71 protein-coding genes, 2 pseudogenes and 3 riboswitches (1 of these 76 only partly in view) are annotated in these 55,231 nt (G+C 39.6%); of the genes and pseudogenes, 33 read left to right on the forward strand and 40 right to left on the reverse strand.

Annotated elements, in window-relative coordinates; genetic code table 11:
- Positions 1-218: 218 nt before the first annotated feature.
- The 3 genes from AC623_RS11595 to AC623_RS11605 are packed head-to-tail and all read left to right on the forward strand — an operon-like array spanning position 219 to position 2,559.
- Positions 219-782 (forward strand): tyrosine-type recombinase/integrase, encoded by a 564-nt coding sequence (locus tag AC623_RS11595; protein ID WP_049662613.1) that lies wholly within the window; start codon positions 219-221, stop codon positions 780-782.
- 46 nt (positions 783-828) lie between these two features.
- Positions 829-1,323 (forward strand): cation:proton antiporter regulatory subunit, encoded by a 495-nt coding sequence (locus AC623_RS11600; RefSeq protein WP_049662615.1) that lies wholly within the window; start codon positions 829-831, stop codon positions 1,321-1,323.
- 9 nt (positions 1,324-1,332) lie between these two features.
- The gene (locus AC623_RS11605; protein WP_049662618.1) at positions 1,333-2,559 is read left to right on the forward strand and encodes a cation:proton antiporter; all 1,227 of its coding nucleotides are present in this window, start codon (positions 1,333-1,335) and stop codon (positions 2,557-2,559) included.
- Between the two features lie 331 nt (positions 2,560-2,890).
- On the opposite strand, the gene AC623_RS11610 is transcribed toward AC623_RS11605, so the two are convergent.
- The 20 genes and pseudogenes from AC623_RS11610 to AC623_RS11700 all read right to left on the reverse strand — a co-directional run bounded on the left by AC623_RS11610 (position 2,891) and on the right by AC623_RS11700 (position 19,650).
- A complete protein-coding gene (locus tag AC623_RS11610; protein WP_049662619.1) occupies positions 2,891-3,964 on the reverse strand; it encodes a sulfate/molybdate ABC transporter ATP-binding protein in 1,074 nt (357 codons plus the stop codon).
- Between the two features lie 15 nt (positions 3,965-3,979).
- Complete coding sequence (gene cysW, locus AC623_RS11615; RefSeq protein WP_049662621.1) at positions 3,980-4,843, reverse strand: sulfate ABC transporter permease subunit CysW; 864 nt, start codon at positions 4,841-4,843, stop codon at positions 3,980-3,982.
- A gap of 12 nt (positions 4,844-4,855) precedes the next feature.
- Positions 4,856-5,683, reverse strand: a complete 828-nt coding sequence (gene cysT / locus AC623_RS11620; protein ID WP_197090965.1) for a sulfate ABC transporter permease subunit CysT — start codon at positions 5,681-5,683, stop codon at positions 4,856-4,858.
- An 80-nt stretch (positions 5,684-5,763) separates the two neighbouring features.
- On the reverse strand, positions 5,764-6,825 hold the full coding sequence (locus tag AC623_RS11625) for a sulfate ABC transporter substrate-binding protein (protein ID WP_049662625.1): 1,062 nt from the start codon (positions 6,823-6,825) through the stop codon (positions 5,764-5,766).
- Between the two features lie 83 nt (positions 6,826-6,908).
- On the reverse strand, positions 6,909-7,118 hold the full coding sequence (locus tag AC623_RS11630) for a YezD family protein (protein ID WP_049662627.1): 210 nt from the start codon (positions 7,116-7,118) through the stop codon (positions 6,909-6,911).
- Between the two features lie 464 nt (positions 7,119-7,582).
- A complete protein-coding gene (gene nikR, locus AC623_RS11635; RefSeq protein WP_049662629.1) occupies positions 7,583-8,002 on the reverse strand; it encodes a nickel-responsive transcriptional regulator NikR in 420 nt (139 codons plus the stop codon).
- A gap of 16 nt (positions 8,003-8,018) precedes the next feature.
- On the reverse strand, positions 8,019-9,593 hold the full coding sequence (locus AC623_RS11640) for an ABC transporter substrate-binding protein (protein ID WP_049662632.1): 1,575 nt from the start codon (positions 9,591-9,593) through the stop codon (positions 8,019-8,021).
- The gene (locus tag AC623_RS22325) at positions 9,574-10,491 is read right to left on the reverse strand and encodes an ABC transporter ATP-binding protein (RefSeq protein ID WP_442853569.1); all 918 of its coding nucleotides are present in this window, start codon (positions 10,489-10,491) and stop codon (positions 9,574-9,576) included. The genes AC623_RS11640 and AC623_RS22325 overlap by 20 nt, the downstream gene beginning before the upstream one ends.
- Positions 10,483-11,199: pseudogene (locus tag AC623_RS22330) on the reverse strand (ABC transporter ATP-binding protein); the annotation flags it as partial. The gene AC623_RS22325 and the pseudogene AC623_RS22330, both read right to left, overlap by 9 nt.
- On the reverse strand, positions 11,196-12,032 hold the full coding sequence (locus AC623_RS11650) for an ABC transporter permease (RefSeq protein ID WP_049662633.1): 837 nt from the start codon (positions 12,030-12,032) through the stop codon (positions 11,196-11,198). The pseudogene AC623_RS22330 and the gene AC623_RS11650, both read right to left, overlap by 4 nt.
- Positions 12,029-12,997: an ABC transporter permease gene (locus AC623_RS11655; RefSeq protein ID WP_049662634.1), complete on the reverse strand. Its 969-nt coding sequence runs from the start codon at positions 12,995-12,997 to the stop codon at positions 12,029-12,031. Before AC623_RS11655 ends, AC623_RS11650 begins: the two co-directional genes overlap by 4 nt.
- A gap of 183 nt (positions 12,998-13,180) precedes the next feature.
- Positions 13,181-13,783, reverse strand: a complete 603-nt coding sequence (locus AC623_RS11660; protein WP_049662636.1) for a PadR family transcriptional regulator — start codon at positions 13,781-13,783, stop codon at positions 13,181-13,183.
- A gap of 64 nt (positions 13,784-13,847) precedes the next feature.
- A complete protein-coding gene (locus AC623_RS11665; protein WP_049662638.1) occupies positions 13,848-14,516 on the reverse strand; it encodes a HoxN/HupN/NixA family nickel/cobalt transporter in 669 nt (222 codons plus the stop codon).
- 159 nt (positions 14,517-14,675) lie between these two features.
- Positions 14,676-15,500 (reverse strand): urease accessory protein UreD, encoded by an 825-nt coding sequence (locus AC623_RS11670; RefSeq protein WP_049662640.1) that lies wholly within the window; start codon positions 15,498-15,500, stop codon positions 14,676-14,678.
- A 1-nt stretch (position 15,501) separates the two neighbouring features.
- Positions 15,502-16,113 (reverse strand): urease accessory protein UreG, encoded by a 612-nt coding sequence (ureG, locus tag AC623_RS11675; protein ID WP_049662641.1) that lies wholly within the window; start codon positions 16,111-16,113, stop codon positions 15,502-15,504.
- A 32-nt stretch (positions 16,114-16,145) separates the two neighbouring features.
- Entirely contained in the window at positions 16,146-16,832 is a 687-nt protein-coding gene (locus tag AC623_RS11680; protein ID WP_049666564.1) for an urease accessory protein UreF, read from the reverse strand.
- On the reverse strand, positions 16,825-17,280 hold the full coding sequence (gene ureE / locus AC623_RS11685; RefSeq protein WP_049662643.1) for an urease accessory protein UreE: 456 nt from the start codon (positions 17,278-17,280) through the stop codon (positions 16,825-16,827). Before ureE ends, AC623_RS11680 begins: the two co-directional genes overlap by 8 nt.
- A gap of 10 nt (positions 17,281-17,290) precedes the next feature.
- Positions 17,291-19,003: an urease subunit alpha gene (gene ureC, locus AC623_RS11690; protein WP_049662645.1), complete on the reverse strand. Its 1,713-nt coding sequence runs from the start codon at positions 19,001-19,003 to the stop codon at positions 17,291-17,293.
- Positions 19,000-19,323 carry an urease subunit beta gene (gene ureB, locus AC623_RS11695; protein ID WP_049662647.1) on the reverse strand — a complete coding sequence of 108 codons (324 nt, stop codon included), beginning with the start codon at positions 19,321-19,323 and terminating at the stop codon, positions 19,000-19,002. Before ureB ends, ureC begins: the two co-directional genes overlap by 4 nt.
- Positions 19,324-19,347: 24 nt before the next feature.
- A complete protein-coding gene (locus AC623_RS11700) occupies positions 19,348-19,650 on the reverse strand; it encodes an urease subunit gamma (RefSeq protein WP_049662648.1) in 303 nt (100 codons plus the stop codon).
- A 562-nt stretch (positions 19,651-20,212) separates the two neighbouring features.
- Between AC623_RS11700 and AC623_RS11705 the strand changes: the two genes are divergently transcribed.
- From AC623_RS11705 to AC623_RS11735, 7 genes are all read left to right on the forward strand, one after another.
- Positions 20,213-21,157: an urea transporter gene (locus tag AC623_RS11705; RefSeq protein ID WP_231603491.1), complete on the forward strand. Its 945-nt coding sequence runs from the start codon at positions 20,213-20,215 to the stop codon at positions 21,155-21,157.
- 95 nt (positions 21,158-21,252) lie between these two features.
- Complete coding sequence (locus tag AC623_RS11710) at positions 21,253-21,936, forward strand: response regulator transcription factor (protein WP_049662652.1); 684 nt, start codon at positions 21,253-21,255, stop codon at positions 21,934-21,936.
- A gap of 3 nt (positions 21,937-21,939) precedes the next feature.
- Entirely contained in the window at positions 21,940-23,289 is a 1,350-nt protein-coding gene (locus AC623_RS11715; RefSeq protein WP_049662654.1) for a HAMP domain-containing sensor histidine kinase, read from the forward strand.
- A gap of 68 nt (positions 23,290-23,357) precedes the next feature.
- Positions 23,358-23,909: a PepSY domain-containing protein gene (locus AC623_RS11720; protein WP_049662656.1), complete on the forward strand. Its 552-nt coding sequence runs from the start codon at positions 23,358-23,360 to the stop codon at positions 23,907-23,909.
- A 190-nt stretch (positions 23,910-24,099) separates the two neighbouring features.
- A complete protein-coding gene (locus AC623_RS11725; protein ID WP_049662659.1) occupies positions 24,100-24,651 on the forward strand; it encodes a PepSY domain-containing protein in 552 nt (183 codons plus the stop codon).
- Positions 24,652-24,805: 154 nt separating this feature from the next.
- Positions 24,806-25,024: a DUF5342 family protein gene (locus AC623_RS11730; protein WP_049662661.1), complete on the forward strand. Its 219-nt coding sequence runs from the start codon at positions 24,806-24,808 to the stop codon at positions 25,022-25,024.
- 299 nt (positions 25,025-25,323) lie between these two features.
- The gene (locus tag AC623_RS11735) at positions 25,324-26,112 is read left to right on the forward strand and encodes an STAS domain-containing protein (protein ID WP_049662662.1); all 789 of its coding nucleotides are present in this window, start codon (positions 25,324-25,326) and stop codon (positions 26,110-26,112) included.
- 19 nt (positions 26,113-26,131) lie between these two features.
- Here AC623_RS11735 and AC623_RS11740 read toward each other — a convergent pair whose 3' ends face one another.
- The 4 genes from AC623_RS11740 to bioW all read right to left on the reverse strand — a co-directional run bounded on the left by AC623_RS11740 (position 26,132) and on the right by bioW (position 29,634).
- A complete protein-coding gene (locus tag AC623_RS11740; protein ID WP_331456995.1) occupies positions 26,132-26,341 on the reverse strand; it encodes a cysteine-rich CWC family protein in 210 nt (69 codons plus the stop codon).
- A 70-nt stretch (positions 26,342-26,411) separates the two neighbouring features.
- Entirely contained in the window at positions 26,412-27,635 is a 1,224-nt protein-coding gene (locus tag AC623_RS11745; RefSeq protein WP_049662666.1) for a cytochrome P450, read from the reverse strand.
- 33 nt (positions 27,636-27,668) lie between these two features.
- Positions 27,669-28,856 carry an 8-amino-7-oxononanoate synthase gene (gene bioF / locus AC623_RS11750; protein ID WP_049662668.1) on the reverse strand — a complete coding sequence of 396 codons (1,188 nt, stop codon included), beginning with the start codon at positions 28,854-28,856 and terminating at the stop codon, positions 27,669-27,671.
- Complete coding sequence (gene bioW / locus AC623_RS11755; protein ID WP_049662670.1) at positions 28,843-29,634, reverse strand: 6-carboxyhexanoate--CoA ligase; 792 nt, start codon at positions 29,632-29,634, stop codon at positions 28,843-28,845. Before bioW ends, bioF begins: the two co-directional genes overlap by 14 nt.
- Positions 29,635-29,825: 191 nt before the next feature.
- Here bioW and AC623_RS21770 point away from each other — a divergent pair, with 191 nt between their 5' ends.
- Positions 29,826-29,972 carry a hypothetical protein gene (locus AC623_RS21770; protein WP_197090966.1) on the forward strand — a complete coding sequence of 49 codons (147 nt, stop codon included), beginning with the start codon at positions 29,826-29,828 and terminating at the stop codon, positions 29,970-29,972.
- 156 nt (positions 29,973-30,128) lie between these two features.
- Positions 30,129-30,290 (forward strand): hypothetical protein, encoded by a 162-nt coding sequence (locus AC623_RS21500; RefSeq protein ID WP_156187035.1) that lies wholly within the window; start codon positions 30,129-30,131, stop codon positions 30,288-30,290.
- Positions 30,291-31,395: 1,105 nt separating this feature from the next.
- Here AC623_RS21500 and AC623_RS11760 read toward each other — a convergent pair.
- Positions 31,396-31,698: a hypothetical protein gene (locus AC623_RS11760; protein WP_049662671.1), complete on the reverse strand. Its 303-nt coding sequence runs from the start codon at positions 31,696-31,698 to the stop codon at positions 31,396-31,398.
- 57 nt (positions 31,699-31,755) lie between these two features.
- Positions 31,756-31,847, reverse strand: a riboswitch (cyclic di-GMP riboswitch).
- Positions 31,848-32,265: 418 nt separating this feature from the next.
- Positions 32,266-32,478, reverse strand: a complete 213-nt coding sequence (locus AC623_RS11765; protein ID WP_049662674.1) for a hypothetical protein — start codon at positions 32,476-32,478, stop codon at positions 32,266-32,268.
- A 55-nt stretch (positions 32,479-32,533) separates the two neighbouring features.
- Positions 32,534-32,619, reverse strand: a riboswitch (cyclic di-GMP riboswitch).
- A gap of 255 nt (positions 32,620-32,874) precedes the next feature.
- On the opposite strand from AC623_RS11765, the gene AC623_RS11770 reads away from it, so the two are divergent.
- A complete protein-coding gene (locus tag AC623_RS11770; RefSeq protein ID WP_049662677.1) occupies positions 32,875-33,738 on the forward strand; it encodes an AraC family transcriptional regulator in 864 nt (287 codons plus the stop codon).
- A gap of 70 nt (positions 33,739-33,808) precedes the next feature.
- On the opposite strand, the pseudogene AC623_RS21075 reads toward AC623_RS11770, so the two are convergent.
- Positions 33,809-34,456 (reverse strand): annotated as a pseudogene (locus AC623_RS21075) (DUF3885 domain-containing protein).
- Positions 34,457-34,557: 101 nt separating this feature from the next.
- On the reverse strand, positions 34,558-34,953 hold the full coding sequence (locus AC623_RS11775) for a hypothetical protein (protein ID WP_049662679.1): 396 nt from the start codon (positions 34,951-34,953) through the stop codon (positions 34,558-34,560).
- A 426-nt stretch (positions 34,954-35,379) separates the two neighbouring features.
- Between AC623_RS11775 and AC623_RS11780 the strand changes: the two genes are divergently transcribed.
- Entirely contained in the window at positions 35,380-36,534 is a 1,155-nt protein-coding gene (locus AC623_RS11780) for an acyltransferase family protein (RefSeq protein WP_049662680.1), read from the forward strand.
- A 290-nt stretch (positions 36,535-36,824) separates the two neighbouring features.
- Positions 36,825-37,091, forward strand: coding sequence for an excalibur calcium-binding domain-containing protein (locus AC623_RS11785; protein ID WP_442853570.1), 267 nt, complete (start codon positions 36,825-36,827; stop codon positions 37,089-37,091).
- Between the two features lie 477 nt (positions 37,092-37,568).
- Here the strand turns inward: AC623_RS11785 and AC623_RS22125 are convergent, their stop codons facing one another.
- Positions 37,569-37,703, reverse strand: coding sequence for a hypothetical protein (locus AC623_RS22125; protein ID WP_269429915.1), 135 nt, complete (start codon positions 37,701-37,703; stop codon positions 37,569-37,571).
- Between the two features lie 246 nt (positions 37,704-37,949).
- On the opposite strand from AC623_RS22125, the gene AC623_RS11790 reads away from it, so the two are divergent.
- Complete coding sequence (locus AC623_RS11790) at positions 37,950-38,378, forward strand: hypothetical protein (protein ID WP_049662685.1); 429 nt, start codon at positions 37,950-37,952, stop codon at positions 38,376-38,378.
- 135 nt (positions 38,379-38,513) lie between these two features.
- A complete protein-coding gene (locus AC623_RS11795) occupies positions 38,514-38,759 on the forward strand; it encodes a DUF2164 domain-containing protein (RefSeq protein WP_049662687.1) in 246 nt (81 codons plus the stop codon).
- A gap of 225 nt (positions 38,760-38,984) precedes the next feature.
- Here AC623_RS11795 and AC623_RS11800 read toward each other — a convergent pair whose 3' ends face one another.
- Entirely contained in the window at positions 38,985-39,233 is a 249-nt protein-coding gene (locus AC623_RS11800) for a hypothetical protein (protein WP_049662693.1), read from the reverse strand.
- 293 nt (positions 39,234-39,526) lie between these two features.
- On the opposite strand from AC623_RS11800, the gene AC623_RS11805 reads away from it, so the two are divergent.
- Both AC623_RS11805 and AC623_RS11810 read left to right on the forward strand, forming a co-directional pair.
- Positions 39,527-39,811: a hypothetical protein gene (locus AC623_RS11805; RefSeq protein WP_049662696.1), complete on the forward strand. Its 285-nt coding sequence runs from the start codon at positions 39,527-39,529 to the stop codon at positions 39,809-39,811.
- Positions 39,812-40,270: 459 nt separating this feature from the next.
- Complete coding sequence (locus tag AC623_RS11810; RefSeq protein WP_049662697.1) at positions 40,271-41,143, forward strand: pentapeptide repeat-containing protein; 873 nt, start codon at positions 40,271-40,273, stop codon at positions 41,141-41,143.
- 58 nt (positions 41,144-41,201) lie between these two features.
- Here the strand turns inward: AC623_RS11810 and AC623_RS21080 are convergent, their stop codons facing one another.
- The 5 genes from AC623_RS21080 to AC623_RS20795 all read right to left on the reverse strand — a co-directional run bounded on the left by AC623_RS21080 (position 41,202) and on the right by AC623_RS20795 (position 44,603).
- A complete protein-coding gene (locus AC623_RS21080) occupies positions 41,202-41,558 on the reverse strand; it encodes a TRAP transporter large permease subunit (RefSeq protein WP_231603493.1) in 357 nt (118 codons plus the stop codon).
- A 128-nt stretch (positions 41,559-41,686) separates the two neighbouring features.
- Positions 41,687-42,757, reverse strand: a complete 1,071-nt coding sequence (locus tag AC623_RS11825; RefSeq protein WP_049662702.1) for an Ldh family oxidoreductase — start codon at positions 42,755-42,757, stop codon at positions 41,687-41,689.
- Between the two features lie 424 nt (positions 42,758-43,181).
- A complete protein-coding gene (gene coaD / locus AC623_RS11830) occupies positions 43,182-43,655 on the reverse strand; it encodes a pantetheine-phosphate adenylyltransferase (protein WP_049662705.1) in 474 nt (157 codons plus the stop codon).
- Positions 43,656-43,799: 144 nt separating this feature from the next.
- A complete protein-coding gene (locus AC623_RS21505; protein ID WP_049662706.1) occupies positions 43,800-44,150 on the reverse strand; it encodes a hypothetical protein in 351 nt (116 codons plus the stop codon).
- Positions 44,151-44,216: 66 nt separating this feature from the next.
- Complete coding sequence (locus tag AC623_RS20795) at positions 44,217-44,603, reverse strand: hypothetical protein (protein WP_053104134.1); 387 nt, start codon at positions 44,601-44,603, stop codon at positions 44,217-44,219.
- Positions 44,604-44,808: 205 nt separating this feature from the next.
- Between AC623_RS20795 and AC623_RS11845 the strand changes: the two genes are divergently transcribed.
- The 4 genes from AC623_RS11845 to AC623_RS11860 all read left to right on the forward strand — a co-directional run bounded on the left by AC623_RS11845 (position 44,809) and on the right by AC623_RS11860 (position 47,596).
- The gene (locus AC623_RS11845) at positions 44,809-45,666 is read left to right on the forward strand and encodes a manganese catalase family protein (RefSeq protein ID WP_049662708.1); all 858 of its coding nucleotides are present in this window, start codon (positions 44,809-44,811) and stop codon (positions 45,664-45,666) included.
- A 321-nt stretch (positions 45,667-45,987) separates the two neighbouring features.
- A riboswitch (cyclic di-GMP riboswitch) is annotated at positions 45,988-46,075 on the forward strand.
- 77 nt (positions 46,076-46,152) lie between these two features.
- Positions 46,153-46,506 carry a response regulator gene (locus AC623_RS11850; protein WP_049662709.1) on the forward strand — a complete coding sequence of 118 codons (354 nt, stop codon included), beginning with the start codon at positions 46,153-46,155 and terminating at the stop codon, positions 46,504-46,506.
- A gap of 227 nt (positions 46,507-46,733) precedes the next feature.
- A complete protein-coding gene (locus tag AC623_RS11855; protein ID WP_049662711.1) occupies positions 46,734-47,246 on the forward strand; it encodes a YfiT family bacillithiol transferase in 513 nt (170 codons plus the stop codon).
- A gap of 164 nt (positions 47,247-47,410) precedes the next feature.
- The gene (locus tag AC623_RS11860; protein ID WP_049662712.1) at positions 47,411-47,596 is read left to right on the forward strand and encodes an aspartyl-phosphate phosphatase Spo0E family protein; all 186 of its coding nucleotides are present in this window, start codon (positions 47,411-47,413) and stop codon (positions 47,594-47,596) included.
- A gap of 796 nt (positions 47,597-48,392) precedes the next feature.
- Here the strand turns inward: AC623_RS11860 and AC623_RS11865 are convergent.
- Positions 48,393-48,674, reverse strand: a complete 282-nt coding sequence (locus tag AC623_RS11865) for a hypothetical protein (RefSeq protein WP_156187036.1) — start codon at positions 48,672-48,674, stop codon at positions 48,393-48,395.
- 254 nt (positions 48,675-48,928) lie between these two features.
- Here AC623_RS11865 and AC623_RS11870 point away from each other — a divergent pair, with 254 nt between their 5' ends.
- The 5 genes from AC623_RS11870 (at position 48,929) to AC623_RS11885 (ending at position 51,840) form a co-directional block, all read left to right on the forward strand.
- Positions 48,929-49,846, forward strand: a complete 918-nt coding sequence (locus AC623_RS11870) for a DMT family transporter (RefSeq protein WP_049662717.1) — start codon at positions 48,929-48,931, stop codon at positions 49,844-49,846.
- Positions 49,847-49,963: 117 nt separating this feature from the next.
- Entirely contained in the window at positions 49,964-50,266 is a 303-nt protein-coding gene (locus tag AC623_RS20800) for a DUF2642 domain-containing protein (RefSeq protein WP_053104136.1), read from the forward strand.
- A gap of 314 nt (positions 50,267-50,580) precedes the next feature.
- The gene (locus AC623_RS11880; protein WP_049662723.1) at positions 50,581-50,814 is read left to right on the forward strand and encodes a hypothetical protein; all 234 of its coding nucleotides are present in this window, start codon (positions 50,581-50,583) and stop codon (positions 50,812-50,814) included.
- Positions 50,815-50,958: 144 nt separating this feature from the next.
- Positions 50,959-51,096, forward strand: coding sequence for a hypothetical protein (locus tag AC623_RS21775; protein WP_197090967.1), 138 nt, complete (start codon positions 50,959-50,961; stop codon positions 51,094-51,096).
- A 240-nt stretch (positions 51,097-51,336) separates the two neighbouring features.
- Positions 51,337-51,840, forward strand: a complete 504-nt coding sequence (locus AC623_RS11885) for a hypothetical protein (protein WP_049662728.1) — start codon at positions 51,337-51,339, stop codon at positions 51,838-51,840.
- 95 nt (positions 51,841-51,935) lie between these two features.
- Here the strand turns inward: AC623_RS11885 and AC623_RS11890 are convergent, their stop codons facing one another.
- Together AC623_RS11890 and AC623_RS21510 are read right to left on the reverse strand one after the other, a co-directional pair.
- A complete protein-coding gene (locus AC623_RS11890) occupies positions 51,936-52,484 on the reverse strand; it encodes a GNAT family N-acetyltransferase (RefSeq protein WP_049662730.1) in 549 nt (182 codons plus the stop codon).
- A 162-nt stretch (positions 52,485-52,646) separates the two neighbouring features.
- Entirely contained in the window at positions 52,647-52,808 is a 162-nt protein-coding gene (locus AC623_RS21510) for a hypothetical protein (RefSeq protein ID WP_156187037.1), read from the reverse strand.
- Positions 52,809-52,982: 174 nt separating this feature from the next.
- Here AC623_RS21510 and AC623_RS21090 point away from each other — a divergent pair, with 174 nt between their 5' ends.
- The 3 genes from AC623_RS21090 to AC623_RS11895 all read left to right on the forward strand — a co-directional run bounded on the left by AC623_RS21090 (position 52,983) and on the right by AC623_RS11895 (position 53,852).
- On the forward strand, positions 52,983-53,099 hold the full coding sequence (locus AC623_RS21090; RefSeq protein WP_077247194.1) for a YjcZ family sporulation protein: 117 nt from the start codon (positions 52,983-52,985) through the stop codon (positions 53,097-53,099).
- Positions 53,100-53,437: 338 nt separating this feature from the next.
- A complete protein-coding gene (locus tag AC623_RS21515) occupies positions 53,438-53,605 on the forward strand; it encodes a hypothetical protein (protein WP_156187038.1) in 168 nt (55 codons plus the stop codon).
- A gap of 73 nt (positions 53,606-53,678) precedes the next feature.
- Positions 53,679-53,852 (forward strand): hypothetical protein, encoded by a 174-nt coding sequence (locus tag AC623_RS11895; protein ID WP_049662732.1) that lies wholly within the window; start codon positions 53,679-53,681, stop codon positions 53,850-53,852.
- 264 nt (positions 53,853-54,116) lie between these two features.
- Here the strand turns inward: AC623_RS11895 and AC623_RS11900 are convergent, their stop codons facing one another.
- Positions 54,117-54,356: a hypothetical protein gene (locus AC623_RS11900; protein ID WP_049662735.1), complete on the reverse strand. Its 240-nt coding sequence runs from the start codon at positions 54,354-54,356 to the stop codon at positions 54,117-54,119.
- Between the two features lie 249 nt (positions 54,357-54,605).
- On the opposite strand from AC623_RS11900, the gene AC623_RS21095 reads away from it, so the two are divergent.
- Together AC623_RS21095 and AC623_RS21100 are read left to right on the forward strand one after the other, a co-directional pair.
- Positions 54,606-54,782 carry an aspartyl-phosphate phosphatase Spo0E family protein gene (locus tag AC623_RS21095; protein WP_082174408.1) on the forward strand — a complete coding sequence of 59 codons (177 nt, stop codon included), beginning with the start codon at positions 54,606-54,608 and terminating at the stop codon, positions 54,780-54,782.
- 113 nt (positions 54,783-54,895) lie between these two features.
- Entirely contained in the window at positions 54,896-55,102 is a 207-nt protein-coding gene (locus AC623_RS21100; protein ID WP_077247192.1) for a cold-shock protein, read from the forward strand.
- 114 nt (positions 55,103-55,216) lie between these two features.
- Here the strand turns inward: AC623_RS21100 and AC623_RS11905 are convergent, their stop codons facing one another.
- Positions 55,217-55,231 carry the final stretch of a DUF421 domain-containing protein gene (locus AC623_RS11905; protein WP_049662737.1) on the reverse strand. Its footprint extends 660 nt past the window's final position, so 15 of the gene's 675 nt are visible here — the last part of the coding sequence; the start codon falls outside the window, past its right edge; it ends in the stop codon at positions 55,217-55,219.

Consider the following 55,231-nt stretch of genomic DNA (forward strand, 5'->3'; position numbering starts at 1 on the left):
CGTTGGATCGGTATAGTTTTTAATTTCTCTTGTCAAAACAATTTTTCAGCTTCATAAGCTAGAGTAATAACCATACGGCCTACTGTGACAGTTTTCTTTGAGGAAGCTGTTTATTCACTAAATTAACAGCGAATTATATAAGAAGAAAGCATATTTGCATGTTACTTAATTATACTTTAAAATAATATTAAGTAACATGGATTAAGGAGAAAAATCGCATGGAGTATGTAGAAGCTCTGAGGGATCTAAAGCAAATTAATGCTATGAAAAGGTATTTAAAAAAGTATTCAGAACGAGATTATCTTCTCTTCGTTTTCGGTATTAATACAGGTTTAAAAATCACTGAAATGTTAGATATTAAAGTAGGGGATATACTAGAAGAAGGCTGCTTGAAAAATTTTCTTTTTCTTCCTCATAAAGAATCTAAAGCCGCTAAAGAAATCTATCTTAACCACAAAGTAAAAAAAGCCGTTTTGCACTTTATCCAAGCAAACGAACTAAAAAGGGACGATTATTTATTCAAATCCCCTAAAACCCAAAAACCGATCACGCGCCAGCAAGCCTACCGAATTATTCATCATGCTGCAGAAGCAGTTGGCATAAAAGGGAAAATCGGCACAAATTCTTTACGTAAAACCTTTGGTTATCATGCTTATAAACGAGGAGTTGCCATTTCTCTCCTTCAGAAGCACTTTCATCATGCTACTCCTTCTGAGACTCTCAAATATCTCGGGATTTCCAAAGATGAAAAAATAAAAACGGAAATCGATGTTAATCTTTAAAACACCTTAATCTATTGTTATATCCATTTAAAGGAGGAATCTTACATTGAACATTCGAGAAAGTGAATTGCCAGGAATTGGCTATAAGTTTGAGATCATTACAAAAAACCAGGATAAGCTGGTCATCGTTATTCATGATGATGGACGGAGAGAGATTTACCACTTCGATTCAGATGATCATGAGGAGGTTGTAAGCAGTGCGACTTTCAGCGATGCAGAAGCCAGACAAATCGCCGGCATTTTAGGTGGAATGGCTTACAATCCTAAAGCCCTAGAAAAGATAGACTTTGCCTTTGATGATTTAGTCATTGAATGGTATCAGGTGGAACCAGGGGCTCCAGCTGTTAATAAAACAATTGGCGAGGTTGATATTCGAAGCAATTTCGGGGTAAATGTTATTGCTATTAGAGAAAAACACACAAAAAAAACACACAACCCGGGACCAGACACAGTTATTGAAGCAGGCGACATCTTAATCATTTCAGGAGAACGAACTCAATTAAAAGAGCTTATTAAAAATTTACTATCTAATGAGGGGTGAGAAATATAGATGAACGATCTAGTTCTTGGAGTCGGTACTGCACTTGTTCTCGTAGCCATCGTAGCCATCCTTGCAAACAAACTTAACTTTTCTATTATTCCGTTCTTAATCGTTCTTGGCATGATTGTCGGTCCTCATGCACCAACGATCGGAATTATTGACTTAACGTTTATTGAAAGCAATGAAATTATTCAATTTTTAGGACGCATAGGCGTGCTGTTCCTCTTGTTCTATTTGGGGCTGGAATTTTCAGTCGGAAAATTGATGAAGTCCGGACGGAACATCGTAGTCGGCGGAAGTATCTATGTGTCCCTTAATTTTATTTTGGGCCTTCTTTACGGGCTTCTTACGGGAATGCCATGGATTGAGTCTCTGATTATTGCCGGATTGCTTAGTGTGTCCTCCAGCGCCATCGTAGCAAAGGTGCTCGTCGACTTAAGAAGGACCGCTAATCCGGAAACAGAGTTAATTCTTGGAATGATTTTATTTGACGATATCTTCCTGGCCTTATTCTTAACCACCATGTCAGGCGTCTTACTTGCAGGCTCTACCTCCTTCCTCGGTATTCTCACTTCCGTTCTTATCTCGATCGGCTATATGTTACTATTCTTTATTATTGCGCGAAAAGGTGCGCCTCTACTAAATAAGTGGCTAAATATAAAATCAGATGAAATTTTTATCATTGTCATATTCGCTTCCTTGTTTTTTGTTGCTGGTTTTTCAGAAACACTCCATGTCGCTGAAGCGATTGGTGCCTTGCTACTAGGATTAGTCTTTTCTGAAACTGAGCATCGTGATCGGATTGAACATCTGGTAGTTCCTTTTAGAGACTTCTTCGGTGCTGTGTTCTTCTTTAGCTTTGGATTAAATATTGATCCCGCAACGTTAGCCGATGCGTTTTGGTTATCACTTGGCGCTGCTTTGGTAACTGTTATCGGGAACATTATTGCTGGCATGGTTGCTGGAAGAAAAGCTGGACTGTCTCACAAAGCTTCTACTAATATTGGTTTAACGATTATGGCACGGGGAGAATTTTCCATCATTGTAGCCAATCTTGGAATTACGGCTGGCTTAAACCCTATTCTAACGCCTTTCACTGCCATGTATGTGCTGTTCCTGGCTATTTTAGGGCCGCTCATGACGAAAGAAAGTAAACAGATTTACAAGTATTTAAATAAAATCTTCAAATGGAAAAAAGAAGAAGTAAAAAAGAAAATCAACGTTCCTGGTGAATAAACCACAGTTGTTCACCACCTCAGCCTTTACACCTTGTCTATCACAAATATTTACCAACTATGGAACGCAGCCACGTCTTCTGCCAAGGGTGGTTTTAACTTACACAAAATCACAGTAATTATATATGTTTAAGCTGTTATGATAATTTCAGCACATTTTGTATAACCCGATCGGCTTATACAGAACAGAGATGAATGCTAAGCTTTTCATCCTACCTGCTCACGATCTATTCATTGAAACATAGTCAGAGTTTGATCCATAAAAAATTCCTCTCGTCCAAGAGGAATTTTTTTATGTTTATATCTCATTTTGTAGCGGTAGAGGCTGGCCGTCAAATGGAGTAATCCTCTGGAATAAACACCTTCAATTGATTAGGCCGGATAAACACATCTTCCCCTACTTTTAAACCAAGTTCTCCATAACGTTCTTTCGTTAATTCTGCCTCAAGGAATTGTTCCAGTCCCTGTGTCTTCAGCTCAATGTGAACCGTCCGGCCGACCACGTGAATATGAACAATTTTCGCCTGAACGGCATCCTTTGCAGTGCTTTCACGCTCAATCATAACATCGTGTGGACGTACATAGGCAACAGCCGGACGGTTCTCCGCACTATCGATGCCTGGAGCATCCAGCTCGACCTGGCCATTAAGCAGTTTTCCATTTTCCAGCCGGCCATGAAACAAATTAACGTTTCCTAGAAAGTCATACACAAACGGGCTGTTCGGATGATCGTATACTTCTTCCGGGCTGCCGATCTGCTCAATCCTTCCTTCATTCATCACTACAATGCGGTCTGCTACATCCAGTGCTTCTTCTTGGTCGTGCGTGACAAAGATACTCGTAATATGAAAGTCATCATGCAGTCTGCGCAGCCAGCGCCGCAGATCTTTTCTCACTTTTGCATCCAGAGCGCCAAACGGTTCATCAAGCAGCAGCACTTTTGGCTCTACCGCCAGCGCTCTGGCAAGGGCAACGCGCTGCCGCTGCCCACCAGAAAGCTGTGACGGATACCGGTCTGCCAATGCCTCCAGCTTTACAAGGCTCAATAGCTCGGTTACCTTTTCTTGAATGTCTTTTTTAGATGGCCGCTCTTTTTTAGGACGAACTCTCAATCCATAGGCAATATTGTCAAAGACAGTCATATGCTTAAACAAAGCATAGTGCTGAAACACAAAACCGACTTTTCGCTCGGTTGTACGAATGCGCGTCATATCTTCGCCACCGAATAAAATGACTCCGCTATCCGCTTCTTCAAGACCAGCAATAATGCGAAGAAGCGATGTTTTTCCTGATCCCGACGGTCCGAGCAAGGCAACAAGCTCGCCTGTTGGGATATCAATCGTAATATTACTCAGCGCATTGAATGAGCCGAATGATTTTGATACATCTTTTATGTGAATGCTCATACGATGGCCCTCCTGTTATCCATGTTGATTGGCTTTCCATTCAATCATATTTTTAAAAATAAGTGTCACGATCGCTAATATGGACATGAGCGAAGCGACGGCAAACGCCGCAGAAAATTGATATTCGTTATATAAAATTTCAATGTGAAGCGGCATTGTATTTGTCAGCCCCCGAATATGTCCAGAAACTACTGATACAGCGCCAAATTCGCCGACAGTCCGTGCATTACATAAAATGATGCCGTATAGTAATCCCCATTTAATATTAGGCAGTGTCACAAGCCAAAATGTTTTCCAACCGCCCGCTCCCAGTGTGAGGGAAGCTTCCTCCTCTGAGGAGCCTTGCGACTGCATAAGCGGGATTAGCTCACGTGCAACGAATGGAAGTGTCACGAATAGCGTGGCTATCACAATGCCTGGTATAGCGAAAATAATTTTAATATCGTTTGCGAATAAAAAATCACCAAATAAACCGTGTGTGCTGAACAGAAGTACAAATACGAGACCGGCAATGACTGGCGACACAGCAAACGGCAAATCAATAATAGTAGTCAACAGACTTTTCCCTTTAAAATCGAATTTTGTAATTGCCCACGCTGCTGCGATTCCGAACAAGGCGTTAACAGGTACCGTTAATAAAACAACGAGCAGTGTCAGCTTAATCGCTGCAAGTGCATCTGGTTCAGTAACGGCCGCCAAATAAACGTGAATGCCTTGTTCAAATGCCTTGATAAAAATTGCCGCCAGCGGCAGCACAAGAAACAAAAATAAAAAAATGAACGCGACAACAGTAAGAAACACACGAATAAAAAGCGGTTCTTCTGCAGCTTTTTTTCCTGTTTTTCTGCTGCCGTATGACAATGGAACGTGTCCAGCCATCTTGATGCCTCCTTAGTAATGAGCAAACTTTCGGTTCATCCACCATTGCATGCCATTGATAAAGAGCAGCATGATAAATGAAATAATAAGCATGACTGCTGCAATAGCTGTTGCTCCGGCATAATCATATTGCTCAAGCTTCGTCATGATGAGAAGCGGTGTGATTTCGGTCTTCATCGGCATGTTGCCCGCGATGAAAACGACCGATCCGTATTCGCCGAGAGCACGTGCAAACGCCAGTGAAAAGCCAGTAAGAGCCGCTGGCAATATTTCCGGGATGATGACTCTTATAAACGTCTGACGCCGATTCGCTCCTAAAATAGCGGATGCTTCTTCTGTTTCCTCATCAAAGTTTTGTAATACCGGCTGTACCATTCGTACGACAAATGGCAAACCAATAAATGTTAGAGCAACCGTTACACCAAGTGGAGTAAAGGCTACTTTGAATGATAAAAATTGGCCCACCCAGCCAGTTTTGGCATATAACGTCGTTAAGGCAATCCCTGCAACAGCAGTTGGAAGAGCAAATGGCAAATCTACCAATCCATCAATAAGGCGCTTGCCTGGGAAGGAATAGCGAACAAGCACCCAGGCAATGAGCACACCAAATACCATATTTATACTTGCGGCCACAAAAGCAGCACCAAAACTTAATTTATACGAAGCGACCACCCGTGGTTCCGTCACGGTTGACCAAAAATCAGACCAGCTCATCGAAGCCGTATTGACAAAAATCATCGAAAGCGGCAACAGAACGAGCAGGCTGAGGTATAACATCGTAAATCCGAGTGACAGCCCGAACCCCGGTAAAATACTATGCTTTTTAAATCTTGATTTCATTTCTGCCACCTCGTCATCTGCATGTCAAATTTTCATAAAACCGGCGTCACAAGATCCTCTTCTTGAGCCTGCATATCATCTTATTTTGGCTGATAAATTTCATCAAATGTGCCGCCGTCATTAAAGTGTTTTTCTTGGGCTGTTTTCCAGCCGCCAAAATCATCATCAATCGTTACGAGGTTAATTTTTGGGAACTGATCAGCATACTTAGCGAGCACTTCTTTATCACGCGGACGGTAATAATTTTCCGCCGCAATTTCCTGCCCTTTTTTCGAATATAAATACTCAAGATACGCTTTTGCGACTTTTTCGGTTCCTTTTTTCTTCGCCACTTTGTCAACAACTGCTACCGGAGGCTCCGCTAGAATACTGATAGAAGGAACAACAATCTCAAATTGATCTTTGCCAAGCTCATTCAGGGATAAGAAGGCCTCATTTTCCCAGGCGATTAGCACATCGCCAATCCCTCGCTCTACAAATGTTGTCGTGGCACCACGTGCGCCTGAATCTAGTACTTCAACATTCTTATAAATATCGCCAACAAATGTTTTAATCTTCTTTTCATCACCACTAAATTTCTTATCTCCATATGCCCAGGCTGCAAGGTAGTTCCAGCGTGCACCGCCTGATGTTTTCGGGTTTGGCGTAATGACCGATACCCCTTTTTTCGCTAAATCTCCCCAATCCTTTATGTGTTTCGGATTGCCTTTGCGAACAAGAAAGACAATGGTTGACGTGTAAGGAGTGGAGTTATTGTCAAGACGTGTTTGCCAGTCTTCAGCCGTTAGACCCGCTTTCGCTACTTCATCAATATCACCGGCCAGAGCCAGTGTTACTACGTCTGCTTCAAGCCCATCGATGACGGCTCTTCCCTGCTTGCCCGAGCCGCCGTGTGATTGCTGAATTGTTACATTCTGACCTGTTTCTTTTTTCCAATGGGCAGCGAACTCTTTATTAAACTCTTCGTATAGTTCACGGGTGGGATCATAGGATACGTTTAATAGCTCCACTGATTCTTTTGAAGAGGAGGCTACATTTTCTTCACTTTCATTTCCTGCTTTTGAATTACCGCAGCCCGCCAAAATCACCGCTGCCGTGGCCATACTAATTAAAAATTTAGATAAAACTTGCTTATTTTTCATCCTTTGTAACCTCTCTCTCACTTGTTTAATTTTATAAAAAAAAGCAGACTGCTTTTAACATTAATAGTTAAAAGAGTCTGCCTTCAGTATGTCTGATCGGCTTCTATTGAGTTTTGGCCTGCTTTTGTATTTCCGTTGCTTGATTTTTTTATAGAGAACCGCTGTTTTTCCAGCCGGTCAATTTGTGTAATTTGCGAATCGTGAATGACGATTTGCACCGACCCATACTCTATCCCTTCCAATGACTGCAAAATACGTTCAATCCAGTGGTGATCAATTCGTTTCTCTGACATGCTCCTCCCCCTCTTGATGATTATTTAAGCCTCTTTCTACACAAATAAAGACTTCCTTGCATCCGTCACAAAATCATTTTCTCGGATTACGAGGAACCTCCAGTTGTCTGATTGGCCCCTACTTGTGTCGAAGATGAATAACCAAGTATTCTCATATGTTTTATTTAATTAATTGGATTATAACGCACCCTTTCTCTAATGTCTATATGTTTTAGAAATAATTTCATTCTTCTTTTTGCTTTCATACAATCAAACTAAAATTTATAGCCCTGCCACTAGTCATCGGCTGATTTTTGCCTCTTCTAGTGAGACATGTTATGGCAATGAACAGTAAAATAGGAAACATAAATACTTGTTTAGAAGGCAAAAAATCTACATCCCCTAAATAAGAGTATTAGCTTGCTATATTAAATAAAGGCTGTCTCCTCTATTTGTGAGACAGCCTATCTATCCTTATTTAATGACTATACTTGTTCTACTGGCGCTACCGTGAATTTTCCATACTCTACCCCTTTTAAACTCGTCAATTGATGGCTGAGCTGCTGAATATCGTTTGCTTTTCCTTTCACGACAATAAGTTCAAGGCAGCTGTCATGATCCAAATGAAAATGTGTGGTAGCTAAGATATAATCATGCATGCCATGTTGAATATGTGTTAACTCTTCAAGCAGATTGCGTTGGGAATGATTGTAGAATAGCAAAATAGTTCCTGCTACTATTTGTTCGTTGTCTTCCCAGGACTGCTGGATCAGTGCGTCGCGTACAAGGTCTCGAACAGCTTCCGAACGGTTTTCATAGCCTCGTTGTTTAATTAAATGATCAAACTTGCGAAGCAGATTCCCTTCCATCGAAACACCGAATCTTTTAGTTGTAGAATCCTGCATCTCCTTTTCCCCACCTTTACTGTTTATCCCATTCTTCAATATTCCACAGTATGCCGAAACCATGGTGACCTAATGTACGGTCGCTTACTCCGCTCACTTTTTTATTGACACCGTATAAAGCATCTAAATACACAAGAAAGTTAAAGGGCGGATCTACTGCTAACTCTTTTTGAAATTCTCCATAAAGTACTTTTCGTTCTTCTTGATTATCTGCTATGCGAGCCTCTGTTAACAATTGGTCTACTTTATCACTGCGGTAAGCCCCCATATTGTAGAGCCCGTCGCCAATTTGGCTGCTATGGAACACTCGATACGTATGGTCATCCGGATCAAATTCGCTGCCCCATCCGATAACGAAGGCATCCGCTTGATCAATTTTAATAGCATTCCAGTCTAATGGTTTCGGAGTAACCGAGATACCTAAAGGCTTTAGTTGTTCAGCTACAACGTTTCCTAAAGCTGTGCGGATCGGATCAGTGATCGGGGAGACTAGTTCAAACTCAAAGCGCTTGCCATCTTTGACAAGTATGCCGTCACTGCCCTTCTTCCAGCCTGCTTCCTTTAATAACTCCTTTGCCTTTTTCGGATCATATGCATACATCTCTTTTTGTGGTGAATTTGCCCATGATCTTTGAAGCGGACCATAGGCTGCCTCTCCTTTGCCGGATAGCATGCCCTTCACAATCGCTTCACGATCAATCGCGAAGTTCATAGCCTGGCGAACCTTTGCATCCTTGAATAGCGGGTTACGGCAATTGTACATGACCGCCCGGTAATCAGCTGTTGAAATCGTGTGCACAGTAAAACCTTCATCTTCTTTTACACTTTTCATTTGATTTGGTTCTAAAAGAGCGAGATCAATTTCACCTGTTTTCAGTTGCAAAGCACGCGTATTAGGGTCTGGAACGTGTTTGAAAACAATTTCTTCAAGGTTTGGCTTTAACCCATAGTATTTGTCATTGCGTACGAGAGTAATCGTGTGATCGTTGTCCCATTCTTTTAATTTAAATGGGCCATTTCCAATTGGATGCTGATTAAAATCTGTTTTATTGATGTCTTCGTTCTGCAAAAGATGCTTTGGCAAAATACCGATCTTTAATTTATCAAGCAGTGGCGGAAATGGATTGCTCAATGTAACTTGAACTTCATTTTCTTTTAATACTTCAACCGATTTGATCTCACTAAAATCTCCTGCAATGGGTGTATTCGTTCCCGGATCTCTTACTTTGTCCAAAGTAAATTTAACATCCTCAGCCGTGACGGGCTTGCCATCTTCCCATTTTGCGTCATCCCGCAGTGTGAATGTATAAATGAGATGGTCAGGGGAAATTTCCCAACCTTTTGCGAGATCAGGGGCAATGTCGTTCGTTTCTGTCGGCTTTGTTAGTCCGCGAAAAATAAGGCTGTCAATCTCTTGGTTTTCGTCTAATACGGGATTGACTTGCTCAATTTCCATCTCTGTTCCATAAACAAGCTGCTTCGCCGCTCTGGAAGACGCAGAGGAAGCCTCCTCTCCCTTGCACCCTGCCATCAAAACCATACTCGTTATAACCGATGTGATCAGCATCGTTTTACCCATTTTGATGCGCATATTCCCTCTCTCCTTCTGTTGTTTGCTTTTGTAATCGTCTACCTGGGTGCGTAACAGGCATCGACGATAGTAAACGCCGTGTATAGAAGTTGACTGAATCAGATAGCTCCTTTGCTCCGGCTTCTTCTATCTTTTTTCCTTTTTCCATCACCAAAATACGATGGCAAAGTGTCAATGCAGCTCGGATATCGTGGGAGATAAATAAAATAGCTGTTTTTTCTGTTTGATTAATTTGTTTTAAAAGAGAAAGAATGTTAGCCTGGGAGCTCATATCAAGGCTTGCGAACGGTTCATCTAAAATAAGAAGCTCTGGTTCTAATAAAAGGGCTCTTGCAAGTGCCACTCTCTGTCTCATTCCTCCAGAAAGTTCATGCGGATAATAGGATAAAGTATTTTCAGATAGCCCCACTTTTTGTAATACCTCTTTTACCTGCTGGTGCTTGTTTTCTTTTTTTTCTTTCCAATAATCAAGTCCTTCTCCCACAATTTTTTCTACATTCCACCGGGGATCGAACGAAGCAAGCGGGTCTTGATGTACCCATTGAATCCCTTTTCGAAATGGAAGGCTTCCGTTCCAAGTGATAGCTCCCTGTTCGACGTTTTCCAACTGAAGCAGTAAGCGGGAAAGGGTACTTTTTCCGCTGCCGCTTTCACCAATTAACCCAACAATCTCCTTTTTACAAATATAGAAGCTAACATCGTCTACTGCCTTGATTATCTGTTTCTGGAACCATTTCTTTTTTATATACGTTTTTTTTGCATGGTTCACGGTTACAAGAGGCTCTATACCAAACAACCCCGTCTGTTTAGACGTCTTAGTTAGTTCTTTATAATAATGCAGTAATTGCTTCGTATGCTCATGAGCAGGCTGATCAAATAGCTGATCGACAGATGCCATTTCAACAACCGCTCCCTCTTTCATGACCACGACTGAATCCGCTATCTCTGCCACTACTCCTAAATCGTGCGTAATAAAGAGAACACTGCCGCCTGTATTCTTACTCCAATCCTTAATAAGCTGCAAAATGTCTGCTTGAATTCTTAAATCCAGTGCTGTCGTAGGTTCATCCGCAATTAATAGCATAGGATCAAGCGCTAAGGCTAGAGCAAGCTGAACACGCTGCCTCATTCCTCCAGAAAGCTCATGCGGAAAAGAGTCGTATACACGTTCCGGCTCTGTTAATTGCACACGTTCTAATAATTGAAGTGTTTTTTCTTTTGCCCGTTGTTTTGAAATCTTCATATGAGCAGAGAACAATTCATGAAAATGCTGGCCAATCGTTTGCATCGGATCAAATGTTCCGTACGTATCCTGAAACACAAACCCTATCTGTGTTCCGCGATAAAGACGCTTTTTCCTTTTATCCATAGCTGATACATCTTCATTTAAAAAATGGACACTGCCGAAAGGTAAAGTGAGCCCTTTTGGCAGTAAATCCAGGATCGCTTTAGCCGTCATACTTTTCCCTGAACCGCTTTCGCCGATAATGGCTACAATTTCTCCTCTAAGCACATTAAATGACACATCCTTCAGCAGCTGCTTTTTCCCTTGGTTCGTGTCGAGCTGTACAGACAGATGTTTAACGGTTAATACTTGTTCACTCATAGCAACCTCTCACCTTTCCTGAACTGCGGCAGCGCAAAACGATCTTGTAACATATCGCCCAAAAACGTCACCGCCAAAACAGTAAGAGTAATAAAGAGACCTGGGAACACAGCGATCCACCATATTCCAGAAAGCACATAATTCTGTACACCCATGAGCATGTTTCCCCAGGATGGCTCATGGGGTGGAATGCCTAATCCTAAAAAGCTTAATGTAGCCTCCGATAAAATAGCATGACTAATACCGCTAACAGACATAACAGTTATCGTCGGAAGACATTGTGGCAATAAGTGCCTCATGAGCAATTGCCGTGGAGAGGCTCCCATAACGGCCGATGACTGGACAAAGACCTCCCCCTTTAATGAAAGAATTTCGGTACGGACTAAACGGGCAATGGGCATCCAGCTTGTCATGCCAATAATTAATACAACTGCCGTTAAGCTATGAGGAAGGAGTATTTGAAGACCGATCATCAGCAAAATGCTGGGAATACTAATTAAGGCATCCAGCACTCTCATCATGATACGATCCATGATCCCTCCAACAAAACCGCTAATGGCTCCATAGCCAGCGCCAATGACGACAGAAATCAGTATAGCCGCTGTTCCTACAGCCAAGGAAACACGTCCGCCATATAACAAACGCGCGAATACATCACGTCCCAGTTCGTCTGTACCAAATAAATGAGCTGTACTCGGCGGCTGCAAAACAGCTGACAATCCAACAGCTCCCGGCTCGTATGGAGTGAAAAATGGGGCAAGCCCTGTGAAAGCAAGCAACAAGAGCAAATAACCGATAATACCGTTGACTAACCATTTCTGTTTTCTTCTCATCTGTCCGCCTCCTTCATCAGTTGATTCCGCAGACGTGGATCAATCCATGCACAAAGTAGATCAATGAAGAAACTCCCGATAATGACTACGCTCATGCATAACAAAATGGTGGCCATAATGACAGGATAATCGTGAGCAAGTGCTGATTTTAATGAAAGTCTCCCAAGACCTGGCCATGAAAACAACGTTTCCACTACGACAGATCCAGCTAGTGTAAGGGACAATGACATCCCTATAAAAGAAAGAAAAGGGATGGAGGCATTTGGAAGCAGATGTTTAAAGAGAATCTTTCTTTGTGAAACGCCTCGGGCTTGTAAAGCCCAGACGAATTCCTTTTCCTTTATAATCGCAATATGATTGCGCAATATCCGTATGTAATAACCAATATGAGACAAAGCTAGAACAAGAGACGGCATGATCAAATGCTTCAGCCAGTCCCCTGCTCCTTCTTTTCCAATACCTGCTGTCGGCAAAACGCCTAAGTAAACAGAGAAAAGCAACATGAGCATCAACGCAAACCAGAAAGACGGCAGCGACATAAACAAAAAGCTGGCAATCGTCACAGCATGATCTAAAAATGAATAACGGCGAAGACCAGTCACCATCCCGAAAAAGAGGGAGATTAAGAGAATAATAGCAGTTGAAGATAGCATAAGAACAACGGTTGGCTCGATCGCACGGGCAACCATTACTGTTACCTCTTCGCCTGTCGTATAGGAATGTCCCCATTCTCCATGCAGGACATTGATCAACCACTTCGCATACTGAGTGTATAAAGGCTCATTTAAGCCAAGATTTTCAGCAATTCTCACTTGGTCGGCATGGCTCATCTTTAATAACTGGTCCCCATACATGGCTGTCGCAGGGTCGCCGGGCAGCATTCGAATAAAAGCAAAACAAAGAATGCTCCCAATGACGAGAACAATAACTGCCTCCGCTAACCTTGAGGCAATAAATTTAATCATATAGCTCCCCCTTCCTTCTAAGCTAATAAACCCCATCATTCTTTACTCTGATTAGCTAGGCTTAGCAATAAATCATTCATTTGAATAAGTAACACGTTTTACTAAATTCGTGTTACTGGAAGGCACACTAAACGTAAGGGATAAAGAACTTCTTTTTTTATCTTACATACTTAATCTAGTCTATTAGAACAGCATTCTTTCAACTACACCTAAATCAAATTGTTTTATACCGATCAACCACACCAAAACCCGCTTCGGATTCGATTTTTTCAATAGATCAAGAACCCAGTGACACCATGAAATTTCTTCTTTTTCCAATCTTATCTTCCGCTCATGCAAAATATGTTTAGCAAAATCTGTTGAATTTCTATCTAATTCGTCTTTTTCCTCTATACTAGTGCTGGCTTGTTCTAAAACGATGCTTTTCTCAATATGATTAATCCGCTCTTCCACTAATTTTTTAGCCGTTTCCATATCTAATAACCCAATCGAATGTACCTTGATAAGAAATTCATCTCGAGTGACTGAGGAAAATTGTATTTCAGACACCCACTTTGTTAGTTCTTTTCTTCCTTTTTCCGTAATTGAAAATACTTTTTTATTTGGCTTTCCTATTTGTTCCACGTATTCAAACGCTAACAAGCCTTTCTTATGAAGCTTTGCGAGTGTAGGATAAATTTGACTGTGTTTAGCCGGCCAGATCGAGTCCAAATAATCAGCCAAGTCATATCCAGAACAAGAATCTTGATTAAGCAAACTAAGAATTGCATATCCGAGTGTATTCATACACTTCCCCTTCCCTGTGAACTAAATAAATTCTATTTATCTAGGATCACTGGGATCGTTTATCTTAAAACCAAAGAGAGAATAGACCCTCGGTAACCCCTAGATTATACATATAATATAGCCCAAAAGCTGTGCTAATGACACCGGCAATCATTGTAAGCGACTGATTAATTGTTGTTTGCTTCGTACTCAGCACAAAAGGAAGACCGATCACCGTTGTAAAGATTAACATTCCTACAATCGTTCCTGACCCAAAGACTAAAATATATAAGGCACCTTGCCAAACAGAATGTACAGTACCCATTGTAAGTAAAACCATTGCAGCGCTTCCTGCCAGTCCATGGATAAGACCAATCACTAAAGATTTGCTATAGGATCTTCTTTTATTTACAGGTTGGGAATGTCCATACTCTTGCGAAGATTGTTCTTCCTTTCTTCTGAAGGACACGATACTGACAATTCCTAAGTAGACCAGCATAACTCCCACTAGAAATTCCAATGACATAGACCATTTATCGGAAATATTATTTTTCATGAGGATTAAAATAACCCCAATAATGAAAAGAGTAGCGGTATGCCCAATTCCCCAAAATACTCCCGCTAGAGATGCGTGCCATAATTTTTTACTTTGGCTGGCGATGGTCGATACGGCAATCACATGATCAGGTTCAATCGCATGCTTAATCCCTAAGACAAAACCTAATGCTAAAACTGAAAATAACGTAACCCCCATAGAAGTTCTCCTCCAAACCTTCTCTTATACAAATAACTATGTTGTCCCTATGAAAATTAATCTTCATTTTGCCTAAAGCTTAATAAACTTAAGTGATTTGGTGATATAGAATTTAATTGTAAAAACCCGACAATCATATTGGATTGCCGGGTTTCAGCATTAATATTTTCTTAGGAAGCTAGGACGTTTGTTAAACCATTCTTCACTAATTATGCGATGACATTCAGTAAATAGTCTTTCTACTGTTTGTGTCGAGTTAGCCAGCACACGAATGGTAAATCCCGGAACCGGCAACAGCGATAATCCAATTCTATATTCATTTGTGTTGACATGAATGGCCTCATGCAGCCGGTCAAGAAGATCACTGTCCGTTTGCTCACCCACCACAATCATAGACCCTAAATGCGAGAAGCCTTCCATAAATCCAATTGTATTCATATCCTGATTTCTTGGGTTCAGCTTAATATGATCATATACCGCTAACTCGTCATCTACATAGAGTTCATTGATTAATTGAAGCGTGTCATAGCTGAATTTATCTCCCTCAGGAGACCATCCCGGAGTGAGAATATCCGAATAAAGGAAGGTTGCCCCTTTTTCCATGCGAATGATATTTTTTTGTTTATAGCGGGCGTGTCGATACGCGATCAGCGGATCAGGAATGTATTCAAGATAACTTCCTTCTTTAAGAGAAATTTCTGTCTCCTGATACACATAGTTGTTAGGAGTTTTATATACTTTCGTTGCCGATTGTGTAGTCAGCGTCATTTTCGCCTGCTTGTCCAGGGCGATTTGCATTCTATAGCGGTCTCCGTCTAAATAGCCTCCGCCTGGGTTTAAAATATAATAACAAGGCTGGCCGGAGTCATCGTGATAAATCGGACGCATGACCTTAAATGCCCCCTGGAAGTAGACATTCTTTGCAACTGTTTTCCCTTTCCTGTCCTCCGCTTCTAAACGCAAAATCCCTGTCCAGTCCTGCATGTTATTCAAGCCCTTTTAAGAGTGCATTTTTCTTGATCCAGTCGATGACTTGATCAAGACCTTCATCGGTTTTTAAATTGGTGAAAACAAAGGGTTTGTCACCGCGGAACACTTTTGTATCAGATGCCATAACATCCAGGCTTGCCCCGACGAAAGGAGCCAAATCCGTTTTATTGATAATGAACAGATCTGACTTGATCATTCCCTGCCCGCCCTTACGAGGAATTTTTTCCCCTTGAGCCACGTCGATAATGTAGATAGAGAAATCAACAAGTTCAGGGCTGAATGTAGCCGCCAAATTGTCCCCTCCGCTTTCCACGAAAATCAGCTCAACATCTGGATGCTTCTTCTTCAATTCATCAATAGCCGCAAAATTCATGGAAGCATCTTCACGGATCGCCGTGTGAGGACATCCGCCTGTCTCTACACCAATGATGCGATCGTCCGGAAGCACACCGTTATTCATTAAGAATTTGGCATCTTCTTTTGTATAAATATCATTCGTCACAACGGCCATGCTGATTTCATCCTGCATGTGACGGGTTAACTTTTCAACTAAAGCGGTTTTTCCTGCTCCTACAGGTCCTCCTACTCCGATTTTGATAGGTTCCATTAAAAACACTTCCTTTAATCTAGTAATCAATATTAAGACATGAAAATGCGGACATTCACACGTTCATGCTGCATTTGAGATAATTCTAGTCCTGGTGAAACAATGCCAAAGTCTTCTTCATCCATTGCCTCTACTTTCGCAGTCGCCTCTGCCAAGACATCCTGAAATTGCTGGATGATTTTCTGGCCTGCTGTCTGGCCCAAAGGGATGGCCCGTACTGCATTTTGCACGAGGCTAGAAACAGCCGAGTATAAATAATATAAAATAGTGGTAGATGCTGGTACACCGAGATGGTGGCCGACAATAGTGAAGACAATCGCTGGATGACCAAAAGACTGCCCCTGCTTAATGCGTTCACCGTATTCGGATAAAACGGGAATCTCATAAAGAGATTCCACTAGTTTTAACATCCGTTCTCCTACTCTTTGAGTACCTTCCCGTGTTTCTCTCGGCAAATTTTGCATGGTTATCATTCGATCAAGTTTCCATACTTTTTGATGGTCTTTCTGATCGAGCGCTTCATACACAAGACGGCAGGCGAGCCCGTCTGAATAAACGAGCTGCTCATTCACATACACACGCAGCCACTGCAAAAATGATTCTTGATCATGTACTTTATCTTGTTGAATATATGTCTCCAGGCCGTATGAATGGCTAAACGCCCCTGTCGGAAAGTTAGAATCACATAGCTGGAATAACGAAAGTGTATTATTAATCATGGCTATGTCCAATGTGGCGAAACGCCTGTTTTACTTTCCGCTCTTCACGTACATAAGGAATCTGGAGGTCTTGAAGCAGCTCTTCTACAAGATAATCATACTGAACAAGCATTTCATTCTCTTCAAATTGGGCCGGGAGATGACGGTTGCCCAACTGATGGGCAATCGTTCCCATTTCTTTCAAGCTACGCGGTTTAATGACTAATAAATCATCGGATAGCACATCAATCACAATCATATTTTTATCGTCCATGTAGAGAATGTCACCAGCAACCAGGTCACGCGGGTCTTTTAAACGAATGCCGATTTCGTTATTATGGTCTGTTTTCACCCTCTGAATCCGTTTCACCAAATCGGCGCTTTCAAGGTAGACTTTCTCAATATGGCGTTTTTCGATTTCTGCTTTCTCCATATTTTCAATATTCGTTACGATTTGTTCAACTATCAATACTTTCACCTCAGAATAGGAAATATCGTTGTCCCATCGGTACCTTGTCAACTGGGTCGCACGTAATTAGCTCTCCGTTTACTCTTACTTCATACGTTTGCGGATCAACAGTAATGTCTGGAGTTTCAGAATTCAGCTTCATATCCTTCTTCGTTAGTTTTCGAATGCCGCGAACCGGAAGAATGATTTTCTGTAAGCCTAGCTTCTCGTGGACTTTATCATCGAAAGCGGCTTGAGAAATAAATGTAATGGATGTGCTAGACAGCGCTTTGCCATATTGTCCATACATCGGGCGATAAATAACCGGCTGTGGTGTTGGGATAGACGCATTGGCATCTCCCATTAAGCCCTCTACAACAAAGCCGCTCTTGAGAACCATTTCAGGTTTTACGCCGAAAAAGGCTGGATTCCAAACAACAAGGTCGGCGATTTTTCCGACTTCCACGGAACCTACATATTCAGAAATACCATGAGTAATGGCAGGGTTGATCGTATATTTAGCCACATAACGTTTCGCGCGGTTGTTGTCAGCAAGCTCCTTATCGCCTTCCATCGTTCCTCTTTGTTTTTTCATTTTATCGGCTACTTGCCATGTACGCAAAATGACCTCACCGATCCGGCCCATTGCTTGCGCATCGGAGCTCGTCATGCTGAATACACCCATATCTTGGAGGATATCTTCAGCTGCAATGGTTTCACGTCTAATACGTGAATCAGCAAACGCAAGGTCTTCCGGAATAGATGGATTCAAATGGTGACATACCATCAACATATCCAAATGCTCATCCACTGTATTCACTGTATAAGGCAGGGTCGGGTTTGTTGATGATGGGAGAATGTTTATATAGCTGGCCGATTTGATTAAATCCGGTGCATGTCCACCGCCGGCTCCTTCTGTATGGTACATATGAAGAACCCGGTCTTTAATCGCTGCCATCGTATTTTCCATAAATCCGCTTTCATTCAACGTATCTGCATGAAGAGCTACTTGCACGTCGTACTTATCAGCTACACTTAATGCATGGTCAAGAGCGGAAGGAGTGGCTCCCCAGTCTTCATGAACTTTCAATCCGATAGCTCCTGCACGAACTTGCTCTGCCAGCGGTTCTTCCGTAGCAGCTTGGCCTTTTCCTGTGAATCCAACGTTAATTGGCAGTCCTTCTGCTGCTTCAAGCATGCGGTGCATATGCCATTCACCAGGTGTAACTGTTGTGGCTTTTGAACCTGCAGCAGGACCTGTTCCGCCTCCGATTAGTGTCGTAAGACCTGCAGCCAATGCTGTTCTAATCTGTGTCGGATTAATAAAATGAACATGGGTATCGATTCCGCCAGCTGTCACAATCATTCCTTCACCAGCAATGATTTCTGTGCTGGCGCCAATTACGATATCTACGTTATCCATAATCAATGGGTTACCAGCTTTTCCGATGCCAGCAATTTTTCCATCACGAATCCCGATATCTGCTTTGTAGATACCAGTGTAGTCTAGAATGACCGCATTCGTAATCACGACATCTGCGATCCCGTCTCCTCTCGTGACAAGAGGGTTTTGTCCCATTCCGTCACGGATTACTTTCCCGCCGCCGAACACGACTTCGTCCCCATAGGTTGTATAGTCTTTCTCCACTTGAATGATGATGTCTGTATCCGCCAAGCGAATAGAATCCCCAGTAGTCGGACCATACATTTGAGCGTATTGCTTTCTCGGCATTTTAAAACTCATTCTTTACACCCCTTTTCTACTGAGCCATCTACTTTATTATTAAATCCATAGATACGACGTTCTCCAGCGAAGCAGACAAGTTCAACTTCTTTTTCGTCACCAGGCTCAAAACGAACAGCGGCCCCCGCAGGAATATTCAATCTTTTTCCGAACGCTTCTTCTCGATTAAATTCAAGGGCTTCATTCACTTCATAAAAATGAAAGTGTGATCCTACTTGAACCGGACGGTCCCCTGTATTGGTTGCAGTCACTTTCGTTACAGTTCTTCCTGCATTACAAATGATGTCTTCTTCTTTTAAAAATAATTGTCCTGGTTCCATTTCTAATATGCCTCCTATCACTTTTTATTTAATTGGACTATGTACAGTCACAAGTTTTGTTCCATCTGGGAAGGTCGCCTCTACTTGAATATCATCAAGCATTTCCGGAATGCCTTCCATAACATCATCACTCGTCAATATGTTGGCTCCGTATTCCATCAATTCAGCAACGGTTTTGCCGTCCCGCGCTCCTTCTAATACTTCATAAGTGATGAGTGCCACCGCTTCGGGGTAATTTAATTTCAACCCTCTCTCTTTTCGTCGCTTCGCTAAATCAGCGGCTACCACAATCAAGAGCTTGTCTATCTCACGTGGTGTTAATTGCATTGTGAAACCTCCTCCTTCATCACATTATCAACCTTAATTTTTTTGCAAAGAAATCAAAATTCCTTATCATGCTTGCCTATCTTTCCCTTGTTTAAACCAATAAATACTTTCTAAACTTTCCTGGAATCGATTATCAAACAAGTGATTATTAGCAATTTATTACCAAGAGCCTTTAGTCTCAGAAACACTCAATATACGAATATTTTTATAGTAATAAAGTATCAATGTACGCATGCAAAACAATTCTTTTGTCGTATTTTGTCATTCAAAGCTGAAAACCACCACAAAAGACAAACATTCAAAGATTGATTCCTTCCAAGCCATAATATATCATAATTTATATATGTATCAAGTTATATACATTTGATTTTTGCAAAGGAGATATAAAGCGAGACGAAATGGCGAGTCGCGGAGGCTGAAATAAAGAAACTATCTTTTTTCTTATTTGAGCCATTTATTTATTTTCGCATGTTAACAAGCTGCGGATTAGGAAATAATAGTACCACTCCCTTTATGGGGGAATGCTTGTTTAAGATAAAAATCACCAGAAGGGAAGATCATCGTGCAAAACACTACTCGCAAGCCATGGACGGAGGGAACACTTTTTTCCTTTCTGTCAGCATCCTTAAAGGGGATTTCTCAAGTGATGCTGATTGAGAATGCAATAGCTGGACTTATTATACTTTTAGCTATCACTACTTTTTCTTATACGCTAGGAATCATTGCTCTTTTATCAGCCTTTATAGGGACATTTATTGGAATGATAGGAGGAGCCGATAGGCAAAGCGTTAACCAGGGTCTTTTCGGTTACAACTCCGTCTTAACGGGCGTTGCCCTAACTTTGTTTTTAATCGGGCCTTATCAGTTCATTATTGCTCTCGCCAGCGCGGCACTTGCAGCCGTCTTAACGGCCGCAATGATGCATGTAATGAAAAATACAGGAATTCCCGTACTTACTTTCCCGTTTATCATCATGACATGGTTTATGATACTGGCTTCTTATCGTTTAAAAGTCTTTCGGCTAACTTCTGGTCTCGTTCCTCAGGACTTATCCAATTGGGAATTGGATATAACCGGAAAAATTAATTGGACAGAGGGCGCCTTTAACGGAATTGGGCAAATTTTCTTCGTCCATAGTACGTTATCAGGAATTATCCTGTTCATTGCTGTCTTCTTTGCCGGCTGGAAACTCGGCTTCTATGCGGTATTAGGAAACGTAGTTGCTTTATTAGTATCGTATATGCTCGGTGGAGAGCACACATTGATTTATATGGGGTTATATGGGTACAATGCGATCTTAACGATTCTGGCTGTATCTGTCGTATTTAATGAAGGGCGTCACCGCTTTGGACTCATCTCAGGGATTGTAGCTGCTGCTCTAACCGTGCCATTCACAGCCAGTGTAGCTACTTGGCTTTTACCATATGGACTGCCAGCTCTGACAATGCCTTTTGTTCTAAGTACATGGCTTTTCTTAGGAGCTCGAAAAGTTCTCCCTAACCTATAGCCTTCTTTTAGTAAACCCGAATCTTCCGAGATTCGGGTTTACTAAAATTTTTTCTAAGAGGGAGCCCTTACTACTAATGATTAAGGAGATTACCTATGAACAAAGGAAGAATTTTAATTGTAGAAGATGAAACTAAAATCGCACGACTTATTCAATTAGAGCTAGAGCATGAAGGATACGAAACAAAAGCTGCCTATACAGGGACAGAAGGTCTTTCACTATTTCAGCAAGAAAATTGGGACCTTCTTTTGCTAGATGTAATGCTCCCTGAATTGAGCGGTCTCGAAGTGTTACGGCGCATTCGGTCGGCCGATGATCACACACCCGTTATTTTGTTAACGGCACGCGATGCCTTGCCTGATAAAGTGAGCGGCTTAGATTTAGGTGCGAACGATTATATTACAAAGCCTTTTGAAATTGAGGAGCTGCTTGCGCGTATCCGTGTATGGCTGCGCCACCCGGCGTCCGATGACAATACGCCTCGTTCACTAGGGATTGGGGATTTAGTTGTAGAAGAGAAAACACGTGAGGTTTATCGAGCTGGACAGCCAATTGAATTAACGCCAAAGGAATATGATCTACTCGTGTATTTACTTCAAAATCCGAACCAAGTGTTAACATTTGATCAGTTACTGACAAATGTATGGGGATTTGATTACTATGGGGATACAAATGTAGTCTATGTCTATATCCGCTATTTGCGAAAAAAGATTGATGCCCCCTTCCCAACCTCTTATATTCACACTGTTCGCGGCGTCGGATATATGTTAAAGGAATAGAACATGAAACTGCAAACGAAAATTATTCTAACGTCAACTCTTTTACTTTTTGTGCTTTTAGTCGTAGCCAATAGTTCAATTTACTTTATTTTCAAAAAGACGATGACCGATAATGCGGTTGCCCGTCTTCAGGTCGACAGCAAAAATATTACCGAAGGGCTAAAACAAGTATCAAACAATTCGGTTAATAAAAAAAATTTATTGCGTGCCTATTTACCGCCTAGTGGAATGATTAGGATTCTTCCTTCAAAAGGCACTCCATTGTTTGTCGCCATCAAAGAACAAGTGGATTTACAAGATCTCCCCTACTCTTATGAAGATGGCGAAAGAGCAACAGTGAAAAACATTCATAATCACTTATATGCTATTGTGCATACCCCCGTTATTTGGTCAAATGGGGACGTTGTTTCACTTGAAGTAACAGAACAATTAACGGATGTGGAGCGTTCTTTACAAATTTTGAAATTGATCTTAATTATCGCGTCTCTTGCCATTTTAATTCCAACGATTATCGGCAGTCGGCTATTAAGCCGAATTATTTTACTTCCCATCCAATCGCTTATTCAGACAATGGAAGATATCCAGGAATCTCGAACATTTAAAAAAATCATCCGTCCTGCCTCTTCGAAAGACGAGCTCGATCAAATGGCTAATACATTTAACAGCATGATGGACTTATTAGAAGAAAATTATAAAAAGCAAGAACAGTTTGTGTCCGATGCGTCTCACGAATTAAAGACGCCGCTTACCGTCATTGAGAGTTACGCAAATATGTTAAAACGCTGGGGAATGAAGCGTTCTGACATTTTGGAAGAAGCGATTGAAGCGATTCACTCGGAGTCTATCCGAATGAAACAGCTTACGGAGCAAATGCTTTTATTAGCGAAAGGCGATGCCCATTGGGAATTGAAGATTGAACAAGTAGATATAGCCGCTCTCTGCCGCGAGACAGCGAAATATCTTCAACAAGCCTTTCAACGGAACATCTCGATCCATATACACACAGAAAATGCATTTATCAGGGCGGATGAAAAAAAGATCAAGCAACTTCTTTACATTTTAGTGGATAATGCCGTTAAATATAGTGAGACATCTATTGGTATTGCTATTAACCGCAATTCCTCTTCTTTATCGATTGCTGTGACTGATTATGGAATAGGAATTCCAAAAGATGATCTAGCTCACGTATACGAACGATTTTTCCGAGTAGATAAGGCAAGAACAAGATCCACTGGCGGTTCAGGCTTAGGATTGCCTATCGCTAGAAGAATTGTCGCCGCCCATGAGGGTGACATTCATATTGAGAGTGAGGAAGGAACAGGCACAATCGTTACTGTTATATTTCCAGTTTAATTGCCAGAGACCTTAAGATCTTGCGGCTTTTTAGAGAATTTCTTCACACCTTGGGAGGTGAGCATTAAATGAAAAAAATAGTTGCTGTTGTGTTAATAGCCCTCCTCGTTGGTGCAGGTAGTTGGTACGTGGCGAAAAAAGGAATCCATCACTCCGAACCCCTCCTTTCGGAAGACACAGTCAGTCAGATGATTGAACAAAAATATGGTGGAACAGTTAAAGAAATTAATGTTATTGAGGAAGATGATCAAGAACACTATAAACTGACCATTTTAAGAGAACAAATTCTCTATAATGTGATAGTAAATGGCCAAACAGGAGAAGTACTTTCTTTTAAAAAGGAAAATGAAGAAACCGAAGAACCACCGACAACTCACGACGAGCCAATCGATTCGGACACTTCCTCCCCTAATACTCCTATTACAAAAGAGCAAGCGAAAAAGATTGCCTTAAAAAAAGTGAAAGGGATCATTACTGGAGTAGATCTAGATCATGAAGACGGCCAGCTTGTTTATGAAGTTGATATCGATCAGACTAAAACAAAAGAAGCGACCGTTGTCATTAATGCTTACACTGGGGAAATCGAAGCAATCACGTTTGAAACAGATGAAAACGACTAACCGTGCAGCCTGGCGCTGTATGGTTTTTTTGTTCTTTTGCTTCTAGACCTGCTTAAATAAAGGTGCTGACACTAAAACAAATTAATTAATATTCTTTGGAATTTCTAAGACAATTTTAAACTTCTCCTTCTTTTTCTTTAAAATTGAGCGGTTATGATAACTATACAAACAAAACAAGGAGGTGCTGAACATGACATCCATCACGAAGTTATTAACAAGTGTTTTAGTGATAGGAGGTTTAGGAGCCGGTGCTTATGCCGTAACGGACCATCAAGCAGCAGTTGCCCAAACAACTACGTCTTCTCATACGATTAGTGAAGCAAAAGCAAAAGACATTGCTCTATATACATCAAAAGGCGGTACGATTACAGACATTGAATTAGAAAATGATGAAGCCATCAAGAAATACGAGGTCGATATCCTTAAACAAAACCGGGAATTTGACATAGAAATTGATGCAGCAACAGGAAAAGTAATGAAATACAATGAGGAGACTCAATCTCAAAATGACTCTGATGAGAAAGACTTCAAGCAGAAAAATCTCTCCCCTAACGTGTCATTAGAAGAAGGGAAAAAAATCGCCTTAGACCGGGTAAAAGGCACTGTTGCTGAAGCAGAGTTGGAAGATGATCACAACCGCTTAGTGTATGAGTTTGAAATTAGTACAGCGAATTTTCATGAAATAGAAGTAAAAGTTGATGCCGAAAACGGAAAAGTTTTAAATGTTGAATTAGATGATTAAAGGACTAAAAAAAATGCCATTATAACGAAAAAGAGCGGTTCATTCCGTTAGTCCAGCCATTCCCTTAGTTTGCTTGAGCACAAGAAAAAGCATACTTCCATCCATTTAGGGAGAGACTTTAGTAAAGAATATTATTATTTAGGAGGAATTAATTATGTTTCAAAACTTTGAAGTAGAGCCAATGTTTGAAGATCAAATTCATGAACGTCATAAATTCAAGCTAAATGTTGAAGGAACCGACTATCAAGGCCTTTTCCATGAAGGTGAGATTCACTGGTTTAACCCCCACCCTAAGCAAGCTCTTGAAGACAGCCATGTGGAAGCTATTGAATCTCAAGTTCATGACCTGATATCGGATCATTTAGAACAATAAGAGGAAGGCTTTATTCATCGAGATAAAGCCAAAAAATGGACCTAAACAAGAAGCCTTTCTGTTTAGGTCCATTTTTTCGTTATTCGTTTCTTTAGAAACGAAGCCGGCTCCCCGATTGGAATTTTTCTCTAGTGACCATCGTACGAGCGGTTATAGTTTTTCTTCCTATAGGCAGTACATTAGACTCTTTCCTTGGGTGACATGTTTCATTCGTCTTTCAGTCGGGAAATTTTCAGTTAAACCGAGTATCCCCTAGCTTTTATAGACGGGAAACTCTTGCCGAATTGGGAGGTATAATAGTGAATTCATATATATTGAAATTATTACAAGTCCATCAACAAGAACTATTGAAAGAGTGGAAAAAGGATATTCACTCTATTGAAGACCCAAATATGGAACCCTTTAAGAAAGACGATGCTTTAAATGAAAAAATATTTGAGTTAGTCAGTAACAGTATACAGAAATACGATACAGAAAGATTTTCCGAATTGAGAAAGTTTTACATAGACCTAATGGAAAGAGAATGGTCACTCAACTACCTTACCGCTGCTTTCCAAATATTTCGACGGAATATATTAAAAATCTTATTACAAGCAGAACCATCAAGAGAGCAAATCCTCTCTCTTTATGAGGAGATAGATGGCTGGTTCGACCCTGTTGTCACTCATTTAGTAAACGATTGCTCAGAAAGATGGCAAAGTGCTTATAAGAGGCAACAGGAAGAGCTGGACAAACTAACAGCTCCTATGATACCCGTATTTCGAAAAGCCTGTATTCTTCCTCTTATTGGCAACATTAGCGATGACCGTGCTGGAATCATTAAAGAAAATTTATTGAAAGGGATTGCGCAATTTAACAGTGAATATGTGCTAATTGATGTTACAGGTGTTCCTGTTGTAGATACCTATGTAGCCAATCACTTTATGCAAGCAACAGAAGCAGCCAGCCTGCTTGGGACTGAATGTATCATCGTCGGGATCCGTCCTGAAATAGCTCAAACGCTTACCAGTCTGGGTATAACATTTAACATCATGACATTTTCCGACTTACACAAAGGGATCCAGTATGTTTTACAAAAAAGCAAGTAACATTCCAGCCAGTCTCCGGTCAAAGTTGACTTTTAAACTGGTCTAAGCAGTTTTTACAAATGCATGTTTTTCTTAATTGCTCAGGAGGCACAAGATCAAAAATCTCTTTCGGAAAGGATTCCTGGCTGCACCAGCAAATCCCTAAGTTTTTATCCATAGAATTGCAGCAATGATTAGCCCTATTGCAAATAGGGCAATTTTCAATTGTACTAGTTTCTGTCGTCATCATTTGTACCTCCTGAGGTTTATCACTCTTTTCTTTATAGTATAACAAACCTGGAAAAACCTCTGTGACTTATTTAACCAAAAGTAAGGGGCAATTCTTTCAGCGCTCTAAAACCAAGTAATTTTCTCCATTGTAAGTCCGATGAAGCAATTTGAAGATGGTCCATTCGCTGGAGCAATATTTGAACAGCAACTTGTGCCTCTAATCGTGCTAACGAAGAACCGGGACAAAAGTGGGTTCCGTATCCAAATGATAGATGAGGATTCGGATTTCGGGCAATATCCAGCATGTTAGGATGGTTAAATTGCTTTGGATCACGATTGGCTGCTCCAAGCAGAGTGTAGACTTGATAACCTTGTTTTATCTCAACTCCGTTGATCTCTATGTCTTCCGTTGCTGTACGGGCCGTCATCTGAGTCGGGCTTTCATAACGTAAACATTCTTCTACAGCGGCGTCAATCAACGATGGATTTTCCTTTAGCCTAGCTAGTTGGGTAGGATGATTCAATAAACATAGCATTGAATCGCCAATAAGATTTACCGTTGTTTCATGACCGGCAATGATGAGTAAAATACAAGTTGCCAAAATCTCTTCGTCTGTTAACTTATCTCCTTGCTGCGTCTCCTCTATCAGCCTGCTGATAAGATCTTGTTTCCTATTTTGTCTCCGCTTTTGGATTAGTCCCTTAAAATAAACGAGCAGGCTTTTTGTCGTATCATTCCCCTCTATTAATGCCTTTCTTGAACGAGTAAAGTCAATCGTTTGAATTAAACTGACAGCCCACTCTCTGAATTGATGGCGGTCCTCTGCTGGGATTCCTATTATTTTGGCAATAACAAGACTAGCCAAAGGAAATGCCAAGTCTGCAATAACATCCAATTTATAATTGTGCTGTACCTTATCCAGTAAATCATGAACCGTTTCTTCTATATAAGAGCGGTAACTTTCCACAACACCCGGTGTAAACACTTGGCTAACGAGCAGGCGTAAACGTTTATGATCTTGCCCATTTTTAAAAAGCAGCATATCGCTCTGAACGCGTTTAAGCGCTTCATATTTCCGGGTCGTCTGTGGCAGTGACATGCGATTCTTAAATCTAGCATCTTTTAGAATCATTAGTGCCTCGTCGTATCCAGTGACATACCATCCTGGATTCTTAAATGCCATTCCCCTATAAATAGGATGCACGGAACGCAGCTGCTCATAAGTTGGATAAGGGTTGTTCAGACACTCAGGAGAAGACAGTGAAAACGCTGGCGTTCGGAAGTCCTGTTCTTCTTTTATATCGTTCGTCATGCTATGCCCCCATCTTTGTAAAATTTACTCTCCCTATAAAAGGGCCGCTTCTGAAATCACATTCAGCTCTTTTCCAATCAAATGAAATGATGATAACAAATGATCGATTTCTTTCAAGCTGTGATTAGCCGTAACAGTTAATCGAATACGGCTTTCCCCGATCGCGACTGTTGGCGGACGAATCGCTGGTGCATATATTCCTTCTTCTTGAAGCCTAGCCGCAAAGGCGGCTGCCTTGTAGGTGTCTCCAATGATCACAGGAATGATCGGTGTGTTATCTCCTTTTACCGTATATCCCATCTTTTCTAAACTGTTTTTTAATTGTTTTATCTTTGACAGCAATAGCCGGCGCTTTTCCTTACTATGCTCGATAATTTCGAAGGCGGCATAAGAGGCAGCACAAATCGAAGGTGGAATGGCCGTTTGAAAAATAAACGTTCTCGCATGATTTAATAAAAAATCAATGAGCACTCTGGAACCAGCAACAAAGCCGCCTTCTGCCCCAACCGCTTTACTTAAAGTACCAATCACTATATCTGGCGAAACATCAAAATATTCGCTCGTTCCTCTGCCGTTTTCCCCTAAAATACCTGTAGCATGAGCATCATCTACGATGACGAATGCATCGTAGCATCTAGCAAGTGACACGATCCGGTCAAGCGGAGCAATCGTCCCATCCATACTGAACACTCCATCTGTTACAATAAAACGCCGGTGATAGGAGTCTGAATTTTTGAGTTTTTCTTCAAGATCCTTCATGTCAACATGGTTATAAATGATCGTGTCCGCTCTCGATAGTCGGCACCCGTCAATAATACTGGCATGATTTAATTGATCACTAAAAACAACATCTCCTTTTTCCGGCAAGGAAGACAGTACACCAACATTCGCTAAATAACCGCTTGAGAATAAAAGGGCGGCCTCTGTCTGTTTAAAGGCTGCTATTTTGTTTTCAAGTTTTTGATGCCACTCCGTATGGCCCGTCGTAAGTCTTGAACCGCTGCTTCCTACACCAAACTCATGCAAAATGGTTTCTGCTGCATACACTAAGCGTTCATCGTTTGCCAGCCCTAAATAATTATTCGATGAAAAAACAAGCTGTTTTCTGCCGTTAATTACTGCTTTAGAGCAAGGAGCTGAATGCATCGTTTTTAATTGCCGATGCAACCCCGATTCTTTTGTTTTATCTAATCGGCCGTTTAACCACTCATCCAGCTTCATATTCGCCACCTCTTTTGCCCTCCCAATGAATAAATACTGGCTGCTTCTCTAAATAGTAAAGATAGTGATCCCATTCTCTTGAAGCATCTACAAAAAAGATACGGCAGCCTTGTTCATCCCCATATTCTTTTAATTTGTTAATGCGCTGGTAGCCCATCTCTTTACTGGCTACATAACCAGTGATATACTCTGGATCATCCGACCAACATAATTCGGCTACGGTCGCTGGATGGGCACTTACCTTTGAAGCCAGGATAAGAGCCTCTTTTATTCGAGATTGATTAGGAAGCCCATAATGAGCGGCCCATTTTTCAAAATTATCATTTAACCAATCCATTCGAGAAACCCGTACACCCTTACTTCCTCTATCATCCACCCGTTCACCTGAATGGACATCCACTAACATAGCCCCTCTCATATTTGAATAATCCGCTAAGTAACGATAGGCCTTTTCAATCACTTTCCTCTGAATACCCGCCTTTGCTAACAGCTCCTGAGACAATTCCTGTCCCCTGTCTGCCGACTCTACTTCATGCGTTTTAATTGTAAGTGGAGGAATACACTCAATAGGTTCAGTAATCGCCTCAAACTGAATCTGCATAAAATCGGGATTCCCTCGCGAATGAATTAAAGCCTTATCCAATAAAGCGTTTACAGCTTGTTTTATATTATTGTAGGTGGAAAGCAGCTCTCCTCCAGAGATGTGCTTTCCGTCGCCTTCATGGGTTTCATTCCTAGCCGCTCTCATTCTCACGCTATAATATCTTTCCTGCTGCATACGTCTATCTCCTATCCTTGTCGTTTGTTCATGTAATCCCCCTGCTTCTACGAATTACACTTTTGTAAACTTTATTTTATAAAAGGTTAACAATTAACCATTAAAAATGTCAATGTAATTTATTTACCCTTTTACTTCTTGTGAATATTTTTCAGCCTGCAGCAAACACTATATGTTAAGGAGTGGTAAGGATGAAAAGACAGACAAAGGATAAAAAAATTGGTCAAAAAGCTGATTCAATGAATGCAATGGACCAAGGGCTAAATTTAATTATGCAAACCATTAATAACGCAACCGGAATTGATAAGGGCAATGATGGCAAGATCAATAAAAAGTAATTAAAACGCCTGTTTTTTGGCGTTTTCTATTCGGATGAAAGGGCATGGCTATTTCCCCTCCCTTATATAGGTCTGTTTACTCCCTCTAACTTGTCTTCACTCTAAATCGAATGGTAATATAGACTTAATTACCTAGGTAGTAAAGGAGGACTTCGGATGATTTCTGACTCTGAATTGGTTATATTCATGAAGGAGCTAGGTAAGTTAATAGATGAGTACTATGGCTGTCCAAAAGAGTCCATTAGGAAAGAAATTCATCAAGATATTTTGCTGTTATGCTCTGTCATTAGCAGCGAAAATGGTGAGCACCACCCATAATCGTTTTCTTAAACACCTTTTAATCCGTTACTGGTTCTTTAGAAGGTGTCACTTTCGTCGTTCCTTATTATTCAGGTAAAAAATAAAAAATTTTACTTATTACAAAATAGAACGAAAGCCTAATTTATAGCTCCCTCTTCCGACCCAATGCCATTCATTTTTCAGTTATTCACAGCACATAGTTCTCCACGCTAAGTTAGTTTCAGTTTTTATAAGGAATTGAGAAAACAGAAATCAATCATTTTTGCTCTATATAAATGATCCCAAACATGATTAGCAATACATACTTCGTTGAAAAGGCTATTCGGAATAAAGATTGCTTTTTAATTCTTTTCATTTTGCGTAAAGCTGCAGCCAAGCTCTTTTATGTAGGAAGAAGAAAATCGATAGACTGGGCTTCTTCCCCTATTCCGTAACACCGATTTTCATTAGCATGTAAAGATATAAATCCCGGCTGTATACCGCCGAAGTTTGTAAGAATAAATAAACCGAGAAGTTTATATACAATACTTCTCGGTTTATTTATTAATTAATCTTATTTTTATCTATGTTGGGAACCATTCCATCACCACATTGGCATGTAAGGCCGAACCGTATTTGAACATTTCTTCCTGTTGATGCATACGAGGATTGTGAACAGGCGGCTCTCCCTCTTTGCCAATGCCTAACCTAATACAACTAAGGCAGAAGGAACTGCTTGAGAATTCTGATCCGCCTAATGCCCCAGATCGCTACCTTTTTATATAACCTAATGATAATGTATTCTTTTCCTTAATAAGGATTATTGGAAAATAGGCAATACAGGTTAACTGAAAACCGATAGATATGACTATTTAAAGAAAGGCTCATTAAAACTAAGGCTGCTAATCGTTTAGAATTAGGTTTGTCAATATTTGAATTTTTCACACATTGAAATTTGATATTATTATAAGTTCTCTCTGTTTTCTCGGGAAGGTCCTCCCCTATCTGCCGGAAAACAGAAAGAGGCACCTCTTCTAAGAGTGATGCCTCTTTCTGTTTTGGTTTTATGCCAGACAGCTAGCTTTAATGACTTGTTTTTAGATTGATTGTTTATGTGTTTCGAGGTGTAGTGTTTATTGAATCATTAACTATTGGCTAGTTTTTTTAGCCTTTCTTCAGCAGCGTCTACATTTGCAGGTACTCCAGTCAAAATATTGAGCATCAAATTCTTTTTAGCCATTTTCTTTAACGTATAAAACACATGAGGTTTATATTTTTTTAATAGCGTCATAATTTCATTAGCTGGCAAAGGCACTTTCGATTGTATTTTTAATAAGGATCGTAAGTAAGCTACAAAATCATAAGCAGCTTCGGTATTATCTGGACACCTCTTTAATAACTCATAAAATTGTTGAATGCTTTTGCTTAGTTCTTTGTTCTCTTCCATCAAGTTTGGTCCCTACCTTCAATCGTGTAATTACCCAAATAAGGAAGCCTATTCCTACTTGGCAGCCCGGCTGTCATTGTTCAGAGCTTGTGAACCTTAGACCCGTGGCTTTGCGTCCTTACCTTTCGATAAGTTTGCCTTTATCATTAAAAATAATTTAGTATTATTATATACAAAATAATAATACTGTAAGAATTATATCAATAAAATCATTCAGGTCAATCATTTGTCTATCCGTGTATATTGCCTCTTTCTTCTGCTAAATAAATCCGCCCGCTGAAACAAGCACCTCTATCAACAGAAAGACATTTAGTTAGGCTGCTGCAAGCTTAAAAAGCCAGCACATCGTAACGTACTGGCTGCCATTGTATATACCCACGTCTTTCCTTCGGCTGCTTTATGAAATTTTTAATTCAGCTTTGTATTTTTTTCCTTTCTCAGTGCCGTTTTTATAAAAAGCTGGCAATTTATATTGATTATTTAATTCATTTCCAATAAGCCTTTTAGTTTTTGCTCGGCCGCTTCAAAATCGGTCGATAGCGCGGTTAAAAATCCGAGCATGTCATTCTACTTTGCCATTCCTCTTAAAGAAAAAAACACCGCTGGTTTATGTATTTTAAGGACTGTCATAACCTCTGTTGTTGGCAAAGGAAGTGGTGATTTTATCCTAAGGAATGATCGTAAAAAAACAACAAAATCAAACGCTGAATCAGGAGTATCTGGATAAGCCTCCATTAAAGTGTAAAATTTTTGAATATTTTCTTTTAATTCTTCTTGCATAACTAGCCCCCTACTTTTAAACGTATTGTCACCAAATAGGGTACTAATTTTCCTATTTGGCAGCCCGGCTATCATAATTTAACCAATCTTAGACCCGTGGCTTTGCGTCCTTACCTTTCGATAAGTTTGCCTTTATCATTAGGTTGACGTTCTATCATCGCAAACAAAATAATGATAATATCATAAGAATCTTATAGGAAAATGATATCAGGGTCAATACTCCCCGTAAGAAAATTATTTTCTAGGTTGTTTTAATCAGCGATCTCGCAAAAAATTATATTCACATAATTATTCCCAAAAGATGATGGCTCTATCATTCAAGCTGTCCCCTGAGAGCACAAAATAACAGGATGAAAACAAAGCAATGATTATAATTAGATTAAGGAGTTGAAGGCTATGGCATTAGTAGAATCCTTGCAAAAGGCAATTGATTATATGGAAGAACACTTAACAGACAAAATCACCATAGAAGAGATTGCCAAACAGGCGAATATTTCTCCTTTTCACTTTCAGCGTACGTTCATGATTTTGACTGATATGTCCGTTGGTGAATATTTGCGTCGCCGCCGCTTAACATTAGCAGCCCAAGAATTGTCTAATACTAGCATTAAAATAATCGACCTTGCCTTGAAGTATGGCTATGACACTCCGGAATCTTTCTCAAAAGCTTTTCGTAAGCAGCACGGTATAGCACCGAGTGAAGTTCGGAAAGAAGTCGGAAAGCTGCGATCTTATAACCGTCTTGCAATTCAAGTGAATTTGAAAGGAGCAGAACCAATGAACTATCGTATCGTCACACGAGATGCTTTCAAAGCAGTAGGAATGAAACGCCTATTTGCCAATAACACCGAGAACGTCGGAATTCCCGGCATACCGGAATTTTGGGAGGAGATGAATAGAAATGGAACTTCTGACCGCTTGCTGCAATTAAACAATGGAGACATTAAAGGGTTGTTAGGAATTTGTTCGAACTTTAATGAAAAAGAAAATACAACGGACTATTGGATTGCTGTGGAATGCAACGCGGAAGACCTATCGGCTGAATGGCCAGCTATTCATTTCCCAGCAGCTAAGTGGGTTGTTTTTGAAGTAGAAGGACCAGTCCCCAGTGCTATTATAGAAACTTGGAAACAAATTTATTCGGAATGGTTCCCTTCTAATGGATATGAACCAGCTGAAGCTGCTTCATTCGAAGCTTATATAGACCCTTATCCGTATCGTTCAAATTCTTATAATGAAATTTGGGTCCCGATTAAATAAGAAAAGATTCTATACTATTGGCCATTTTTTCATCCGCTTAAAGGGAAACGCCAGCTTCCTGGTGTTTCCCTTATTTAAATACTTGATCAATTTTGTTTCTATCATCATCTAATATCCAGCCATTGTACCTTTTATAAATTCCCTTAATCGTTTCAGGCGAGGCGGCTACTACATCACAGCCCCGACCATCACATATATGAAAAATTGTCTGTTTATCCCTATTTATGAAATAGACTCAGCGAAAAATACTTGGCCGTATCCCTAGATCGTGTTTGCAAATTGCTTTTAACATCGAAATGTATCTAAGCTGGGATGTTTTGCATGGTAAAGTAAATCAATGAGTTCTAAACCTTCTATCTTCATCGTCATCCGGGAAAATATAAGGGATTACATAATGATGTAACTTATACAAAGAAGATCTCTCCTTTACATACTGAGAAAAGGTCTTTAATTTATGTTTGAAAGCATGACTATCCGCAAAATCGTTAACATTTACTACCACGTAAATAGAATCGTCAGGTACACGCAAAGACTCAAATAAACGAGCCGCTCTTTCATAGACTCCTTGTAAATAAGAACAATTTTCGTCTACTTCACTTCGTCAGAGTCATAGTCCTCACCTAACTCAAAACGAATGCCAATTCTCCCAGTTTTAAAATAAAGGCGGCCGAAGTGCTAAATGAGGAAAGGCTTTGTGCATATAATCGTCTAATTTCATCCTTAGCCCTCACTAGTAAAAGAGAAAGGCTATCGATGATAGCCTTTCTCTTCCCTTTAGGAAACACCGTTAATTTACTTTTACATTATCCATCGAACATATTACAATTTTGATTCTTCCTCTCTAAAGAAAGGGGAACCGATAAAAGTTCCCCCGAAAGAAAACCCTAACGCTGAAAATAAAAAGGTATAAGATTGATTCTTCGCCGGCCAGAAAAAATAATTAAGCATATAGCTTATGGCACTAAGTAAAAGGAACAAACTTATAAACTTAAATAGTCTTCTCCTAATCTCAATCTTATTTAACTTTCTTAGATTTATCAGCATTCTTACCAAGAGATATACTGCCATAATAAAAAGATAAATAAGATAGCCTGCTATAAATTTAAATGCATACGGTCCATCAAAACCTTTGTATGCCATAAGCAATAAGAGAATAGAACTAAGAATAAAACCTGAACATAAAATAAAGTTCAGCAAGCAATATTTCTTTTTCATACTATACCACCTTGGACAAACTTCTCAATAAGAATTGCACGGTTCAATTTCTGCCAATTATACGTGCCCCTTGCCATTAAAACACAAACCAGCTCATAGTCAATCCCTTAACATCCCGAAGTAAATCCATATTGTAAGTGGACATATCTATAAGGAGAGCTTTTTTATTCTATATTCAGCTATAAGTTCTTTTACTAGACATGATGGAACTGCTCTTTTAAAGTTCATTTCACTTTTTGGGGTGGTTATTTAATTTTTCTACTGTCATAAAATAATTTTATAGATGCTCCATCTTTGTGATCGATCTCTTATCTAAGTTCTTAAGTGGACGCTCAAATGTTTTGCCGCCACATAAAAATATTTCCAACCTCTTCATTATCTGTTACCATTTAACTAAAAATGTTATAGGAAGAAGGGATTATTCATTTGGAGAAAAAACGACTAGATTTTATCGATCAATTAAAAATCGCCCTGATCATGCTAGTAATCGTCCATCATGCCGGGCAAGCATATGGGCCAGGCGGCTGGTGGTACTTTCAATCAGCTGAGTCGATTCCGTGGCTGGGACGATTTTTCACTGTCAATGCAGCCTTTTTTATGAGCTTGTTTTTCTTTTTATCCGCCTATTTTGTACCAGCTTCGTTTGCCAGAAAAGGACCACGCCGTTTTTTAATTGAACGTTTTAAGCGGATTGGCATTCCTTTATTGTTAGGCTTTTTTATCATGATGCCGGTTTTAATGTACGTGTATTACATACATTTTCGCGGTTACGAGCCGATTTCTTTCTTTACTTATTACAGTCAGATCTTTTTTGGTTTTGGGGAAAAGCCTGCACATTGGACCGGGCCATCATGGCCAGATATGCAGTTTGGGCATTTGTGGTTTTTAGAGCATCTGCTTGTCTATACTCTACTGTTCGTATGGTGGAGGAAGCTAGTGCCAATGCCGAGAGAAAAACAGCCGCCCACGATAATTCATACTTGGCAGATTATTTTCTTTTTAATTATTCTTGCTCTAGTGACATTCGTCATTCGTATTTGGTTCCCAATTGATCGCTGGATTGGATTTTTAGGCATTATTCAAGCAGAATTTGCTCACGTTCCACACTATGCCAGCTTCTTCTTTTTAGGAATTCTAGCTTACGAGCGTAACTGGCTGTTCACATTTCCTCGTAAAACAGGCTTTCTCTGGCTAGCAGCGGGATTAGTAATGACTGTTATTTTATATTTTGGCGGAAGCTTCGTTTTCCCTTATTTAACAAAAGGCGGCTGGAATATAGGATCGCTTGCCAAGTCTTTTGTGGAAGCATTTCTTTGCATCTCTCTTATTATTGGACTGGTTACATTATTCAGAGAAATGAGAAGCCGTTCTAATCACTTATTGAAAAGTATGGCATCCAATACATTTGTTGTTTATTTTCTTCATGTACCGGTTGTCGTTGCTCTTCAATACAGCTTGGCAGCACTTTCACTATCCGTTGTATCGCAATTTTTACTTTCATCCGTTTTAGGGATCGTCTTTAGCTTTCTGATTAGCCAATTTGTTTGGCGAAGACTCCCTTACTTAAAAAATTTGATGTAATGAGAAAGATGAACAGGCCAGTCTACTTGCCAGAGCGATCGATTTGCGAAAACCTCAATTTTATAGGGTATCTTTTTCAGGGCCTGTACAATTTTAAAGAATCACCCCAATTTTTATGTATAAACATTAAGAGAAAGCTAAATAAATAGAACTTTTTATTCATCTATTGTTTTCACACCAGTAAATAAATGGTATTATCGATATATTACGGAAGATGTCAAAAAATGATTAATCTTCTTCAAAACCTGTTAGAGAATTACTTTACTACTAAACTTATAAGGAGCCGATTGATTGTGAAACGTATTGCTGCCCTTTTTGTATCTTCAACTTTACTTTTAGGCCTATCAGCAGTCTCTCCCTCTTCAACCGATGCAGCTGCAGCGTCTTACAAAAACTGCACCGAGCTGAATAAAGCTTATCAAGGCGGTGTAGCGAAAGATGCGAAGGTAAAAAATAAAGGCGGAAAAACAAAGTATAAGCCGTATATTTCAGCGGCACTTTATCATGCTAATTCAACATTAGATAGAGATAAAGACGGCATTGCTTGTGAAAGATAAACAGTAGATTGGGAGCATGATAATCGATGACAATAAAAATAATGAAGCGGATGAGCCTTCAATCAAGCTCACCCGCTTCATTATTTTTTTGCTTTTAAATGCTGTTATTTAGCTGCTATTCATGTCATCGTGTTGTTTGAAATAAGGCTGTGGTACTGCGAAATTGAAAAAATTCACTTGTAGATGGGAAAGTCGAAAAAGGTATGAAGAAATAGGCAATCACCATAATGATTCAATAGACGTCGACAAAGCTGATGAGATGAATAGATGAAGGGTCACTTTAAATTAGAGCGGATGGAAAAGGCAACGTGAATCAGGCGATCTCTATTATACGAGGTGGAGAAGAAAGGAGAAGAGTAACAGATCGATTTCCTTTTTAACTGACAAAAGCAAGACAGCTTAGCATTCAATTTATAGAGATCTCATCAGCAAAATACATACAAATATATTAAACCAATACTTGAATGGCTCACTTAGTTATTTTACCATTTTTCCTTTGTTCCTAGCCGGCACGTCACTATAAAATTTATTAAACAAATACACCAAATAAGCATTTAAGTCAAATTGATCTTTCATAACAAAATTAGACAGAGTTACGTTGTTTTTTCTCATTATTGTTTTTCCTCCTCTTATTTAATTTCTTTGTCTTTTATCACACCATTTAATGTGGAAGGTATGATCCCTGCGCAAAAAGTTCTTCTACTTCCACTATAATAGAAAGCGTTTTCAATGTGAAGTTTTATTAAAATAAAAATTTCGACGAATTTCTCGGTTATATAAATTGGCTTGCATAAAAGCTAAAGAAGTTGAACAACATATGAAGCGAACAAAACATAATGGAAAGAGAGGACATAAACAATGACTAAAAAATGGTTACAATTATTGCCCGTATTTTTTCTAGCTATCGGCATGCTGATAGGATGCAATAATAATGATCCAGCTGACAATAATCTAAACGACCAGAATGAGATTAATCAAAACGATGTAGACGAGGACAATAAACTGCTTCCTAATGATGATAATAATAACAATATGAATCGAGATAATGATCTGCTCCCTGGTGACAATAACGATACAAATCAGAATAATGACCTGCTTCCTGGTGACAATGATAACGGCACAAACCGGGATAACGATCTGGTTCCGGGCGATGACAACGACGCAAACCGGGATAACGATTTGATTCCGGGCGATGACACCAATGACCTTGGCCCTGATCATAATGATCGTGACAACAGAGATATAACCGACGATCCTCGTGATATGCAGGGTCCTAGAGACGAATAAGAATGAAAAAACACTGACAGCCAGTCGGTGTTTTTTCATTCTCCGTGTACATACAACATTTTAAAAGTATAGACTGCAATTTCTCCATTTTTCGCTGTATAGTTGCGGTACTATCTATTTAAAGGGGGACTTTGTGTGTTTATGAAGTTAACGAAAGAACAAAAACAATTAATGATTGCGGAGATTCAATATTTCTTTTCAGAGGAAAGAGATGAAGAACTGTCAGAATTTGCGGCAGAAAGAGTGTTAGACTTCGTGAAAGAGTCGCTTGCTCCTCACTTTTATAATGCCGCTGTCTCAGATGTAAAGACTGTAGTGGAACAGCAGTTTTCCTCCCTAGAAGATGAAATATTAACTCTTGAACGTCCGATCAAACGATAATTGCTTTCTTAGAAGTAAATTACATTTTATTTACTTTTGAAACTTAGGGAATTAAGCGGCAGCGATATTGTTATATAAATTATCCCTGAACCTTCGGCTGGACAACTGTAGCACCTTTTCTAAAAATAAATAAAGACAGCCTCTTAACAAGAGGCTGTCGACAAGTACTTTGACTAAATTAGCATTTAGATAGACTATTAGATAGACTAACCTAATTATAGTCCTTTATCCTTTACTGCTTCTTCCAAAGCCATAACGCCACACTTTCAGGAATATACCTCCGCCGAAAAGCAAGGTTGCCAGAAAGCAAAGTACCGCAATGAGAATCGTTAATATTCCGCCAATGCCTGTTAGACTAAGCAGTGTAAATAGCTGAGTGAGAACTCCTAAAACTGCGAGCAATAACCCTATTACACCCGTTAAAAACCCAAGGAATAGGCACCAGATTCCACCAGTAAACAATCCATTACTCATAAAAATTCACCTCCTTAAGAGAAGGAATCATTATTTTACAATATAATATGCAGATGCTTAAGAGCTTGCTTGTGAAGATACAAAAAAGACTCGAAATAAGGCGATAATCTTGAATGTAAATTAAAGAGGCTTTTTATTTATAAAGCTAATAAAAGGCTTTAGAGTACGCAAAAGCGTGATTACCTCTTTTTCATCCTTTTTCTGGCTAAAAGGACAGGTGGCGCCGCCTTTCTATCTCTGGATAAAACATAAAAAATTCAGCCATACTACCACAGAAGGTGGTGTAGTTACAAATGGACTTCCCTACTGTATATACAAACTTTTGGGACGCCGTTATTGCCGTTCCTATAGTAATGGCGCTAACACAGGTTATCAAAGTCTATTTTCATATCCCGAAAACGTTCGTTCCGCTTGTCGCTCTTTTGACTGGATTGCTCATCTCGATCTTTATCAGCCACAGAGGGCATATCACCGCTGGAATTTTCATGGGCTGGTTTTACGGGTATGCAGCTATCGGTTCTTATGCTGCTTTAAAAACAAATGTCCTTGCTTACCTAAAAAAAGTGCGGCGTGAGTAGTACGCGATCCCCTTACCACCCTATCGTCTGAAAGTGACTCTCTTAATCGTCACTTTCTTTAAATCCTTCTGTCTGCCCTCCACACTAACTTCTCTTCTCTTTTAAACCTCTGGACTCTCCTAGCCGCAAAGAGTGTAAATTAGAAAGTTAAATGCGAAACATGAAAGAACCTCTGCTATCCGTTATTTTTAATGCTCCCTCTTAAGCTTCATTTGATCGGATAACTTTTGGACTTCACCTTTATGTACTTATCTAATGGTACATTCAAACTCACCGTTCACAGGAATAAAATTGGAATTTTAAGGAGAAATTTTTCTCACGCTGCTGTTACGATAAAATAATTCGTGATAATATTAGAGAACTGAAAGAATTTTCTTCATCTTCTTAATCTAACAATCGATCCTTCTATACTTATCAATAGACGAACTACATAAGTAAGACGGAATTAAAGGAAGTGCCATAGTGTCCAATCAAAAAGTCTTATCAAATGACATCAGCCGTGATCATCTTCATGCTGATTGTGGCAATTGTTTTGGATTATGTTGCGTCGCCCTGCCCTTTGCAGCGTCAGCTGACTTCTCTTTCAACAAAGACGGAGGGAAGCCTTGTCCTAATCTGCAGGCAAATTACCGATGCAGCATTCATCAAAATCTTAGGCAAAAAGGCTTTCGAGGTTGTGCTGTTTATGAATGTTTTGGTGCCGGACAAAAGGTTTCTCAGATCACCTTTGAAGGAAAGGACTGGCGAGATCATCCAGATACAGCCAAACGAATGTTCGACGTATTTCCCGTTGTACAACAACTTCATGAGATGCTTTGGTATTTAACCGAAGCACTCACATTAAAAGCAGCCGTACCAATCTATCGCGAGCTTCACGACGCACTCAGCAAAACCGAAGAGCTTACTCTTCTTACTCCTGATGCTCTTGCTGAATTGGACATACCTGCACATCGAGCAGAAATAAATCTTCTGCTTTTACGCACTAGTCAGCTAGCACGTGCCGAATCTGTCCAACAGCCAAAAAGTGCTAAAAAGCAGCGAAAACCGATTGGCAGAGGAGCTGATCTGATCGGTGCTAATCTTAAAGAAGCGAACCTCCGTGGAGCTGATTTAAGAGGCGCACTGCTGATAGCTGCTGATCTGAGAGGGGCTGACCTTAGAGAAACCGATCTAATCGGTGCCGACTTTAGAGATGCCGATCTTAGTGGAGCTAACCTCTCGGGCAGCATCTTTCTCACTCAAGCGCAAATTAATGCAGCAAAAGGAGATTCAAAAACAACCTTGCCTTCCTCTCTGACTCGGCCCATACATTGGTCTGCGTCTAGAGCATAGAAATAAAAAAAACGATTTCCTGTAAAAAGGAAATCGTTTTTAAAATTACGATCTCTAACTATAAAACCGTCAAAAACATAGAAATTTGCGGAATATATGTGATGATGAACAAGTCAACAATCATGATCAGAATAAATGGCGTCACCGCTCGGATCAGCCTATCATATGACACGTCAGCAATTCCCTTCACAACAAACAAATCTAAGCCAACAGGCGGAGTAATAAGCCCTATCGACAAATTCACGACCATGACAAGACCGAAGAAAACCGGATCGATCCCTACTCCTATCGCAATGGGCAAAAGTAATGGGGTTAAAATAGTGATAGCTGCCGAAGCGTTCAAAAAGCAGCCGGCAATAAAGAAAATCACATTGAACAAAAGTAAAATAACATACTTATTGTCGGATATATTCATTATTTCAATGTTAAATATATGAGCATATCGGGGAAAAAGCGGAAGAAGTTTTGAAGGCTTCCTTACTGTTTTGCTTTACGTTTTAATTGACTAAGAAGATATTTTCAACTAGGCTATCTCCCCGCTTATTAGAATTCGACACTTTGGGTGATCAAGCGCTCTGGAAATTTCACATGCAGCTGTTCACCTATTTCAGCTAATTCTTTTTCTAAGCTGGCGGTTAGTTGAATGCCCGTTTTCTTGCGCATCTGCTCCTCTTTCTTTCTTCTTTCACCAGGGTAACGTATTTCATTAATCCCCGGCACCTTGGCGACCAGCTTCAGTTCTTTTAAAAGATTCTGGACCGACTGAAAGAACGTTTCTAAATCGGTAAACTTTTTAATGTCCATTAGAATAAAGAAATGTCCGACGTTTGCTTTATCTGCCTCTTTCTCGTTATATATATTGTTAACATGGGGACCAAAAGCCGCTCCGGAAAGCACTCCTGCCAACAGTTCTACTGCTAATGCCAATGCTGACCCTTTTGGCCCTCCCATTGGCAGGACAGCTCCTTCCAATGCAGCTTGCGGATCATTCGTCGGCTTTCCGAATCGATCAATTGCCCACCCATCGGGGATTGAATCTTTTTGCTGGACAGCGTTCATTATTTTCCCTCTTGCCACTACACTCGTCGATAAGTCAATAATGACAGGCGTGTCATTCCCTGTAGGAAAACCAAGAGCAATAGGATTTGTGCCGAAAAAAGCCTCCTTCCCTCCCCAAGGAGCTATGCCAGAAGGTGAATTTGTAAAACCTATACATATCATGTTCTGCTCACATGCTAATTGACAAAAGTAAGAAGCCGCCCCAAAATGATTGCTATTTTTAATAGCAATCGCCGCTATCCCTGATTGCTTTGCTATCTCCATTCCTTTCGTCAAAGCATGATAGCTCACTACATGGCCGAGCCCATTATCTCCATCTACGGTAAGTACTGAGCCGCCTCTTTCCAACTGGATAGCAGGAGCAGCATTTATCCGTTTATCCATTAACCTTTTCATATAGATAGGCAGCCGGCTGATGCCGTGGCTATCAACACCCTCTAGGTTTGCTTGAACTAATGATTCAGCTACGATACTAGCATCTGCTTCCGTTATCCCCACGCTTTTTAATACGGATTCACAAAAAAGCTTTAAATCAGATTCTGCATAACTGTACACAGCCTATCCTCCTTTTTCTTCATCTAAGCATGGTTATATAGTTTTTGTAGCCACCGCCTTCCAAGCAGCCAGTTTGTTGCGCGACAAATCCTTTGAAGCATAGAAGACCTTTCCTTAGCTCCCGCTTTATCCTAATAGCTTTTGTCCTTCCCATTTACCTTTTTAGTTTACTTCTATAAGTATGAATTAAGTTAAGGATCCTCCACTCTTTTATTAAGGCATCGATAAAATTCTATCTTTCTGGCGGAGAAATTCTTATGGGCTAAATAACAGGTTCAACCGTTTGCGTCATTTTATGAGCGTTTTCAGATTGCTGCTCTTCAAAGTTCAGCCATACTAAAAGCGCACCTGCCAGCAGGTGCGCTAATCATAAAAAATCAAGGAGTTCTACAGCAAGAAAAGAATTTTCTCTGCTTAGAAAGAATTATTTTAATTTTTCTTGTAAAGCTTTTTCCACATGGCCTGGTATATAATCAGATACGCTGCCATTATGAGAATAGATTTCCTTTACGATACTTGAACTAAGAAAAGAATATTTTTCACTCGAATGAATAAAAAAGGTTTCGGATCCTCTGTACAAGCTTTTATTCACCATCGCCATTTGTGCTTCGTACGCATAATCGGTTACCGTTCTTAATCCTTTTATGATCGCTCTAATATCATTTTTTCTCATGTAATCAATGAGCAGACCTTGAAATGCCGTCACTTTTACTTTCTCGTTTCCAGCGAACGTTCTTTCAATCAGCTCTCTTCTCTCATCGATGGAAAAGAGCGGACTTTTCTTAGAGTTCACCATGACAGCTACTACAATTTCATCGAAAAAATCACTTGCTCGATTAATGATATCAATGTGCCCGTTCGTAATCGGGTCAAAGCTTCCTGGATATATCGCTTTCATTTCGTTCTCCTGAGTTTTTTGTTCATCATAACATTCCAATAGCCTGATTGGAATAGTTTTTTCTTTTTAGCAGCAGTTTATCCTGTACTGGCTTATTCATTGCTTTTCTAACACTTTGATATGTAAAAAGGAAAGACCCCGATATTATTCATACCGGCTATCTTTCCGTGTATTTTGATTGAAGAGTTTCACTTTAGATGTTCCGCTATCTTCATGACTGCCTCGTGCCTTTTCATCTTTTTTAATTAATCCTTCCAATACTTCTAAAGCATCCTCAAATTCTTTATAGTTTATTTGCTTTGTCGCTAATAACGAACAAAGCATAGCATAAGCAATCGGTTTAGTATCCATTTCCACTATTACGTTCATATCAACATTCGAGTTCCCGCTGTTTGTAACTTCAGTTTGCGTCAACTCGTTATCAGCCATTCCCCTTCTCCCGAAAAAAGAAGAAGCAGCCATTCTTCCAAAAGGAGGCCTTTGCGGTTCTGCCATTTTATTTCCCCATTTCAATTTATTTTCAGGCAGAAAGAATGGTGGACTCTTTCTGCCCCCCAAAAATTAAATATCAAATCTCTGACTTTGTGCTTGTGCTTGATCTTGGTCTTGGTCTTGGTCCTGGTTTGAATTTGCTCTTGAATGTACTCTTGCAACAGAATCAGAATCTACATTGATGTCGAGACGGATCGTTGTATTGCCGCTGTTAGATACTCTAGCAATATTCGTATTACGGTCAATGTTTTTCAAATCGTTGTCATTATCATTGATGTTTCGCAAGTCAATTTCATCTTTAATTCTATTTTGTAGATTGCTTCTTACATCCACTTCGTCCTCAATGTTTACATTTGTTGTTGTTCGATTTTCTTCATTCGATCTTGAACCATTGTTGCCGCGGTTGTTTTTATTATGTTTGTTTTCGCCTGGGAACCATACTTCACTCATACTCATATTCTCTCCTCCTTTTTCCATTTCTTACTATAATGTATTCTTTATCTCTTTTTTTGAATGGACAAACCATTTAGGGGATTAGCTTGTTTTTAAAAAGATATTGTTTGTTCTTTATGAAAGGCTGACTGTATGAATAAAATAAAAGCATTCGCTTCATGATAAATATTGATTGTATTTATTCTATATTGGAAATGAGGATAGGCGGATGTACTATTATAAAGAAGAGTTAATCAATATGATTAAGCCTGATCAGCCAGATCCCGAGGCAGCAAAGGTATTACAGGAAATTTTAGGCGGGCACTTTGGAGAAATGAGAACGATGATGCAGTTTTTCTTTCAAAGTTCCAACTTTAGAGGAAAAGATACTCAATACCGCGACTTGCTTCGCGGCGTATTCTTAGAGGAAATTGCTCATGTGGAGCTTGTACAAAACACAATTAATCAATTGCTTAATGGCTCAGGTGAATCAGCTGTCCCAGGAAATGCAGGGATGGACGGTGCACCTCTTGATGATGCTGTCAAACATGCCAACCCCCATCATTATATTATCGGCGCCCAGGCCTCGCTTCCCGTTGATGCAAGCGGAAACCCCTGGAATGGATCGTGGGTATACAGCCATGGAAACCTTATTAGTGATCTGCTTGATAACTTAGTGCTTGAATCTACTGGTGTCCTGCAGAAGACACGTATTTATGAAATGAGCTCCAATCAAACGTTCCGAGAAACACTTGCTTTTCTAATTGTCCGGGACAACGCCCATCAAAACGCTTTTGCCAAAGCACTTGAGACACTAGGCGTTGACTGGGGCAAACTCTTCCCTGTTCCGAATTATGACATTAATAAATATCCGGAATGCAGAAAGTACGTAGAGATGGGGTATCATAATGCCCAATTTAACTTCAGGTTGGATCCAACAAGAATCGGTGAAATCTTTCAGGGAGAATCGCCAAGCCGGAATAAAGGAGAACTTGCAGTAGTCGATCCGCCGAAGGGGTTCCCTGTTCCAATGCTTCCTGAAATGCCTAATGAGCATAGCCCAGGAACAAAAGACATGAACTTCTAATAAAAAGAAAATTTTCGTTACGTCATTTCCTTTTGACTAACTATCTAAAACATACTAGAGGACGGCTCTTTAAAAGCAGCTAATGCTGCCAGCAAGAGCTGGCCTTTTCCATTTTTTGATCGCTTTTATATATTACCCATTAGTTAATAGTCATTTTTCGACTTAATTTGACTCCTTTCATTGCTATTTAAGTTGCCCCCGCGCAAAATCAATAGTAATATATCCTTAGACCTTTAGTTTTATATACTATTTCTTTATCGCCTTGTTTTAGGCGTCTAGCGGTTAATCTATTAAAATACAGTTTTTAAAATCTTACTATTATTCATTGAAGGGCAAAACCCGTGAAAGCGGGCGACGCAAAGCCACGGGCCTACAGCAGTGCTCCTGCCAAGGCAGCCGGGTTGCCAAATTGAGTTCACCTCAGCTTATATATAGAAAGATGGCCTTCTCTGAATGTATTTTAAACTCTTAGCGAAGGTGTGAAATATGAATAAATCAGTATTAATAGCAGATGACTCTCTTTTCATGAGAACTTGGCTGAAGAGCATTCTGACAGCTCATAACTATGAAATATTCGAAGCTGCTGATGGTGCAGAAGCTATAGCCGCGTATGCGCTTTACAAGCCTAGTCTCGTTCTCATGGATATCACGATGAATAAATTAAATGGCTTGGAGGCGCTGAAAAAAATTATAGAATTTGACCCTTCTGCCAAAGTAGTGATGTGCTCCTCTCTCGGTCAAAAACAACTAATTATAGAAGCATTGAAGTTAGGAGCTAAGGACTTCATTGTAAAACCATATTTCGATCAGTTAATCCCTATATTAGACAACATTGAGTAACCTCCCCAAGAGGGTGCCGTGCAATCGCATCCTCTTTTTCTAGCCATTTATGATTCTCTCTTATTTTTTATTCTCTCGCCTCTGTTTCATTGTCTTCTCAAACTATCATTCATTTAAAGCAAATTTAAAAATTAGAAGAGTCATCAGCATCACCTTCCCTTTCCAAATATGTATGGCAGAATTAAAATAGAACTAGTAAGCTAAAAGCAGAAAGGCGGAAAATATGAATGAAAGATGAACAATATCCGATTGGTTTGTTTGAATGTCCACATAACATATTAGAGGAGGACCTTCACTATTGGATCGGTGACATAAGATCTTTGCCAAACCGTTTAAAAGCTTTAACCAAAAATTTAGATAAAAAAGAACTAGGTTATACATATCGAGAGGGAAGCTGGACCATTCAACAATTAGTTCATCATATTGCTGATAGCCACATGAATGGCTATATTCGCATGAAATTGGCTTTGACAGAAGAAATTCCAACGATCAAAACATATGAGGAGTCAAAATGGATAGAGCTATATGACTCTGAGCTGCCTATTAACATTTCGTTAAGCTTACTAGAAGGATTGCACGCAAAATGGGCCTGTTTATTAGAACATTTAACACCTGTTCAACTGCAAAGACAGTACAAGTATCCTAATGGAGATGTTATGAGAATCGAACAAAGTATTGCTCTTTATGCCTGGCACGGTAATCATCATTTAGCCCATGTCCAGCATGCTTTAAATCGTTAAGAAAACGTTAGTTGCAAGCATGGGGTTTCTTCTAATTTAATCAAATGATGTAACTTTTTGGTTACTTCTGTCGAACCTCTTTCTCTTCTTTTTTTCAAGTTGTATAATATATCCGAACGCACACGAACGTGTACTTTCAGATATATGATTAGGAGAGATAGACGTTGATTATCCAGGAAACACTTGAAGAGTTAATGATTCAAATTAATACTGTTCGTCATTTAATGATTTCAACCGGGCTGCAAAAAGGGCTTAATGATTATGAAACTTTAAAATACAGTGAAGAACTGGACAAGCTTATTAATAAATATCAATTAGTTACTTGGCCATGCCATCCTAAGACAACTTAAGAAATCTCTCCCGTTTACATACTTTATAGTTTACTTCTTTGCCAATAGCGAGAAATTTCTCTATCTTTTTGCATATCCCGCCTATTTTTGGGTAAATTACTTGCAATCAGGGTTACACGGCATCCACCTTCACACACCACCAAGAATAACCTTGATTAGCCAGGCGCAGGCCTGGCTTTTTGCTATTTATTATTGTTGTGATTCAGCAATCCTAGTTCGTGATCATCTCTATTATTCATTATGTTATAAGAACGGAACTATTTTCCTGGTTATTACCAAACAAAAATATCCATTTATCTCCAATTAACTAACTAAATACAATAGAAGCTCATCAGCCTTTCCGTCTATCCCCCATGTTCCCTGCTGACGAAATACCTTTTAAGTAAAATAATCATTAAGACTCTTTCATTTGTTACAAACATATTTCATAATTATATTTTGTGGAACGCTGTTACAAAGGAGAATGGTCTTGATTCCAGTTGAACTTATTTGTCATGAACTTAAACGGCTAACGGATGATTATTACAAATGTGAGAATCCTACTATCAGAGAACAGATACATTCTGATATTAAACTTTTAAGCACAGCCTTATTTCTTGTTGGCCAGTATGAGTAAAAGCTATTAATTCCTCTTTTAACCGGTTCGTTCTTTTAAGACTCACCGCTTTAAAACTGGCTGCCTCTTCCCAAAAATGGGCAGGAGCCAGTTTTTGTTTACCTTATTCTTTGCATCCATCCAAACTTCCCCTCATGTGCCTGTGCAGGTTTTGTCTGTTCACACAATATTCTTCATCATTCATCTACTTTCTTCCATAGAGCTATCTGTAAGTGCACGGAACCAGCTTTTGTCCTCTGAATCTAATGCCATATTGATATGCAGACGTACTAAGTCCTTCATATCTTCCGAAAGAAGCTGACTGTCTGCTTCGGCGAGCTGATGATGACTAAATCGCTTCTCACCTTCTACTTTTCCATTTTTCACTACACAAACAAGTGCTCCATAAGAATCCGATTCCAGAATAAATCCTTTTGCATTGTAGGATGTAATGTCTACCCATTTACCTTCTGTATACATCATGGTCGCCTCCTTTTTAACAGACTCTCCACTTTTTTCTAATTTTAGTCGCTCAAAAAGAAGCTGACGGTTAAATCTATAGGTTTCAGCATACCTATGATGAATGTAGGTCTATTCTTTCTGGCTATGGTTCGTTAGGCTCTTTCATTCCTTTTTATAAAATTAATGGAAGAAGTATTAAATCACTAAAGGTTATATTCAATAGATGAAAATTTTGTTAGGATATAGATTGTGAAAGCCATGGGAGGAAAAGTCAAATGGATCATAAATTATCATTAATATTTATTGGTATAGCCGCCTCATTGTGGGGAATTATCGGGGCGTTTGTTACGTATCTCTACGAGCTGGGATTTACCCCTGTTCAAGTGGTCGCGCTGCGTTCCCTAACGGCTGCTTTATTCCTAGTCGTCTACACTTTTTTTAAAAATCGCGATCTGTTAAAAATTAAGGCAGCCGACAGTAAATATTTTGTAGGGACCGGGATTATCAGTATTGTCTTTTTTAATTGGTGTTTGTTTAGTGCGATTGAAGAAACATCCATTTCAATTGCCTCTATTCTTCTTTATACAGCACCTGCTTTCGTCGTTCTTTTCTCTAGATTGTTATTTAAAGAATCGCTGACAGTTCGTAAGCTTTCCGCCCTCCTGATTACCTTTATCGGTTGTTCGTTTGTCATTGGGATTTTACCTGCTATGAATGAGACCATCTCTTTTTACGGTTTTATTCTTGGGCTTGGATCCGGTTTATTTTACGCACTTTACAGTATATTCGGGAAATTTGCTCTTAAAAAGTATGATTCTTTGACTGTTACGGTCTTTACTTTTCTGTTTGCCGCAGCAGCTATTACGCCATTCAGCGGCGTCTGGCAAGCCGGAACTTTATTATTAAATATGAAAGCTTGGGTATACATAATTGGACTAGGTTTCTTTTCAACTGCGTTGCCATTCATCCTTTATACGAAAGGATTAAGCCGGGTAGAGTCTAGCCAAGCGTCCATCATAGCCACGATTGAACCTGTTGTGGCCTCTCTCGTAGGGTTTTTAATTTTTCATGAAAAGTTAAATGTCTGGCAATATCTTGGCATTGTCTTGGTGATTGCAGCTGTCATTATTGTTCAAGAATCCGCAAAAAAAAGAGAGAAGCAAACAATCATTTCAAAGAGATCTTCCTCTTAATTACTGAACGCCCTCACATTAGCCGGGGCGTTCTCCTTTACGTTCAGATCACTTTTTATCTATGTGTCACCAACAAGCATAACAGCATACGCTATAAATAAGGAGGCGATCTGTTTTATGAAAAGATATCCCTATAATGATACGAAAGTCAATTCCTTATTCCCGCCCGGCCAGTATTCGTACTCCAGTACATTCCCTTCAATTATGCAAAGCTTGTCCCCCTCTTATACTATCCAAGCGGAGCCTGTGTTTCTAGATCACTTGCTCACATATGTAGGCGAGAATATCCATGTTGCTACTGTAAATGAGTCACTAGAGGGGACTTTAACAAGTGTGGCAATTGATCACTTACAGCTGACTGTGGATGATATAAACTATCATATTCGTTATCCCCATATTATTTACTTCAGAAAGATGTAATCTTCCTCTTAAAATAACGTCTCAAAACGCTCAGACTGATAACAAACGTTCGTTTTTTTTCATTGCTTCCCTGCAATGCTTACGCCCTTTACTTTGTCAGGTGTCCCATCCTGGAAGATAATCGTTTTCAACTAGCTTGCAGCATTGAAAACAACCTATGTCTACACCCTCCCTTTGTTTATATGAGCCTCTGCATTATTTCGAACCATTAATTGTATGAATATCCCTTAAAGTATGCTATGGTTATGTATAGAAATGCATCTATTGGAACTTCGCTTAAGTCCTTTCCATTATATTAAGAAAGGAGAGCTAGGATGTCAGTAGATAAGTTAAAAGAGATGTTAGAACTGTTGCGCTATTACAATACTGTAGAAATTACCCACACTTTCAGACATGGTGATCAGCCTTTTTTATCCGTCTGCTGCCTAAAAAATACTATTACCTTCCAAATAACCAATATAGAAGAACAAACTGTTCATCATTATAATTGCTTAGAAGAAGCTGCCATAGCGATAGAAAAATTAATTTCTTTTAGGAAACCCTCTTAAAATGTTTAGGGTTTTTTTATTTTTTTTACATCACCTTTCTTATTAATCTCTTTTGCGAGGTTTATTTTCTTTTTTAACGGGTAAACATAAAATTACCGTTTATGGATATACTTTCTTAATACTAAAAAGAAAGGAGCGATGAAGATGGCACCTATCGATTATTTCGCTTGGACTGTTTCTATGCTGTTAGGCATTGGATTTGTTAGCTCTTTAGCTACTTTATCTAGAAGGCCAAAATTCTTTTCTAAAAGCGAGAAAAAGTCTTCCCATACGAGTGAATAAAAGTTCTCCACATGCTCTTCCAACTGCAATCATCAACTATATACTCAACCAAACCTTCGTTTCCTTTCTATGCAAATTCCAGCAGCACATACAAGGAGAAGACTGCCTATGCAGTCTTCTTTTTTATGCCAACGGTAACAAAATAAGAAAATGATGAAAAAATTTATCCGATGAGTAAAAAAGACAAGCACTTTTGTCGATCTATATAGTGAACGATTAACTTCCAGGGGGAATGCCGTCATGAAGAAAATAATGATTAAGATTGCAGGATGCGCACTGGCATTTAGCTTAGCTGCTGCTCCTACAGTAGATGCAGCCAAACCAGTGACGAAAGGAAAGGTTACCGCTGTCAGCAAAGCGCCTCAAAAAGAAACGGCCAAACAAAAAGCTGCAACCCAACAGCTAACAGCGGTTAATAGGAATATAGACAAAGTAGAGAAAAATGTAGCTAGCCTTACGAATAAAATAGATGAGTTTTACGCAGCCTCTGCCACTAAAGAAACTGAAAAAGGCTTTTTTAAAAGCTTCTCTGCTAAATTAAATGCAAACTCTAAGCAGCTGGATAGCTATAAAAAGCAAATTGATCAAGTTGCTAGAAAATACGGCAAAACGCCTGCCGTAATAGACACTTATACTAAAGTTTCAAATGTTCAAACGACCATTCAAGAAGAAGTGAATCACTTAATAGAACTTCATCAAAATTTTATTCCTGAACAAACTGCAGAACTACCAGCAGAATTCTAATAAATAAAGACAAGCTTTGGTTCTTTTCCAAGCTTGTCTTTTCTATTTAATATAAGCAGATCCATTATTTTATAAGTCCAACATTCAATTTATTTTTAAATTGCTTTTCCTTTAATACGTTCATTTTGCGCTTCCCACTCCTCTCTTAAGAGGGCCATTTCAACATTATTCCAATATTCACTATCGTTCAGTTTACACACTTGGCGGTGGATTCCTTCTCTTTTAAATCCTAACCTCTCATAACAAGTAATAGCCGCTTTATTAAAATCAAACACTCCTAAGCTTACTCGATTTAACTGCAATTCATCGAAAGCAAAAGGAAGTACTTGATGAAACATTTGTTTAGCCATCCCTTTTCCACGATATTTTTTATAAACAAGTACATAACTGATTCGGCCTAATTCGTGAACATGATCAATCTCTCTTAACGCAATATGACCGACTGTCTCGTTTGAAAGTGGATCTACCGCTTTATAAATATAGCTGCCTTTCTTTTGTTCCATCTCTAAGTAACGCTCAAGTTGTTCTTTTGTCAATGGATAGCTATATGCTCTTCCTGACCACTGCATCATTAATTGTGGAGAATCTATTTCCTTTATTAATCCATCTATATCTCTTTCTGTAAAAGGGATTAACTGAATCATCACATCCGCTCCTGTCCCAAGCCTCTATTATTCTTTTCCATATTCATGCTATCTATTTCCCCTTTGAGCTATTTAAAAACCCCTCTATTGATTCTTTTGCAACGTTCTTGTGACAATATTCAAACGAAGAAAACCCGGATCTCTCCAGGCTTTCTTCTTTTGTCATTCTTCATGATTTGATGAGTTTTGCTGAATATTTACATGCTGCGGACGCCGCGGGTAGTTTCCCTTCTCTGAATCATCCGGGCCTGTAAGCGTTCCTCTTTGATCGAGATTTCCATATTCAATCTGGGTTCTCAGTTCGTTTTGCTTCTCTCTTGCCATCATGCTCACCTTTCTCTATAAGAATTCATCCTTCATTATTGACACAGCAAGCTAGACACAAGGACGACAATGTCTATACTTTTTTACTATTTTTTTCTAATCTGTACGACTGTCCAATCGCTTACATTCATTTTTCATATGATGTAGTAACTTCACTAAAAGGAGGTGGAATATATGGGCTACGGTTATGGTGGCGGTTACGGCGGCGGCTGCGGCTTCGCGTTGATCGTTGTGTTGTTTATCCTTTTAATTATCATTGGTGCGTCCTTCATGGGCGGTTACGGTTACTAATTGGCAATCTTGTCTTAAAATGAGCTGCAGTTCATCTTCCTCTTTTTAATCCGCCCTCTCTGTTACCCCTTTTTCGTTCGAAAACCAGACAATACCGATAAGGTGCTGTCTGGTTTGTTTTTTTGTTCATTCCATGTACAAGCTGGTTCATTATTTGCTCACGCCCTTATCTTTTCCTAAATGCCCATCTTGCATTCCATTTTCCGATGCCATCATTTTCATGGATAAATTCTTTGGTTTAAGTCAAGTTAATAATGTCGATAGATGGTTTCAAGCACCTGTCGGCTGATTATCCAAAACGTTATCGACTGTCCAAAAGAAAGTTAGGAGGAAGACGCATGATCAGAAAAAGAAATAATGAGCAAAATCCGCAGAATCGTGAAAGAGAATTAGGCTTTGACAATTTAAACGTGGAATTTTCAATGGAAGATGATGTGCGGTTTCTTAACGGTTACAACAATGAGAACAACCGTAATCCTCAAAACTGCAACGACCAAAACTGCTGATTATCGTTCTTCTTTCGGTAACGTTTATCAACCAATCATACCATTATGCTGGCAACGATAGGAGGAACGATACATGGAAATTCGTGAAGGCTTGATCCCAGCTGCTTTAGGTACGGCTGTTACTGCTGCAGGATATGCTCTTAAGCAAAAAAACGGTTCAAACAAAATGATTGCCAACACGATTTTTGGCTTTGGTCTCGCACATATTGTTTTAGGTTCTATCGACTTAGTCCAGCATCGTCAGTAACCTATTAAAGGCAGGCATACACTGCCTGCCTTAATCTGTCGCTTTCTTCTCTGCTCGCTTGACTGCGATGCTCTTGACCTCTTTTGGCTACTCCGCTCCTCTTCAGGTTTGCACCTCGGAGGACAAACGATTTCAATCAGCCCCGTGATATATAAAGCAGCCTTTGTGTACAATCTTAGGCAGATATAGATTGGCTGCCTGTTTTATCTCGTGAAAAAATTCTTTTTCTATAGCATGAAAAAGAATTTTTTAAAAGTAGTTTATTTAATTCTCAAATACTCTGTCAGTTACTTTCACAAATTCCCATAAATGTTCAATCGGGCAGATTCCATAACGCGGTGTATGTGTAAATTCATAGCAGGCATAATTTTTCCAGCTGTGAAGGTTTACTTTTATTTCTTTCTGTTCGTCCTCTAACCAAACAAACTTCCAATTCCCATTCAACAGATGGAGCAGCTGATCACTGGTTTTTACAATTTCAAACGAACTGAATAAATCCGCCATTCTTCCGCCTCCTTATTCACTTACTGTATATCTTCTTCATTTATATGTAAATTCCTTCTAAAAAATCTTCCCGACCTTTACATCTTCCTTCTCTTAGTATCCTATGACAGAACGCGTCAGAAAAGACTGGTTCATCGTGTAATATTATTAGAACTTTTGTCGAATACCTTTCTAAAGGCGACAGAAGCGTCCATAATATGTAATGTTGTGCTTTCTTCGTAAAATATATTGATTCAGGAGAGTTTAGAAATGAAGAGACATGAAATGTTCAATGACTTAGTAGCTGAAATTAATTCAAAACGAAAACTGATGATTAAAGTTGGGATGGCTAAGGGACTTCATCACTTTGAAACGATTCAATACAGCGAAGAATTGGACAAACTAATTTATAAATATCAATCGTTGATCAAGCTTCCTAACAACTGATTGCTTCACTATCCTCACCTCCCGCCCGCTTACTTAAAAAGAAACTTAGGCAAAAACGAAGGAATATGAGATAATAGGAAGAGAACGAAAAATAAACTATAGGAAGTGACAAGATGGCTTATTATAATAACAGACGAGAAGAGCCCTTGCCAAGTGAAGATATTAGCACATGGGAATGCACGTCGGAAAATTGTAATGGATGGATGCGAAAGGCTTTCTCCTCTGTCGAAACGCCTGTCTGCCCATTTTGTAAAAGCCCAATGGAAAGCGGCACAAGGCATACTCATCCTTTGACAAACAATAGCATACATAAAGAATAAATGGAATCAATCATTAAAAACGGAAAAAGTTTATCTTCCACCTTACCAGGCTGATTGAAAATGGGCGAGTGACTTGAAAAACCGCCCATCAGCAGCCTGGTTCTTTTCTGCTTTTTACTCATACGGTAT

The sequence above is a fragment of the Bacillus sp. FJAT-27231 genome (assembly GCF_001183975.1).
GTDB classification, from domain to species: domain Bacteria; phylum Bacillota; class Bacilli; order Bacillales; family Domibacillaceae; genus Pseudobacillus; species Pseudobacillus wudalianchiensis.

Coding starts and splice junctions, on each gene's coding strand:
- AC623_RS11650 (WP_049662633.1), bottom strand. CDS start 12,032: ATGAGAAGAAAACAGAAATGGTTAGTCAACGGTATTATCGGTTATTTG.
- AC623_RS11800 (WP_049662693.1), bottom strand. CDS start 39,233: ATGAGTAATGGATTGTTTACTGGTGGAATCTGGTGCCTATTCCTTGGG.
- AC623_RS21100 (WP_077247192.1), top strand. CDS start 54,896: ATGGCTTATTATAATAACAGACGAGAAGAGCCCTTGCCAAGTGAAGAT.
- AC623_RS11640 (WP_049662632.1), bottom strand. CDS start 9,593: ATGCGCATCAAAATGGGTAAAACGATGCTGATCACATCGGTTATAACG.
- AC623_RS11700 (WP_049662648.1), bottom strand. CDS start 19,650: ATGCAATTAACACCACGTGAGATAGACAAGCTCTTGATTGTGGTAGCC.
- AC623_RS11730 (WP_049662661.1), top strand. CDS start 24,806: ATGTTTCAAAACTTTGAAGTAGAGCCAATGTTTGAAGATCAAATTCAT.
- AC623_RS11790 (WP_049662685.1), top strand. CDS start 37,950: ATGACTAAAAAATGGTTACAATTATTGCCCGTATTTTTTCTAGCTATC.
- AC623_RS11770 (WP_049662677.1), top strand. CDS start 32,875: ATGGCATTAGTAGAATCCTTGCAAAAGGCAATTGATTATATGGAAGAA.
- AC623_RS11680 (WP_049666564.1), bottom strand. CDS start 16,832: ATGATTAATAATACACTTTCGTTATTCCAGCTATGTGATTCTAACTTT.
- AC623_RS21770 (WP_197090966.1), top strand. CDS start 29,826: ATGAAAAGACAGACAAAGGATAAAAAAATTGGTCAAAAAGCTGATTCA.
- AC623_RS11725 (WP_049662659.1), top strand. CDS start 24,100: ATGACATCCATCACGAAGTTATTAACAAGTGTTTTAGTGATAGGAGGT.
- AC623_RS11805 (WP_049662696.1), top strand. CDS start 39,527: ATGGACTTCCCTACTGTATATACAAACTTTTGGGACGCCGTTATTGCC.
- AC623_RS11885 (WP_049662728.1), top strand. CDS start 51,337: ATGAAGAAAATAATGATTAAGATTGCAGGATGCGCACTGGCATTTAGC.
- AC623_RS22125 (WP_269429915.1), bottom strand. CDS start 37,703: ATGAGAAAAAACAACGTAACTCTGTCTAATTTTGTTATGAAAGATCAA.
- AC623_RS11670 (WP_049662640.1), bottom strand. CDS start 15,500: ATGCAGGACTGGACAGGGATTTTGCGTTTAGAAGCGGAGGACAGGAAA.
- AC623_RS21095 (WP_082174408.1), top strand. CDS start 54,606: ATGAAGAGACATGAAATGTTCAATGACTTAGTAGCTGAAATTAATTCA.
- ureG (WP_049662641.1), bottom strand. CDS start 16,113: ATGGAACCTATCAAAATCGGAGTAGGAGGACCTGTAGGAGCAGGAAAA.
- AC623_RS21515 (WP_156187038.1), top strand. CDS start 53,438: ATGATCAGAAAAAGAAATAATGAGCAAAATCCGCAGAATCGTGAAAGA.
- AC623_RS11630 (WP_049662627.1), bottom strand. CDS start 7,118: ATGTCAGAGAAACGAATTGATCACCACTGGATTGAACGTATTTTGCAG.
- AC623_RS11710 (WP_049662652.1), top strand. CDS start 21,253: ATGAACAAAGGAAGAATTTTAATTGTAGAAGATGAAACTAAAATCGCA.
- AC623_RS11625 (WP_049662625.1), bottom strand. CDS start 6,825: ATGAAAAATAAGCAAGTTTTATCTAAATTTTTAATTAGTATGGCCACG.
- ureC (WP_049662645.1), bottom strand. CDS start 19,003: ATGAGTTTTAAAATGCCGAGAAAGCAATACGCTCAAATGTATGGTCCG.
- AC623_RS11655 (WP_049662634.1), bottom strand. CDS start 12,997: ATGATTAAATTTATTGCCTCAAGGTTAGCGGAGGCAGTTATTGTTCTC.
- AC623_RS11745 (WP_049662666.1), bottom strand. CDS start 27,635: ATGACGAACGATATAAAAGAAGAACAGGACTTCCGAACGCCAGCGTTT.
- AC623_RS11890 (WP_049662730.1), bottom strand. CDS start 52,484: ATGATTCAGTTAATCCCTTTTACAGAAAGAGATATAGATGGATTAATA.
- AC623_RS11605 (WP_049662618.1), top strand. CDS start 1,333: ATGAACGATCTAGTTCTTGGAGTCGGTACTGCACTTGTTCTCGTAGCC.
- AC623_RS11855 (WP_049662711.1), top strand. CDS start 46,734: ATGAAAGATGAACAATATCCGATTGGTTTGTTTGAATGTCCACATAAC.
- AC623_RS21090 (WP_077247194.1), top strand. CDS start 52,983: ATGGGCTACGGTTATGGTGGCGGTTACGGCGGCGGCTGCGGCTTCGCG.
- bioF (WP_049662668.1), bottom strand. CDS start 28,856: ATGAAGCTGGATGAGTGGTTAAACGGCCGATTAGATAAAACAAAAGAA.
- AC623_RS11665 (WP_049662638.1), bottom strand. CDS start 14,516: ATGGGGGTTACGTTATTTTCAGTTTTAGCATTAGGTTTTGTCTTAGGG.
- AC623_RS21500 (WP_156187035.1), top strand. CDS start 30,129: ATGATTTCTGACTCTGAATTGGTTATATTCATGAAGGAGCTAGGTAAG.
- AC623_RS11865 (WP_156187036.1), bottom strand. CDS start 48,674: ATGATGTATACAGAAGGTAAATGGGTAGACATTACATCCTACAATGCA.
- AC623_RS22325 (WP_442853569.1), bottom strand. CDS start 10,491: ATGGCATCTGTCGATCAGCTATTTGATCAGCCTGCTCATGAGCATACG.
- AC623_RS11895 (WP_049662732.1), top strand. CDS start 53,679: ATGGAAATTCGTGAAGGCTTGATCCCAGCTGCTTTAGGTACGGCTGTT.
- AC623_RS11845 (WP_049662708.1), top strand. CDS start 44,809: ATGTACTATTATAAAGAAGAGTTAATCAATATGATTAAGCCTGATCAG.
- nikR (WP_049662629.1), bottom strand. CDS start 8,002: ATGCAGGATTCTACAACTAAAAGATTCGGTGTTTCGATGGAAGGGAAT.
- AC623_RS11610 (WP_049662619.1), bottom strand. CDS start 3,964: ATGAGCATTCACATAAAAGATGTATCAAAATCATTCGGCTCATTCAAT.
- AC623_RS11720 (WP_049662656.1), top strand. CDS start 23,358: ATGAAAAAAATAGTTGCTGTTGTGTTAATAGCCCTCCTCGTTGGTGCA.
- cysT (WP_197090965.1), bottom strand. CDS start 5,683: ATGAAATCAAGATTTAAAAAGCATAGTATTTTACCGGGGTTCGGGCTG.
- AC623_RS21775 (WP_197090967.1), top strand. CDS start 50,959: ATGGCACCTATCGATTATTTCGCTTGGACTGTTTCTATGCTGTTAGGC.
- AC623_RS21080 (WP_231603493.1), bottom strand. CDS start 41,558: ATGAATATATCCGACAATAAGTATGTTATTTTACTTTTGTTCAATGTG.
- coaD (WP_049662705.1), bottom strand. CDS start 43,655: ATGAAAGCGATATATCCAGGAAGCTTTGACCCGATTACGAACGGGCAC.
- ureB (WP_049662647.1), bottom strand. CDS start 19,323: ATGGAACCAGGACAATTATTTTTAAAAGAAGAAGACATCATTTGTAAT.
- AC623_RS11740 (WP_331456995.1), bottom strand. CDS start 26,341: ATGATGACGACAGAAACTAGTACAATTGAAAATTGCCCTATTTGCAAT.
- AC623_RS11765 (WP_049662674.1), bottom strand. CDS start 32,478: ATGCAAGAAGAATTAAAAGAAAATATTCAAAAATTTTACACTTTAATG.
- AC623_RS11870 (WP_049662717.1), top strand. CDS start 48,929: ATGGATCATAAATTATCATTAATATTTATTGGTATAGCCGCCTCATTG.
- AC623_RS20800 (WP_053104136.1), top strand. CDS start 49,964: ATGAAAAGATATCCCTATAATGATACGAAAGTCAATTCCTTATTCCCG.
- AC623_RS11775 (WP_049662679.1), bottom strand. CDS start 34,953: ATGAAAAAGAAATATTGCTTGCTGAACTTTATTTTATGTTCAGGTTTT.
- AC623_RS11595 (WP_049662613.1), top strand. CDS start 219: ATGGAGTATGTAGAAGCTCTGAGGGATCTAAAGCAAATTAATGCTATG.
- AC623_RS11850 (WP_049662709.1), top strand. CDS start 46,153: ATGAATAAATCAGTATTAATAGCAGATGACTCTCTTTTCATGAGAACT.
- AC623_RS20795 (WP_053104134.1), bottom strand. CDS start 44,603: ATGAGTATGAGTGAAGTATGGTTCCCAGGCGAAAACAAACATAATAAA.
- AC623_RS11760 (WP_049662671.1), bottom strand. CDS start 31,698: ATGGAAGAGAACAAAGAACTAAGCAAAAGCATTCAACAATTTTATGAG.
- AC623_RS21505 (WP_049662706.1), bottom strand. CDS start 44,150: ATGGCAGAACCGCAAAGGCCTCCTTTTGGAAGAATGGCTGCTTCTTCT.
- AC623_RS11880 (WP_049662723.1), top strand. CDS start 50,581: ATGTCAGTAGATAAGTTAAAAGAGATGTTAGAACTGTTGCGCTATTAC.
- bioW (WP_049662670.1), bottom strand. CDS start 29,634: ATGCAGCAGGAAAGATATTATAGCGTGAGAATGAGAGCGGCTAGGAAT.
- cysW (WP_049662621.1), bottom strand. CDS start 4,843: ATGGCTGGACACGTTCCATTGTCATACGGCAGCAGAAAAACAGGAAAA.
- AC623_RS11715 (WP_049662654.1), top strand. CDS start 21,940: ATGAAACTGCAAACGAAAATTATTCTAACGTCAACTCTTTTACTTTTT.
- AC623_RS21510 (WP_156187037.1), bottom strand. CDS start 52,808: ATGGCAAGAGAGAAGCAAAACGAACTGAGAACCCAGATTGAATATGGA.
- AC623_RS11660 (WP_049662636.1), bottom strand. CDS start 13,783: ATGAATACACTCGGATATGCAATTCTTAGTTTGCTTAATCAAGATTCT.
- AC623_RS11900 (WP_049662735.1), bottom strand. CDS start 54,356: ATGGCGGATTTATTCAGTTCGTTTGAAATTGTAAAAACCAGTGATCAG.